Source organism: Pedobacter sp. Leaf41 (assembly GCF_001422545.1).
Lineage (GTDB): Bacteria > Bacteroidota > Bacteroidia > Sphingobacteriales > Sphingobacteriaceae > Pedobacter.
This window is the reverse complement of record NZ_LMLE01000012.1, coordinates 57,672-115,342: the sequence shown is the minus strand read 5'-3', so window position 1 is coordinate 115,342 and position 57,671 is coordinate 57,672. Positions and strand designations below refer to the sequence as shown.

General features: G+C 36.2%; 46 protein-coding genes, 1 tRNA gene and 1 pseudogene (2 of these 48 cut by a window edge). 7 read left to right on the top strand and 41 right to left on the bottom strand.

Going from position 1 to position 57,671, the window contains the following annotated elements; genetic code table 11:
- Both ASE92_RS20075 and ASE92_RS20070 read left to right on the top strand, forming a co-directional pair.
- Window positions 1-2,585: the 3' portion of a TonB-dependent receptor gene (locus tag ASE92_RS20075; RefSeq protein ID WP_056851916.1), read on the top strand. Its footprint begins 568 nt before the window's first position; 2,585 of the gene's 3,153 nt are visible here — the last part of the coding sequence; its start codon lies off the left edge, out of view; the stop codon is at window positions 2,583-2,585.
- A gap of 10 nt (window positions 2,586-2,595) precedes the next feature.
- Window positions 2,596-4,308, top strand: a complete 1,713-nt coding sequence (locus ASE92_RS20070) for a RagB/SusD family nutrient uptake outer membrane protein (RefSeq protein WP_056851923.1) — start codon at window positions 2,596-2,598, stop codon at window positions 4,306-4,308.
- A 139-nt stretch (window positions 4,309-4,447) separates the two neighbouring features.
- Here the strand turns inward: ASE92_RS20070 and ASE92_RS20065 are convergent, their stop codons facing one another.
- Window positions 4,448-4,678, bottom strand: coding sequence for a response regulator transcription factor (locus ASE92_RS20065; RefSeq protein ID WP_056851915.1), 231 nt, complete (start codon window positions 4,676-4,678; stop codon window positions 4,448-4,450).
- Window positions 4,679-4,906: 228 nt separating this feature from the next.
- Between ASE92_RS20065 and ASE92_RS20060 the strand changes: the two genes are divergently transcribed.
- The 3 genes and pseudogenes from ASE92_RS20060 to ASE92_RS20050 all read left to right on the top strand — a co-directional run.
- On the top strand, window positions 4,907-5,497 hold the full coding sequence (locus ASE92_RS20060; RefSeq protein ID WP_056851914.1) for a Crp/Fnr family transcriptional regulator: 591 nt from the start codon (window positions 4,907-4,909) through the stop codon (window positions 5,495-5,497).
- Window positions 5,498-5,628: 131 nt separating this feature from the next.
- The gene (locus ASE92_RS20055) at window positions 5,629-6,789 is read left to right on the top strand and encodes an MFS transporter (protein WP_056851913.1); all 1,161 of its coding nucleotides are present in this window, start codon (window positions 5,629-5,631) and stop codon (window positions 6,787-6,789) included.
- Between the two features lie 13 nt (window positions 6,790-6,802).
- Window positions 6,803-7,921, top strand: a pseudogene (locus tag ASE92_RS20050) (FAD-dependent monooxygenase); the annotation flags it as partial.
- A gap of 26 nt (window positions 7,922-7,947) precedes the next feature.
- Here ASE92_RS20050 and ASE92_RS20045 read toward each other — a convergent pair.
- From ASE92_RS20045 to fdhD, 3 genes are read right to left on the bottom strand one after another with little or no spacing between them, the layout of a single operon-like run.
- Window positions 7,948-10,278 (bottom strand): FdhF/YdeP family oxidoreductase, encoded by a 2,331-nt coding sequence (locus ASE92_RS20045; protein WP_056851911.1) that lies wholly within the window; start codon window positions 10,276-10,278, stop codon window positions 7,948-7,950.
- An 8-nt stretch (window positions 10,279-10,286) separates the two neighbouring features.
- On the bottom strand, window positions 10,287-10,634 hold the full coding sequence (locus ASE92_RS20040) for a hypothetical protein (protein WP_056851910.1): 348 nt from the start codon (window positions 10,632-10,634) through the stop codon (window positions 10,287-10,289).
- A gap of 1 nt (window position 10,635) precedes the next feature.
- Entirely contained in the window at window positions 10,636-11,502 is an 867-nt protein-coding gene (fdhD, locus tag ASE92_RS20035) for a formate dehydrogenase accessory sulfurtransferase FdhD (protein WP_200926472.1), read from the bottom strand.
- A 366-nt stretch (window positions 11,503-11,868) separates the two neighbouring features.
- Here fdhD and ASE92_RS20030 point away from each other — a divergent pair, with 366 nt between their 5' ends.
- Window positions 11,869-12,459 (top strand): molybdenum cofactor guanylyltransferase, encoded by a 591-nt coding sequence (locus ASE92_RS20030; RefSeq protein WP_082455140.1) that lies wholly within the window; start codon window positions 11,869-11,871, stop codon window positions 12,457-12,459.
- Between the two features lie 80 nt (window positions 12,460-12,539).
- Here the strand turns inward: ASE92_RS20030 and ASE92_RS20025 are convergent, their stop codons facing one another.
- From ASE92_RS20025 to ASE92_RS19835, 37 genes are all read right to left on the bottom strand, one after another.
- The gene (locus ASE92_RS20025) at window positions 12,540-13,958 is read right to left on the bottom strand and encodes an MDR family MFS transporter (protein ID WP_056851907.1); all 1,419 of its coding nucleotides are present in this window, start codon (window positions 13,956-13,958) and stop codon (window positions 12,540-12,542) included.
- A 386-nt stretch (window positions 13,959-14,344) separates the two neighbouring features.
- Window positions 14,345-14,429 (bottom strand) — tRNA-Ser (locus ASE92_RS20020).
- 127 nt (window positions 14,430-14,556) lie between these two features.
- Window positions 14,557-14,991, bottom strand: coding sequence for a DoxX family protein (locus ASE92_RS20015; protein ID WP_056851906.1), 435 nt, complete (start codon window positions 14,989-14,991; stop codon window positions 14,557-14,559).
- Between the two features lie 62 nt (window positions 14,992-15,053).
- Complete coding sequence (gene pepE / locus ASE92_RS20010) at window positions 15,054-15,746, bottom strand: dipeptidase PepE (protein WP_056851905.1); 693 nt, start codon at window positions 15,744-15,746, stop codon at window positions 15,054-15,056.
- An 89-nt stretch (window positions 15,747-15,835) separates the two neighbouring features.
- Window positions 15,836-16,456: a Crp/Fnr family transcriptional regulator gene (locus ASE92_RS20005; RefSeq protein ID WP_056851904.1), complete on the bottom strand. Its 621-nt coding sequence runs from the start codon at window positions 16,454-16,456 to the stop codon at window positions 15,836-15,838.
- A gap of 138 nt (window positions 16,457-16,594) precedes the next feature.
- Window positions 16,595-17,845, bottom strand: coding sequence for an AraC family transcriptional regulator (locus ASE92_RS20000; protein WP_235527407.1), 1,251 nt, complete (start codon window positions 17,843-17,845; stop codon window positions 16,595-16,597).
- Between the two features lie 161 nt (window positions 17,846-18,006).
- A complete protein-coding gene (locus ASE92_RS19995; RefSeq protein WP_056851902.1) occupies window positions 18,007-19,731 on the bottom strand; it encodes a carbamoyltransferase C-terminal domain-containing protein in 1,725 nt (574 codons plus the stop codon).
- A gap of 16 nt (window positions 19,732-19,747) precedes the next feature.
- A complete protein-coding gene (xrtY, locus tag ASE92_RS19990) occupies window positions 19,748-20,383 on the bottom strand; it encodes an exosortase Y (RefSeq protein WP_056851901.1) in 636 nt (211 codons plus the stop codon).
- Between the two features lie 66 nt (window positions 20,384-20,449).
- Window positions 20,450-21,307, bottom strand: coding sequence for a glycosyltransferase family 2 protein (locus ASE92_RS19985; RefSeq protein ID WP_056851900.1), 858 nt, complete (start codon window positions 21,305-21,307; stop codon window positions 20,450-20,452).
- Window positions 21,297-22,514 (bottom strand): XrtY-associated glycosyltransferase XYAG1, encoded by a 1,218-nt coding sequence (locus ASE92_RS19980; RefSeq protein WP_056851899.1) that lies wholly within the window; start codon window positions 22,512-22,514, stop codon window positions 21,297-21,299. Before ASE92_RS19980 ends, ASE92_RS19985 begins: the two co-directional genes overlap by 11 nt.
- On the bottom strand, window positions 22,511-23,860 hold the full coding sequence (locus ASE92_RS19975) for a hypothetical protein (RefSeq protein WP_157255804.1): 1,350 nt from the start codon (window positions 23,858-23,860) through the stop codon (window positions 22,511-22,513). The genes ASE92_RS19980 and ASE92_RS19975 overlap by 4 nt, the downstream gene beginning before the upstream one ends.
- A 58-nt stretch (window positions 23,861-23,918) precedes the next feature.
- Entirely contained in the window at window positions 23,919-24,890 is a 972-nt protein-coding gene (locus ASE92_RS19970; protein ID WP_056851897.1) for a glycosyltransferase, read from the bottom strand.
- Window positions 24,868-26,088: a glycosyltransferase family 4 protein gene (locus ASE92_RS19965; RefSeq protein ID WP_235527406.1), complete on the bottom strand. Its 1,221-nt coding sequence runs from the start codon at window positions 26,086-26,088 to the stop codon at window positions 24,868-24,870. The genes ASE92_RS19970 and ASE92_RS19965 overlap by 23 nt, the downstream gene beginning before the upstream one ends.
- On the bottom strand, window positions 26,055-27,254 hold the full coding sequence (locus ASE92_RS19960) for a hypothetical protein (RefSeq protein WP_235527405.1): 1,200 nt from the start codon (window positions 27,252-27,254) through the stop codon (window positions 26,055-26,057). The genes ASE92_RS19965 and ASE92_RS19960 overlap by 34 nt, the downstream gene beginning before the upstream one ends.
- A 65-nt stretch (window positions 27,255-27,319) precedes the next feature.
- On the bottom strand, window positions 27,320-28,114 hold the full coding sequence (locus ASE92_RS19955) for a hypothetical protein (protein ID WP_056851894.1): 795 nt from the start codon (window positions 28,112-28,114) through the stop codon (window positions 27,320-27,322).
- Window positions 28,107-29,390, bottom strand: a complete 1,284-nt coding sequence (locus tag ASE92_RS19950; protein ID WP_056851893.1) for a glycosyltransferase family 4 protein — start codon at window positions 29,388-29,390, stop codon at window positions 28,107-28,109. The genes ASE92_RS19955 and ASE92_RS19950 overlap by 8 nt, the downstream gene beginning before the upstream one ends.
- A gap of 1 nt (window position 29,391) precedes the next feature.
- Complete coding sequence (locus ASE92_RS19945; protein WP_056851892.1) at window positions 29,392-30,582, bottom strand: hypothetical protein; 1,191 nt, start codon at window positions 30,580-30,582, stop codon at window positions 29,392-29,394.
- 40 nt (window positions 30,583-30,622) lie between these two features.
- Window positions 30,623-31,765, bottom strand: a complete 1,143-nt coding sequence (locus tag ASE92_RS19940; protein WP_056851891.1) for a glycosyltransferase — start codon at window positions 31,763-31,765, stop codon at window positions 30,623-30,625.
- Complete coding sequence (locus ASE92_RS19935) at window positions 31,762-32,697, bottom strand: glycosyltransferase family 2 protein (protein WP_082455139.1); 936 nt, start codon at window positions 32,695-32,697, stop codon at window positions 31,762-31,764. Before ASE92_RS19935 ends, ASE92_RS19940 begins: the two co-directional genes overlap by 4 nt.
- On the bottom strand, window positions 32,676-34,799 hold the full coding sequence (locus ASE92_RS19930; RefSeq protein WP_056851890.1) for an NAD-dependent epimerase/dehydratase family protein: 2,124 nt from the start codon (window positions 34,797-34,799) through the stop codon (window positions 32,676-32,678). The genes ASE92_RS19935 and ASE92_RS19930 overlap by 22 nt, the downstream gene beginning before the upstream one ends.
- Window positions 34,789-35,742, bottom strand: coding sequence for a glycosyltransferase family 2 protein (locus ASE92_RS19925; protein ID WP_056851889.1), 954 nt, complete (start codon window positions 35,740-35,742; stop codon window positions 34,789-34,791). Before ASE92_RS19925 ends, ASE92_RS19930 begins: the two co-directional genes overlap by 11 nt.
- Before the next feature lie 118 nt (window positions 35,743-35,860).
- Window positions 35,861-36,664, bottom strand: coding sequence for a glycosyltransferase family A protein (locus tag ASE92_RS19920; protein WP_056851888.1), 804 nt, complete (start codon window positions 36,662-36,664; stop codon window positions 35,861-35,863).
- A complete protein-coding gene (locus tag ASE92_RS19915; protein ID WP_056851887.1) occupies window positions 36,664-37,371 on the bottom strand; it encodes a class I SAM-dependent methyltransferase in 708 nt (235 codons plus the stop codon). The genes ASE92_RS19920 and ASE92_RS19915 overlap by 1 nt, the downstream gene beginning before the upstream one ends.
- A 178-nt stretch (window positions 37,372-37,549) precedes the next feature.
- Complete coding sequence (locus ASE92_RS19910; RefSeq protein WP_056851886.1) at window positions 37,550-38,473, bottom strand: glycosyltransferase; 924 nt, start codon at window positions 38,471-38,473, stop codon at window positions 37,550-37,552.
- Window positions 38,470-39,315 carry an FkbM family methyltransferase gene (locus ASE92_RS19905; protein WP_056851885.1) on the bottom strand — a complete coding sequence of 282 codons (846 nt, stop codon included), beginning with the start codon at window positions 39,313-39,315 and terminating at the stop codon, window positions 38,470-38,472. The genes ASE92_RS19910 and ASE92_RS19905 overlap by 4 nt, the downstream gene beginning before the upstream one ends.
- Before the next feature lies 1 nt (window position 39,316).
- Window positions 39,317-40,267 (bottom strand): glycosyltransferase family 10 domain-containing protein, encoded by a 951-nt coding sequence (locus ASE92_RS19900; RefSeq protein ID WP_056851884.1) that lies wholly within the window; start codon window positions 40,265-40,267, stop codon window positions 39,317-39,319.
- A gap of 3 nt (window positions 40,268-40,270) precedes the next feature.
- Window positions 40,271-41,200, bottom strand: a complete 930-nt coding sequence (locus tag ASE92_RS19895) for a hypothetical protein (RefSeq protein WP_056851883.1) — start codon at window positions 41,198-41,200, stop codon at window positions 40,271-40,273.
- The gene (locus ASE92_RS21565) at window positions 41,193-42,455 is read right to left on the bottom strand and encodes an ABC transporter ATP-binding protein (RefSeq protein ID WP_056851882.1); all 1,263 of its coding nucleotides are present in this window, start codon (window positions 42,453-42,455) and stop codon (window positions 41,193-41,195) included. Before ASE92_RS21565 ends, ASE92_RS19895 begins: the two co-directional genes overlap by 8 nt.
- A 752-nt stretch (window positions 42,456-43,207) precedes the next feature.
- Window positions 43,208-43,591: an acyltransferase gene (locus tag ASE92_RS21790; RefSeq protein ID WP_157255803.1), complete on the bottom strand. Its 384-nt coding sequence runs from the start codon at window positions 43,589-43,591 to the stop codon at window positions 43,208-43,210.
- Window positions 43,592-43,696: 105 nt separating this feature from the next.
- Window positions 43,697-44,794, bottom strand: coding sequence for an acyltransferase (locus ASE92_RS19875; protein ID WP_056851879.1), 1,098 nt, complete (start codon window positions 44,792-44,794; stop codon window positions 43,697-43,699).
- A 145-nt stretch (window positions 44,795-44,939) separates the two neighbouring features.
- Complete coding sequence (locus ASE92_RS19870; RefSeq protein WP_056851878.1) at window positions 44,940-45,800, bottom strand: ABC transporter permease; 861 nt, start codon at window positions 45,798-45,800, stop codon at window positions 44,940-44,942.
- Window positions 45,790-46,941, bottom strand: a complete 1,152-nt coding sequence (locus ASE92_RS19865) for a glycosyltransferase family 4 protein (RefSeq protein WP_056851877.1) — start codon at window positions 46,939-46,941, stop codon at window positions 45,790-45,792. The genes ASE92_RS19870 and ASE92_RS19865 overlap by 11 nt, the downstream gene beginning before the upstream one ends.
- Window positions 46,938-48,728, bottom strand: a complete 1,791-nt coding sequence (gene asnB, locus ASE92_RS19860) for an asparagine synthase (glutamine-hydrolyzing) (protein WP_056851876.1) — start codon at window positions 48,726-48,728, stop codon at window positions 46,938-46,940. The genes ASE92_RS19865 and asnB overlap by 4 nt, the downstream gene beginning before the upstream one ends.
- Window positions 48,729-49,041: 313 nt before the next feature.
- Window positions 49,042-49,545 carry a UpxY family transcription antiterminator gene (locus ASE92_RS19855; protein ID WP_056851875.1) on the bottom strand — a complete coding sequence of 168 codons (504 nt, stop codon included), beginning with the start codon at window positions 49,543-49,545 and terminating at the stop codon, window positions 49,042-49,044.
- Between the two features lie 480 nt (window positions 49,546-50,025).
- A complete protein-coding gene (locus tag ASE92_RS19850) occupies window positions 50,026-52,425 on the bottom strand; it encodes a polysaccharide biosynthesis tyrosine autokinase (protein WP_056851874.1) in 2,400 nt (799 codons plus the stop codon).
- Between the two features lie 485 nt (window positions 52,426-52,910).
- Entirely contained in the window at window positions 52,911-53,864 is a 954-nt protein-coding gene (locus ASE92_RS19840) for a rhodanese-related sulfurtransferase (protein WP_056851872.1), read from the bottom strand.
- 94 nt (window positions 53,865-53,958) lie between these two features.
- Window positions 53,959-56,406 (bottom strand): DUF5686 and carboxypeptidase regulatory-like domain-containing protein, encoded by a 2,448-nt coding sequence (locus ASE92_RS19835; protein WP_056851871.1) that lies wholly within the window; start codon window positions 56,404-56,406, stop codon window positions 53,959-53,961.
- A 252-nt stretch (window positions 56,407-56,658) separates the two neighbouring features.
- Between ASE92_RS19835 and kbl the strand changes: the two genes are divergently transcribed.
- Window positions 56,659-57,671, top strand: partial view of a glycine C-acetyltransferase gene (kbl, locus tag ASE92_RS19830; RefSeq protein WP_056851870.1) — the 5' portion only. 175 nt of this gene lie beyond the right edge of the window; only the first 1,013 of its 1,188 coding nucleotides appear in the window; the start codon lies at window positions 56,659-56,661; its stop codon lies off the right edge, out of view.

Below are 57,671 nucleotides of genomic sequence, written 5' to 3'. Positions count from 1 at the left end.
TATTAGCCGGAAAAGCGCCTGGTTTATTTGTTGCACCAGGTTCTGGTAAGCCGGGAGCAACAGCTGCGGTAATTATTCGCGGTCAGGCCACCTTAAATGGGACAACCAATCCATTGTGGGTACTCGATGGAGTTATTGTTGGCTCAAGCCCTGGGGAGCTTAACCCGGAAGATATCGAATCGATCACAGTTCTAAAAGATGCTGCTTCGACAGCCATATACGGTTCTCAAGGAGCCAACGGCGTTATTGTAGTCACTACAAAAAGAGCTAAATCTGGTCAGATGACAGTTGATGTGAGTTCTCGAACAGGGGTAAACCAGTTAACCAACGGGAACCTGAAAATGATGGATGGAGCAGAACTGTATGATTATTTTGCCTCTTTCGCAAATGCGAATACCATCAGCTTTCCACGATGGAAACCCGATTTGCGTGACAGTAATTTTGACTGGTGGGATTTAGCTACAAAGAAAGGCTTCAACCAAAATCATAATGTTTCGCTTCAGGGAGGAACAGAAAAGCTGCAATCGTTTTTGTCTGTGGGTTATTACGATGAATCTGGCGCAATCAGAGGTTACGACTACGAACGTTATAATTTCAGATTAAATACCACTTATATGCCTTTTTCATGGTTAACGGTAAAGCCATCTCTGGTAGGATCAAGACGTAGTGTTTCTGATCGGCAATATTCGGTAACCTCTATTTACTCGAATTTACCTTGGGATAGCGCCTTCGATGCTAACGGAAATTTAGTGCCTCACCGCTCACCGCTATGGGTAAACACTGCCAGCACAAACTATTTATACGATTTGCAATGGAATAAAGGCTCGAATGTAAACTATGAATTTATGGGGAATTTAGATTTCGATATTAAAATTACCAAGAACCTTACTTTTGCATCAGTTAATAATTACCGCTACAATAGTTATGCTGCCGCAGGTTATACCGATCCCCGATCTAATGGCGGTTTAAGTGTAAACGGAAGGGTAACCGATTACCGTTCGGAATACACAAGAAGGTATACCAACCAGATTTTGCGCTATACCAATAACTGGGGAAAGCATAACCTAAATGCATTGGCAGGCTATGAGTTTAACGATTTCAGTAGTAAAACTTTGGATGCTTATGGTACAGGTATTGTTCCTGGATTTGAAGTGCTGGATGTAACCGCAAAGCCAGAGCGAACCAGAGGAGGGATTAATCAGTGGGCGGTACAATCTATGTTGTTCAATTCCAATTATGATTATGATGGCAGGTATTTAGCACAGGTATCGCTTCGTAGAGATGGTGCTTCAAATTTTGGAAAGAAATACGGCAATTTCTTCTCTGTAAGTGGTGGATGGAACATCAGCAGAGAGGAATGGTTCAAAGCGAAGTACATCGACATGCTGAAAATTCGTGCTGCCTATGGCTCGGTGGGTAATCGTCCGGCCAGTTTGTATCCGCAATTTGATTTGTATGCCGTAAATCCAGCAGCTGGTTATAATGGTATTCCTGGATTGTTAATTAGTCAAATAGGTAATCAAAATTTAACCTGGGAAGAAACGTACACCAGTGGCTTGGGATTGGATGTGAATGCTTTTAACAATAGAGCTAGATTGACTGTAGATTATTACATCAAGAAAACAGATAATATCTTATATAACGTGCCCATCTCTGGCTTGACCGGAATTACCAGTATCACACAGAATATTGGTAAAATGAGCAATAAAGGTATTGAGGTTGCCCTGGGAGGAGATATTTTTAGAACTAAAGATTTTACCTGGAGCTTGGATGTAAATCTTGGCCATAATAAAAACAAATTGACTGATATTTATAAAACCCGCAATCCAGACGGAAGCTATACTGCAAAACCCCTAATAGTGGGCGATGGTGCTGGTATTGCAGGCTCAGCAAACAGGATAATTCAGATTGGCCTGCCAGTTGATACTTATTATATGAAAGAATGGGCGGGCGTAAATCCGGCTGATGGTAAGCCAACCTGGTATACTGTAACAAGAGATGCTCAAGGAAACGAGCTTTCCAGAACAACTACCTCAGATTATTCAAAAGCTACCGATGAAAAATTGGATAAGGCTTCTCCCGATTTATTCGGAGGGATTACTACTTATTTGAAGCATAAAAATTTTGATTTAAACGCAGTGTTTGGTTACTCATTGGGCGGTAAGGTTTATAACTATTCGCGTCAGGAATATGATGCCGATGGTACCTATACCGATAGAAACCAAATGGTATTGATGGAAGGTTGGTCGCGATGGCAAAAACCAGGAGACATCGCCACACATCCGGTTGCGCGTTACAATAACCAGGATAAAGGAAATTTAGTCTCGTCAAGGTATATCGAAAGCAATGATTTTTTCAGAATGCGCTCGTTGGCTTTGGGTTATAATTTTGATTTAAAAAAGTATAAAATCAAAAATCTGAGGGCTTTTATTTCCGGAGAGAACCTATTTGTCATCACTAAATATTCGGGTGTAGATCCCGAGATACCTGTTAGCGAGTCTGACGGAAGCGTTTTGTTTACCGCGGGGCCTTCGGTGTACCCAATGACCAGGAAATTCATGTTTGGTATTAATGTTTCATTCTAATCATTACAAAATGAAAAAGATCATAATCATATTGTTGGCGGTGATTGCCATCTCATCCTGCAAAATCGATAGAGAACCTTTTGGTTCCTTGCAGTCAGAAAAGATAAATAATAATCCGGAAGAGTCAATAGACGCATTACTTAACGGAACCTATGCCCAGTTAAAGGCCTGGTCTGATCCGATGCATCGGTTAGGTGAATATGCTGGAGACAACATCATGATCCGCGGTTCTTCTACAGATCCTTTTTATGAATTTATCTCCTTTGCCAGAACGCCCAATAACGCAAGATTATCTACTTTTTGGGATAGTGGATACAAAGCTATCGCCCAAGCTTCAAATATTATCAATATCATCCCTCAAGGCAAAAGCACTACGTTAGATAGTAAGCTAGGCGAATGTTATTTTATTCGTGGCATGGTATATTTTTACCTTGTGCGGGCTTATGGCCGACCATATTATCAAAATCCGGAAACTAACCTCGGCGTGCCAATTGTAAATGGAACTCCTCCGGATGTGATTAATTTAACTTTGCCCGACAGATCGACCGTTAAAGCTACTTACGAGCAGGTTATTGCAGATCTGAAAAAGGCAGAAGAGCTGATCAATATCAATAAAGGATCTATTTTCGCTTCCAAAGAGGCTGCTCAGGCTTTGCTTTCCAGGGTTTATTTGTATATGAGTGGAACCTATCAAAGTCCCAATCAAACTTATGCACAATTGTCGGTAGATTATGCCACAAAAGTGATTAACGCTACCAGCCGATATAGCCTTTTGCCTAGAGCAGATTTTATGAAATACAATACCTTTTTGCCAGAAAACAATAGAGAAACCATCTTCGCAATTAAAAGGGTAGCTTCTGAATTTTCCGGATCAGATCATTTTTATGGCATTGGCGGGATGTATGCCAATATCGGTGGTCAGGGTTGGGGCGAGATGTACGCCAGTGCAAAATATATCGATTTGTTAAATGAAACCGGTAGAAACGACTGGCGGCCAACAAAATATAAAATTGTAGATGCCAGAGCAGCTTTTATTGAGCCCACGTATGCTACCAATGCTTCAGGCGCTTATACAGAAGTTTTTAGGTTTATTAAAGATGATGCGGCAAATACCTTAAATTATGTTCAGGCAAACATCATCCGAAACGGAAGCACCATTACCTGCACCGAAGGGACGGATGTATATACCTTAACACCGGTAGATGCTGCCCAGGAAATTTACAGTATCAATTACAAAAACGGCAAAACTTATACCGGAGTGATCGATTTATTTATTAGTTTAAACCGGGTATATCCACAATTTTATATCGTAAAGGATTCTCGAGAGGGAGAAAATTCACACCTCCACTCGCCAGTGATTAGCCGGCTTGGAGAAATATATTTGAACCGGGCAGAAGCTTACGCTAAATTGCAGCGTTATAGTGATGCCCTTGTGGATTTAAATCTGATCAGAACGCGTTCTATTGTTAACGGGGGCTATAGTGCATTAACATCGGCCAACGCCGGCGATTTGATCGATAAAGAAAGACAACTGGAATTAGCTTATCAGGCCGAAAGAAGCTTTGATGTATTTCGCAATGGTAAACCCTTGGTACGCAGATATCCAGGACCTCAAAATCAGACGGTTGATGTACAGGCAAGCGATTTTAGAGTTGTTTATTATATCCCTCAAAGTGCAATCAACGCTTATCCTGGTAAGTTGACACAAAATCCTACGCAATAATGCGGATGATAAAAACATGCTTCGGTGATAGCCGAAGCATGTTGAGCTGAATTTATTTACTAAACCTCAAAAGCCTGATATTTTATCGGGCTTTTGAGGTTTAAATACATATTGATGAAAAAATTTCTGCAATTATTAATTACACTTTCAGCAGGCCGTATTTATAGGCAAACGAAATTAGCGAAGCACTGTTTCGGGATTTGGTTTTCGACAGCATTTCCAGTTTAATTTTTTCAACTGCTTTTTCCGACAGGGAGAGCTTATCTGCAATTTCTTTGTAGGAATAACCGAGAGCGATAAGTTCTAGTGTTTTATGATCTACCTGTGTCAGGCCCATAAAACTTGGTGCATAAACGTGATTCTTTTCCATAGAGATTATCAATAAAATTAGTTAAGAACTTTATCAATTGGAATGGTACAAAAGGGCTATTCTTGGATTTTGTATATGACAAGAGCTTTCAGCGGACTTTCCAGGACTTGAAAGATAGTTACTGCATCTCCCATCGTGTGCTTTAAAAGATGGATTTGCTCCAAAACTTAAACAATTGCTATCTTAGTTTGTCCATCAGGCAAACATTAGAAATTTACAACTTATCCCATGACAGACTTCGCGAAACTTAAGGCACATATCCAAAAAAGGCACTCATTTACCGACAGCGAAGCGAATGATTTTTGTCAGAATTTCAAGATGACAAGAGTGAAAAAGAGGCAGTTTATCGTTCAGCCTGAATTTACAGCGAAGAATAGATTCTATGTTGTGCAAGGCAGTTTCAGGGCTTACGTAATTGGTGATGAGGGGCAGGAACATACCATCCAATTTGCAATTGAAGATTGGTGGATCACCGATTATAATAGCTACATCTTTCAGCAGCCGGCCTCGATGTTTGTTATGGCTTTGGAAGACAGCATAGTGCTGCAGATTAACTATGAAACTGAGCAGGAACTAAAAAAACGTAAGCATCTTTATGAGTCTTTCTTCAGGGTACTTGCCGAGCACACTGCTGCGCACATGGCCCGCCGGGTCATTCTCAATCTGACAAAAACAGCTGAACAGCGTTTTGAATTCGTTCAGGAAAGATATCCGGAAATCGTAAATAGGGTACCCCAATATGCACTGGCATCGTTCCTTGGCATCACCACAGAATACCTTTCAAAGCTTCGCAATAAACGGGTTTCGCCAAAAAGTTAATCTACTTCAACATTTCATGTTGAACCAGTTCATGATGATTTCCTAAACCAGTTCATCGTTAGAGAAGTTAAGACTTGCCAAATTTGTATTGTCACTGAAAGACATTTACACAAGAAAAAGCGCATCATAAAATGGCAAATCTAACTAAAACCCAGGTATTAATTATGGCAGCTACGGCAGGTATTGCGGTTGCCAACGTGTATTACAGCCAGCCGATATTACAGGCTATGGCAACCCAGTTCCACATCAGCATTGAAAAAGCCGGCAACATTTCTGTTCTCTCGCAAATCGGGTACGGATTGGGTTTGTTTCTGCTAACGCCAATAGGGGATATGATTGAACGTAAGCGGCTAATATTGTACCTTCAAATTGGATTAATTATTTCTCTTTTGTTAGTGGCTTTTTCGCCTGGCTTAGCCTTTCTATATGTAGGGAGTCTTCTTATCGGGGTGTTTTCTGTAGTAGCCCAGGTGATTTTGCCCATGGCTGCCAGTTTGGTAAAGGAGAACAGAGGAAAAATTGTAGGACAGATTTTTACTGGTATTCTGGTCGGCATTCTGGTAGCAAGGGTTTACAGCGGGTTTATCACCGGCATTCTTGGATGGCAATATGTTTACATTATTTCTGCACTGATGGTGCTGATCACGGCAATATTAATGCAACGAGACTTTCCCTCAACACAAGAACGCTTTAGCGGTACTTACGCTGGCCTGTTAAAATCGACTTTTGCCCAATTGGGAAGGTTTCCTCTACTAAGGAGAACGGCACTAACAGGAATGTTAGCATTCGGTACGCTCAGTGCTTTTTGGGTAAGTTTAACCTTCTATCTTAGTGGGGCACCATTTAATTATTCAGCCTCCAGTATTGGTTTATTTGGGTTGCTGGCTGCGGCAGGTGCTTTAATCGCTCCTGTATTTGGCAAACTGGCAGACAAAGGTTCTCATTCGCGATCATTGCTTTTTTCAACGGTTGTAACGCTAATTAGTATATTACTACTTAAATTCTTTCCAGGATCGATCGCTGCAATATGGGTTACGGTAATGCTGCTCGATATTGGTGTACAGGCCACCCAGGTAACGAATATAGCTATCATTTACACGCTCGATCAAAAGGCTAACAGTAGGATAAATACTGTTTACATGACCAGCTATTTCATCGGCGGCGCTTTGGGATCTTACATCGCGATCCAATTATATCAAGCAGGAGGATGGCCCTTATCAACATCGTTTATGGGGGCCTTGGCCTTAACAGCGATTTTAAACGTAATGCTAACAAAACGTTTGTCTAAATAATAAGCAAAATAAGAAAATGAAAATAATCATTATAGGAGGCTCGATAGGTGGGCTATGTGCAGGAATTGCACTTCTGGAAAGAGGTTTCGACGTAGAGATTTACGAACGCTCAGCTAAAGGACTGAAAGATAGGGGAGCAGGGCTGGTTATCCAGCCAGATATGATGGAATATCTGATAGAAGCCGGCGTGTCAACAAGGGAAGTTTTTGGAGTTCTTGCCGCTCAGCGCCAGGTTTTGGATGATAACGGGAACCCTTCCTTAATTTATCCAAATGATACGGTATTTACCTCTTGGAACTATTTATGGAAGCAGTTGAGGAGTGCATTTCCAAGCTCAAGATATCATCAGGGCTACGAGCTTGCAGGTATTCGCGATGAACATAAACAGGTTTGGGCAATGTTTAAAAACGGGGAGACGATCCAGGCCGACCTCCTAATCGGAGCAGACGGAGTGAGCTCTGTAGTTCGGGAGTATCTTTTTCCCGGAATTCATCCGCGTTACGCGGGTTACATCGCCTACAGAGGGCTTATTCCGGAAAGCGAGCTGAGCGATGAGGAGATCGCCTTCTTTTCAGATAAGTTTTCTATCTATCCCTATGCAAATTCCCATCTGCTCTGCTATACTATTCCTGGTCCTGAAGGTGAACTTGAAGTGGGAAAACGACTGTTAAATTGGGTGTGGTTTCAAAATAAATCATTGGCAGCGCTCCAGGAAATTCTGACCGATAAAGATGGGAGGCAGCATGAATTTTCCATTCCGGCTGGTTACCTGAGTGAAGAAAATTTAAGCGAGCTAAGAGCAAGGGCAGCGAAAGAGCTTCCGGAAATTCTCAGAAAAAGAGTAAGCCAGACAAAAAATCCATTTGTACAGGCGATAATGGATATGGAGGTTCCAAAAATGTTCCAAGGGAATGTGGCAATACTTGGCGATGCAGCTTATCTGGTGCGTCCTCACACGGCTTCAGGTTCGGCTAAGGCATATCGCGATGCCATTACTTTAGCTATGGCTATACAAGATACAGACAATCTTCAGTCATCTCTAAAAATATGGAATGATCAACAAATAGGCCATGCCCGGGCATTGGCGATCCACGGTAGACAACTTGCCCTCCGAAGCCAGCTAGGAAAATAACCTACAATTGCAGGGCAATAGGGTAACTATTCGCTGATGATTGGAATATGCTTTTTGATCTTTATCCGAACGAACTTTGACGCTGGCATATTGCTTTCTCCAACTACATTGTTAACAGATACTAGTACATTGGTTTCCGGAAAATAGGTTACCGTGTTACCCCTGGGAATACTGTAGGAAACGATTACAAATAACGGGGCAATTCGCTCTATGCCGTCGTCGTAATTGTAGAGATCTACCTGGTCTCCATTTTTAAAGCCTGCCTTTTGAATATCTTCTTCATTCATAAAAATGACCCTGCGTTCGTTCTTTATCCCACGGTAACGATCTTCCAAGCCATAAATTACAGTGTTAAACTGGTCGTGAGTTCGGGTCGTTGCCATCAGGTATTCTCCATCCTCAAGCTGATTGTTTGGGACCGGGCTGATTGTAAAAGGAGCTTTATCAACATATTTTTCAGTAAGGAATTTGCCGTCTCTGGCAGCATTTGGTAAATAAAAACCACCCTTTTCCCTTACTCTCTGATTATAGTTTTCAAAGCCAGGGATACACTTTTCGATAATATCCCTAACCTCATCGTAGCTGTTATGGTATTTGTCCCAAGCTACTACTGATCTTTTACCAAGTGTGGCCTTCGCCATTCTGCACACAATCTGGGTTTCATTGATAAGCCTGTCGGATACTGGATTAAGTATCCCTTTCGATGACTGAATAACGCCCATGGAGTTTTCTGTACTAATAAACTGGGCTTCCCCATTTACCATATCCTTATCGCTTCTGGATAGGGTAGGAAGGATGAGGGCTTCTTTTCCATGTACCAAATGGCTGCGGTTCATCTTGATGGAGACATGCACACTCAGATCAAGCTTTCTCATTCCCGCTGCTGTGTAAGAGGTATCTGGTGTTGCGGAAATAAAGTTTCCACCCATACCAAAGAATACTTTAAGCCTTCCATCATGCATCGCATGGATCGCATTTACAACATCAAAACCATGATTTCTTGGTGGTTCAAATCCAAAAACATCTTTAAGCCTATCCAATTGCGCTACAGTAGGCTTTTCGTTGATGAGCATAGTTCTGTTGCCCTGAACATTGCTATGTCCTCTTACCGGACACAATCCAGCACCTGGCTTGCCTATGCTGCCTTTTAATAGAACAATATTAACAATTTCTTTGAGCATTTCTACTCCGTTGGGTTGCTGGGTAAGCCCCATCCCCCAGCAGAAAATTATTCTTTTTTTGTATTTAAGTATTTCTACTGCAGCTTCGATATGTTCCAAAGAAAGTCCAGCTGATTCAGCAAGCTGGTTAACATCATAATTCTCAAATTGCGAAATATAATCTGAAAAACCCACGGTGTTGGTTTCAATAAAGTCCAGGTCGAAGACTTTTCCAGGTTCTGCTTTTTCAGCCTGGTGAAGCAAAAGCGATATGGCTTTTAGCAGCGCCATGTCACCATTTATCTTTACCGGAAGGTAAAGATCTGCAAGCTGTACGCCAGTTCCCAGTACTCCATTGATTTGCTGGGGATTTCTAAATCCCATAAGTCCTGCCTCAGGCAGAGGGTTAATGGCAATAATTTTTGCACCATTTGCCTTTCCCTTTTCCAGCGCACTCATCATCCGCGGTGCATTCGTTCCGGGATTATGTCCAATGATTACAATAACATCTGTGTCGTAAAGATCACTCAGTTTCACCGTTCCCTTTCCAATGCCTATGGTTGCCGATAATGCAGTTCCGCTGGTTTCATGGCACATATTCGAACAATCGGGCATATTGTTGGTTCCGAATTCCTTTGCAAAAAGCTGATAGAGGAAAGAAGTTTCATTACTTGTTCTGCCAGAGGTATAGAATGCTGCCTCATCTGGAGATTTAAGCCCGTTCAGGTGTGTTGCGATCTTCTTAAATGCGTCATCCCAGCTTATTGGCTCATAATGTGTTCCTCCTAGGGGAAGATACATCGGTTCGGTAAGACGCCCTTTTCTACCGATCTCAAAATCGGTGAGTTTTGCAAGGTCATATACCGAATTGGCGGCGAAGAAATCTGCAGTAACTTTTTTCGAAGTAGCCTCCTCTGCAAGCGCCTTTGCACCATTTTCGCAATATTCCCCGACTACCGAACGTTCATCATCAGGATCTGGCCAGGCACAGCTTGAACAGTCGAAGCCGCCTTTTTGGTTCATGGTCAGTAACGCCCGCATCCCGCGGAAGGGGATATCTTCTTCTACCAGATCTGCCATAGCGGCCAACACCGCAGGAATACCAGCAGCCCATTTTTTAGCCGGAACAACTGTTAGATTAAGAAGCTTATACGGGTTTTCCGCCGACGGTACGCTATCTATTTTTTTATTTTCCATAACGATGCTTAAGCTAATAGCGGATTTGGATAATTATCGCTCTGATCTTCAATTGTATTGTCAAGACAGGTGAAATCCTTTTCAATCAATAACTTTAATGTTCCCATATTTCCTGAAAAGCCAACCTGATCTGTCGATTCGAGTTTATTGATCATCTCTTGTGGAATTTGAAGTGTAATCCTTCCATTTTCGAACGTTGCAGATAGGGTTTCAACCTCGGCCTGTTCAATCGCATACGTAAATCTGGCTGTGAGAAAATCTGTATGCTCTTCAAGCGCTCCCGCTGCATGCAGATTTTTGACATCGCTTTGTGTCAATCTAAACCGAATTGACTGTTCCTTGATTCTTATCTTCATTTTATTCAAAAATTATTCTCTCCGGTGAACTGTATATGTTAAAACGATCCTCCCGCATAAATCCTATAAGTGTAATATTGAATTCTTTGGATAGCTCAACCGCCAGGCTGGAAGGTGCACCTACAGCTACTACGATTTTAATTCCTGCCATTACTGCCTTTTGGATCAGTTCGAAACTTGCACGTCCACTTAGCAAAAGTATGCCGTCATCCATTGGGACTTTTCTTTTTTCCAACCCAGCACCGATTAGTTTATCCAGGGCATTGTGCCTGCCAACATCTTCCCGTACCAGCAATAGCTTACCAGCGCTATCAAAAAAGGCGCAAGCATGCAGGCCTCCTGTCTTTCTGAATACGTTTTGCGCTGCCCGAAGTTTCTCTGGCAGTGCGATCAATGTTCCGCTATCTATTTGAAATAATTCAATATCTTCTTTTCTGGGAGGGCCAACTGTTCTTATGGCCTCGATAGAACCCTTTCCGCAAACTCCGCAACTTGATGTGGTATAAAAAGACCGCTCTATTTCTGGTAACTTCGGAATGGCATTTTCATGTAGATTTACGAGAATGGTATTTTGTTTATTCTCTCTGCAGGCAATAAAGAGGTGTTCTACCTTTGAAATCTGGTCTCGGTTTGAAATAATGCCTTCGGTAAATAGGAAACCTGTTGCCAACTCTTCATCCGATCCTGGCGTACGCATGGTTACCGAAACATTTGATACTTTGCGGTTTCCTGAAGGACCATAGCTTAATCTAATTTCTAACGGTTCCTCAATAGCAAGAATATCTTCTGTATCTAAAAAATGTCCATTAAAGAATTTTTTGAGTCGAATGGTAACAGTAGGGCCATTAGCTATACTTTCGGTGTTCATCAGCTCCATATTTTATTCATAAATAAATGCGATCTATAGTTTATTCCTCAATGTTGTGCCGATAATCAATTTCTTTGATTTAATATTTTAAGGCTTTTACAGCATTTTTTAATTACGATATTTCGCCATTGCGTGATGCGATCACACTACATAAATACTGTTTTAAATTTACCTAATTTTATCCGATAAAATTTAATAAATGAGATACTTTCACGCATAGTGATGGTATTTTTGTTTGCCAGAGCGCTACAAATTTCAAGCTTTACATGATGCCGATAATTAGTACCTGCTCAAATAAGATTTCATATAAACATTTCAATAAAGTGGATTAGAATGTGATGGATTTATTTTTTAAAACAACTTATTATGAAATCATGTAAAGTATCAGGGCTTGTCGTTTGTGGCGGTAAGAGCATCCGGATGGGTAAAGATAAGGGGCTGATATTGCTGGGAGATGAAACCTGGGCGCAACATGCCTTTGAAAAACTCTCCAATCTTGGCCTATCTGTTAAGGTTTCGATTAATCCAATGCAAAAGGAAACTTATATCAACTATTTCAAAGCAGACGATTTGATAGTTGATGATTTTCCATTGAATATTGGCGGCCCATTGAAAGGATTATTATCTGCCCATTTAATAAATCCCCATGAAGATCTTGTTGTACTTGCTTGCGATATGCCCCAAATGAATAATAGAACCCTAAACAAGCTTATCGAAGTCTATCAGCAGTTCAGCGGCTTCGAGGCCTATGTTTTTAATCATGATAATCGTTTCGAACCACTATGTGCGATTTATAGTTCATCGGCGTTTAGGAGGATAAATGATCTTGTGGTGAATAATGAGATAAAAAGACATAGTATGAAAGAAGTGCTTCGTCACTTGAACATTAAGGTTTTGAAGATGGAACAGGAGGATATCCAAGCCTTCGAGAATTTCAATTCTTATTTACCGGAATAGGAGGATACTACTGCATTGTTTTATAAAAATTTGGACATCAGTAATATCAATTTTCTTATAAATTGTGTATATATGCCAAGCTACCTCAAGCTTGTTAGCTTCACCGCAGTAAGCTTATCTACTTTATTTCGATTCGGTAGCTTTAAGGCCGGGATGATCGCGAATGCAATGATGACTGCAGAAATAAGAAATCCATCCTGCAACGCAAAATGCTCTGCAATTTCCGTAGTTCTACCGAGTTGTAAATAGTACTTATTGATATAAGTGTGCATTATACCACTAATAGCAATTCCGACAGAGCCCCCAACTTGCTGTAAGAGACTGTTTATTGATGTTGCCGTAGCCGTTTGCCCGGCATTTATAGAATTTAGAAGCGATGTTGAAACAGGTGAAACCAATAAACTCATGCCAAAGCCACGTACAGCCATTGCCAGTATGATAAACCAGATGTGGCTGTCCGAATTCATGAAAGCAAATTCAGCCATCGAAATTGCTATCATGACGATGCCTACTACCGAAGGATTTCTGATCACCCCTCTGTCTGCAAGTTTACCAGCGTATGGTCTTAATAAAAGCATCATCAATGCGTTTGGTAACAACAATAGGCCCGTTTCAATCTCCGAATAGCCCATCAGTCCCTGTAAGAGAAATGGAAGAAAAAATAATCCGCCATATAATGCGAGCGAGCGAATGAGAATAATTACGGAACAATTGATGAATGTTGCAGACTTGAAAACGGTGAGGTCAATAAGAGGATTATCTTTTTTGGATGAACGGATAAATAGAGATAAAAATACGATGGAAACAGCCAGACCTACTCCATACTGCCATGGTGCGATATCAGGATCAGTGATCATGGTAAGGCTTAACTGCAACAAGATGATAAATATACCGAAATATGCATAGCCACCCAGGTCGAATGAAGGTTTGAGCTTAGGTTGCTTTTTCAGAAATCCTAAAAAAAATACGCTCATGATTATGGTAATAATTCCGATTGGAATATTAATGTAGAATATGGACGGCCATTCGAAATAATAAGTAAGTACACCACCCAACGTTGGACCAATCGCCGGCCCCATAACATTTCCTATGCCCCACCAGCCAATCGCAGAACCCCGTTGTTCTTTTGGAAAGCTATCAGTCAAAATGGCCAATGATGTTGGCGTGATTGCTCCACCTCCAATCGCTTGAAATATCCTTGCCGCGATTAAAAAAGATAAGTTGGTGGACAAACTACAAAGCAATGAGCCGGTAGTAAATATGATAACGCTTGCGATGAAAAGATTATAATATCCGATTCTGTTTTTCAGCCAGTTGGTTAAAGGAATAAAAAGGCAAAAAGATATCATATAACCCAGAATAACCCATTCTATGCCATTAATACTTGCTCCAAATTGTTTCTGGATAACAGGTAGCGAAACGTTGACAATGCTGCTATCGAGTGCAGCCATAGCTGTTCCAAGCATAAGGGTGATTAAGACGGCTATCCGATTTTTCATCTATATTAATTTTATGATCTGAGGATTTGCTTGTTTAATTCTTATTAAGAAAGTAAATCATACAACTATTATCCTGATTGACACCCTAAATTTCCGACAGATATCACAATTCTGTTTGGAATGATCGTCGAACAGACCGATCGAATCGTTAGGAAGTGGATATACTTCGATAAAGGATGGCTTCATATTTTTCTCTTAATATAGACCTTGCGATAAATAACTTCAAAATTAATGTATTTGTTTAGCACTAATAAATACACCTCATTTCGTAAGAATTAAAAGGTTGCATTTCTTTAAAATGCTGACGGTGAGATTGGTTTTTCTCCTGTCGCTGAATTACGCTGAAACGGAAAAAGGAGCCCTCAAGGACTCCTTTTGCACTAATGCGGAGAGCGAGGGATTCGAACCCCCGGACCTGTTACAGTCAACAGTTTTCAAGACTGCCGCATTCGACCACTCTGCCAGCTCTCCGCTGCAAAAGTACGAACTTGGCGCTAATCTGCAAATGATTTTCGCTTTAATATTATAGTTTAAATATTAGCGCTTGTTAATCATTTAGTTAGCCTTAATTATATTTTCCATCAGCCTCAAAAATACTTTAACTCATGGCTCGTTCTCGCTCAACAGATAAGATTCCATTACCTTCAACAATGAAACAAATCAATCCCATTAGTATGAGAGAGGAGAACCAGAATTCTGAATAGGGTTTAAAAATTCCACCTGATATATTGATAAAAAATACCGCCCCAATGAGAATAGGTAAGTTTAATAGGCAAAACAGTCGGGTATGTGTACCCAGGGCAATGGCACAACCGCCTAAAATGTGCAAGACAATAATCAAGTGGGCTAGTAAACTTATGCTTACTGCTGTTCCCAATACCGCGCCTCTCATTAAATGGCTAAAGGCTTCCATATCGGTATAGAAAGAAATTCCTTTCCATACTAAAATGAGACCCAGCAAAATTCTAAAATAATCTAACCATTTTGGATGATGCTGATCTCCCCAAGCTTGAATTTTCTGTAGTAGTTTCATAACCTCTATATTTTGGTTAATTCAATTTACAGAAAATAAGGGAATGATGCAACAATTTAACATTATAGCAAGCTACCAGGAGCTAATTCATAAGGAGCTTTTCCGTGTTCGAAAATCCTGGTTTGTTCAGATCCTTCTACCATAATTTTCTCCCCAAGCCTTCTAATCCAATTCCCTTCTCTCAGTCCGACTACTTTTTGCGTATTCTGAGTTAAAAACTCAGCAATTCTGGTTTCCCTGGTTTCTCCATTGTGTTTCGAATCAGGATTTGGATCAAGATAATGGGGGTTGATATTGAAAGGAACCAGGCTCATACAATCGAACGAAGAGGGATAAACAATGGGCATATCATTGGTGGTTTTCATGTTAATTCCACCGATATTGCTGCCCGCACTGCAACCCAAATAAGGTTTTCCGTTAACGATGTTTTCTTTTAATACCGGCATTAGCGTTAAATCGTGAAGCATTTTAACCAGCAGAAAGGTGTTCCCGCCACCAGTGAAAAAGCCTTGAGCATTATGTAACGCCGCTTTTTTGTCCTCAAATCCATGCAAGCCGACAACTTTTATGTTCAGTTCCGCGAAAAAAATACAGGCTTTCTGCGTATAATCTTCGTGTGAAATTCCCCCTGGTCGGGCAAACGGAATAAAGACAATCTCGGTCACACCAGCATATAAGCTGATTAGTTCGTCCTTAAGATATTCTAAATATTTACCTCCAAATAGTGTTGAGGTTGATGCTAAAATAATGTTCATAAAAAATGATATGTGGCACCAAAATCGTTTTAATTCCGCTAATCATCAACATTATTGATAAAAGTATTTTAATTGTTCATTAAGATGCATCAAGCCGTATTTGATATTTTTAAATCGGTACATTTATTTTTAATTCTACTCAGTGTTTCTAAACGCATGCCGAGATAACTGGCGAGATAACGTTGTGGAACGCGAAGTGAATCTAATTTAGTTTTTTCAATTTTTGCATATCGCCCTATAGCGGTAGGAATCCGTGCCAGCATAGATCGCTCCGCTGCATCATGATATTGTTTTTGGAGAATCTTCCTGCCAATTAAATTGGCTTCAGGATAGCTCGAGTAAAGAAAGTCGCTCAGCTGATAGGGGATTCTGATGAGTTGGCAATCTTCAATGGCCTGTAAATATTCAACGGAATAATGAGATTGATCCATTGGATGTTTGATGGCTTCAATCAGCTCATTTTCAAAAGCAAATCTGGTACTGATGTCTTTGCCTTGCTCTTTAATGAACCCTCTTACGCTTCCGTTTAATAAGAAATACATGGCATTGTTGGTATCAATTGGAGAAAGAATATACTTGCTTTTTCTGATCTGAAGGAGCTGACATCCTCGTTCCAGTTGCGAGATAAAGTCTCGGGACAGGGGATTAAACTCCTTTAGATAACTAAAAAAAGGCTGTAGAAATTCACGGCTTTCAGAAGTTGTGATCATTTGGTTCAGGACTAATAGGGATAGACAAATTGCGTAAGCAACCCTCAATTAATGGTGGTTGATTACTTGCTCAAATGTATCTTATCTCCCAAAAAGAAAACATGTTTATGCCTTCATTGATATCTAACTATTCAATCGTTAGGCTAAAAGATCACCTTCCATGTCTTTTTCCAAGGCTTTTTTCTGAAAGTAAGCTTTTGGCATCAGTCCTTTTTCCTTTTTGAACGCATTGTAAAATGTGGCTTTGTTTTTAAATCCTGATTCTTGAGCGATCGCTTCAATCGTCATTTTTTCCGATTGCAGCGGGTAGTGCAGCAGGAAATGAGAAACGCGATACCCATTGATCCAATCGCGGAAATTTTTGCCAATGTGTTTGTTCAGTACGAAAGAACAGTGGTGAACAGGGATGTTAATTTTATTGGCCACATCGATTATTTGTAGCTGCGAATTTAAATAGAGCTGTTCATTTTCTAATGCGTCTTTCATGAGAACTGAATACAATGAAATTTGCTGCAGCGGTATATTATTTTTTCGATTTGAATGCAACATGATCTGCTTACCGTCTACAGTGTCGTCATTCTGAACAACAATAGCTTGATCGAGTATTGAATCAGTTTTGGATTCCGTTTTCCGCTGTTCACCATTTATGGCTATAAGCAAATACCCATAAAAAATCCGCGGGCGATGAAGCGCATAAATAAGGATGAGTAATAGTACCGAGCAATTTAAAGCGATGAAGAAATGGTTGTATAGCGGAATTTGCATTGATCTAAATAGGAGGGGAAGTAATCCAGCCATCTGAAAAAATGTAGCAGCGCTTAATAAAAACAAGAGCCAATCTTTTTCTTCTTTTTCAAGGTCAGGACTATGTCTTTTCGTAGTCAATACAGCTCGCCAGCACAAAAACATATACACTATAATCAGTATTGGCCTAAACAAATTGTGAAAATATGCAGGGAATAAACCGCTGCGCAATTGTAGGGAGAGGTAGCCGTTTTCGCCTAACTGATTGCCAATCGCTTTCCAGTTAAAATCTGCGCCACCCGGCCATGGAATAACATGTATAATTGCCACAAGGGCGGGAATGAAGTGAAGCCAGTCCCACTTTTTTAACTGATGCTCGCGACGTAAGAAACCGCTGATGTATAGGTAAAAAAAGGCGGGTGCGGCGAAGTATAAGGGAGTAAAGCCCTGAAAAAATAATCGCAAAGCGTTCGTTTGTCCCGAATTCATTAGGATCGCAGTAAAAATCTGGCCAAAACGAGCGAAAAATACCAGTGAAAGTAAGATATTCTGCCTTCTAATCCCACTTTTTGCAAAGAACAGATTCAACGAAAATAAAAGCAGAAAAAAGCACGTAATGCTAACTAAGATGTTTAAGAGCTGCATATTTCCACCCAAGGTAGGGCTTTGTTTTTAATTTAGAATGAAGGCAATATGATTATTGTGTATTTTGAGATTGAGGTGATGGTGGCGGGCATTTTTATCGAAGAATTTTCGGGCATAAAAAAAGCCACATGAAGTGGCTAATCGGATGAATGAGGATTGATTTACTTTCTAATGATAACGTCTTCCATAACCAACATATCCATTTTAGTCCGAAGAAAACAATCTAATGCTTCCTCAGGAGTATTCACTATGGGTTCATTTTCATTAAATGATGTATTGAGTAAAATAGGTGTTCCTGTTGCTTCAAAAAAAGAATTGATTAGCGAATAGTAACGCTCATCGGTATGTTTGTGAACAGTTTGCAATCTTCCAGTTCCATCCAGGTGGGTAACTGCGGGGATTTCAGCTCGCTTTTCGGGTTTGATTTTGAAAACTTTCTCCATAAACGGAACATCATCAGCCTGCTCAAAATATTCATCAACAAATTCAGAAAGAATAGATGGTGCGAATGGACGAAAAGATTCTCGTCTTTTGATTTTTGTATTGAGAATTTCTTTAGCATTTGAATTTCTGGGATCAGCAAGGATAGAACGGTGTCCCAGTGCTCGCGGGCCAAATTCTGCTCTTCCCTGAAACCAACCAACAACGCCCTCATTAACCAAACAATTGGTGATCTCTTTATAAAATTCCATTTGATCAAGTTTAGAATATTTGATCCCTCTAACTTTTAACAGATTTTCGATATAAGCGTTATCAAACTTGCTTCCAAAATAGCCATGTAACATTGGCATCGTTCGTGGTGCAGTTTGTATTTGGTTGTAAACCCATAATGCAGCTCCAATTGCGGTTCCAGCATCATGACCAGCGGGTGGAATATAGATTTTGGTGAAAGGTGTATTCATCTTAATTTTCCCGTTGGCAACCGAATTTTGTGCAACGCCACCAGCAATGCATATTGCATCAAGTCCAGTTTTTTTATACAATGATTTTAGAATGTGAAAGATAACTTCCTCGGTTACCTGCTGTACAGAAGCCGCTAAATCATGATGGTACGTTGATAAATCATCGCTAGGATTTCGTGGATTTCCTAGCAATTTAATCAGTTCATCTGTATAGAGGCTAGCCATACTCGGAATTCCTCCTTCCCAAACCATATCGACCCCGTTTTTTGGATGGTTAAAATATTTAAGGTCCAGTTCAAAAAGGCCATTTGATTTTAAGGAGATCAATTTTCTTATTTGCCCCACATATTCTGGAGCTCCATATGGTGCTAAACCCATTACTTTATATTCATCTCCATAATGGGGGAAACCCAAAAATTGCGTCAGGGTTGTATAAAAAACACCTAAAGAATGCGGGTAGGAAACAGTGTCCATTACTTCAATTTGATTTCCCTTGCCCTTAGCAATCATGGTACTGCTAAAATCGCCAAAGCCATCAATGGATAGGATAGCCGCTTCTTCGAATGGAGAGGCAAAAAATGCACTTGCCAAATGACTTCGATGATGTTCTACATGACAAACCTGGGCTTTTAATGAACCTTTTTTTAAATTGAAATGCTGATAAATTTCATCTTCAATACTATTGGCTTTTTTTAAATTCTGCGCCCTGCTAATAATGTTTTTGATACTGAGCCTATTCTTAATGGCTGTAAAAACTTTTCTTGTAAAGTTTGCTTTCGGATCTCGCGAAACAGCCACATAATCCACCTCATTAATGGTAATTCTAGCCTCTTTTAAGCAAAATTCGATGGCCATTGCAGGAAATCCAGCCCAATGTTTAATTCTTCTGAAACGTTCTTCTTCAGATGCGGCAATGATTTTTCCATCTTTATAAATGCAGGCGGATGAATCCCCGTGGTAAGCATTTAATCCTAAAATATACATATTTTAAATTTAAGGCTTATGAGATTATGGGAGGATTTTCATTTATCTTTTCATCATTCTGTTTCGCTTCAGTTGATATTGTTCTTGTGTTTTTTCTGATCCAAATGTAAAGCATAATGAAAATAACGATATATACCAGAACATTAAATATCTCATGATGATATTCGAAATAATTACGTTGACTTTGAAAAAATCCAAATAGAAGTCCCAGACCTGCAATCCGTCCAATATTCAATAGGTAAATCGATATCAAACCGATAACAAGCATTTTTATCGTTGATTTCCAGGATGCCGGAAAAGCCAATACAAAAGCAGCCAGGAAACTCATCACCCCCAAACCTAGGCAAGAATAATTAATTCGGAGATAGGGACCATTCACCACCATTACATCCATTTCATTGTGAATGGCGTAAAAACCAAATAGTTTGATAATCCAAACTGCTGGTTTAATGAGCGCAGTTTTCAGTCCCTGGATATAATCGAAATGTTCAGCAAAGAAGGCGTTGTAGTACTTACCTCCCGGACTCATAACACTGTTCATGAAAATATTACCCTGACTAAAAATAATGTAAAGTATAAATAGCGCAACCACAAATCTGATTGCTTTTCTATCTGCTTGTTTCTTGGCTGTTCTAATCTGTATTTCGTCCATAAAAAAAGTAAATTTTAAATATATTTTAAAGTTAAGAATGAGGTTTAAAGTTTAATTAAATTGATATTATTCAGTAGCATTAATCTTCTCCTTAATTTTCTGATCAACCAATTTTCTAAACCATAATCCTTGTAGGTAATGAAAGCGACGGGCAGTTTTATTATCCAAAAAGCCAAGCTGAAAAACCATTCGATAAGTATAGTATAAATATGGTCGCACAACTAAAGGTAATTTCCACCATAAGCGTTTTAGCCAGGCTTTTTTTTCATCGGGATTCCCTAACAAATTTGGTTTAATTGACTGAACTCTGAAATGTTTCATTCTTTCTATCTCTTCTTGGGCAATTAAATCGCTGTAACGCTGATGTTTTTTGAACCAAAAATCAATGTCGTTTTCTTTGAGGTTTTCTTCTATCAGGTGTCCTGCTTTCCAAATCACTGTTTCGCCTGGAGCAATGAAGCGGTGATCCATATTTTCGTTAAGATCAGAATAACCAATTCCAGTCCTAAACATTTTCAGCAGGTAAACGGGATAATAACCACCATAACGGATCCAACTGCCTTGGAAATAGTTTTTGCGGTTAAAATAGATGCCGTTAACATTGCTGAATTTTTCTTCCTCAAATTCCTCCAGCATTTTATACAATTCTGGCGTCACCACCTGGTCTGCATCCAGCCCGATAGTCCAGGGCGTTTGAATATTGAAGTTACTGAGGGCAAAATCCCATTGTTTTGGATGGTTAATGAAGGTATTGATTTTAACCTCTGCCTGGTATTGCCTGGCTATTGAAATGGTTTTATCAGTACTGCCGCTATCCAAGATTAATATAGGTGCATTCAATCCCTTAATTGATTCTAATAATCTGGGTAAATGAATTTCTTCGTTGAAGGTGAGGATGATGAAGCTGAAGTTTTTATTCAACATTTTTGTTTAGAATGCCTCTATACAACTCCATGTATTTTTCTGCTAATGTTTCATCGCTGAAGTCTTTTGCAATAATCTTAGGTGCAAGATGTGCTATTGTTTTTCTTTTTGCTACAGCTTTATAAGCATCAGTGATTTTTTCGGCAATATCTTCTGGTTCTAGACTGCAAATCCAACCAAGTTCATTTGCTTTCACATAATCAACAAGCCCTACATGTTGGCTAACTAACACTGGGGTTCCGACGCTTAAACTTTCTATTACCACGTTGGCAAAATTTTCGCTGTGGGATGGGAGTACAAGTAAATCATGATTGGCCATTACCGAAAACTTTTCTTCATTACCAACCTGACCGATCCAATTGATGCGTTCACCCAGCTTTAAACTTTCAGCTTTCAGCTTTAAGCTTTTAATATAGTTTTCGTCTCCACTACCGGCAATGGTTAGATGAAAATTAAAATTAACGCTGGCAAGGGCTTCAAAAAGCAATTCAAGGCCCTTTTTTTCTTCAATACGAGAGAGGAACAAAAGTTTAAATGTCGATACATGATCTGTTCTTTTCACTTTAAGCTTTGTGCTTTCAGCACCTGGGACATCAACTAAATTCGGAATAATGGTAATGCTTTTAGGCTGAACAATATGAAGAACATCATTTTTTTCCTGTTCGCTGGTTGCATGAACATGAACATATTTTAAAAGACTTTTACCAATAATTATATGTAATATTTTTTTTGACAAAGAATTTCTGTTGCCTTGTGTATAAGAAGTCAGCATCCCCCTGGGCGACAACACAACCGGAACTTTATACCATTTTGCAACTAAACAACTCAACACAGAAACCAGATTCCACCAGGCATGAACATGAATCACGAGTTTGTTATCCTGAGCGCAGCAAATGATCGCACTTCGCAAGTGTATCAATAACCCCGGTGAAAAATGACTATGGTCTTTCGTCCAGCGTTTAAAATAGGTAACAGGCACACCATCAACATTTTGTTGTTTTCCAGTTTCTACATTTAGTTCTTCCTTACCGTTTGCCGTTGTCGTGAAAACTTCGATGGCATCTTGGATCTTTGCTTCTTGATCATTCCTTTTTACTCCTTGCGCCTTATTCTCGCAAAGTTCCTCACATAACTTTCCAACACTTTGTATCGGCCCACCGTAAATATATGCGGGTTTATAGGAAGCGGTGATGTGAAAAATTTTCAATTTTTTAAGTAATGATCTAATCTTGGAATTACAAACTTATTTAGGAAGATATAAATTAGGAAAAAGGCAAAAAAGCTCCCGACCAATTTATCCAAAGCAGTTTCAAATAAGTTAATTTGAAAAATAAAGGGTACTAAAAATGCAAATCCCCATATTATGTTATATGATTTTAACAATATAATTTTATAAGATAATCCGATTACCACGCCCCATAACAATAATGGAATAAGCATTCCTGGGAACCCGAAATCTATATAACTTTCAGTTACATAACCTAAACTCACAGAGGTTCCTGAACTCGCCCCTGCAAATCCTACACCGGTATAAGTAATCGTTTTTTCCGTATCATCAATTACTGCTTTATCAGGAAATAAGATTCTCGGCATGAAAATCCTTTTTATAGCATCTAACCACAACCTTCCATGTTCGTGCGGTCTATTTAATGGTACATAGGATGTTGAGGCAGAAAAAATATCAATATAGGTAAGGCGATCTAACAAGTTCGTAATGCCATCTTCATATTTTAGATTGCTTGCATTGCCTGTCAATTCATATAATTTCTCTAAAGCATCCGCTTTCGATACGGTAACAACTTGTGCGCTTTCACCACCGGATAGATAGCTTCTATATTCTGGTTTTACATACTGCCAAACGATCATCAAATTAAATAAAAGAACTATTAATAAGCCAAATAGAGCATAATTAACATAAGTGTAAGTTCTTTTTACGAAAACATATAACACGATGGCAACGATAAAAAAATCTTTAAATGAACTGAAATAACCTGTTAAACTGAATATGATTTCCCCTGTTAAAACGGTATAAAATAGCTTCTTATTCTTGTCGAAAACAAAATAGTAGGTAAAAAAGAAAAAGAAGATAGCCCACTTTAAATCTTGTACTTTAATAAAAAACTGTTGTAGGCCAGGTATGACATGAGAAAAAACGATAAGGAAGGGCGTAAAGAAAATAGCGGCAATGTACAGCGTTACTATTTTTTTTAAATTATAATTTTCTAAATGTTTTTTAAAATCAGGACGCTCCAACTGAGGCAATTTGCGGATAATGACAAAGATACCAATACAAATTACGTATAGTGAGGTTAAACTATAATAGTAGGCCTTATCTATATTTTGATAGTAGGTAAATAAGCTTCCAAAGTCTTTATATAAATAATCTGCATAAAAAATTTTGAGGCAAACCTGCGACCATTGTATCAATAAACCAAAAAATAAAATTGGAGGTTCATTTTTTCTCCAAAGTAATTTGGCTGCAAAGGGAACAAAGAGAATGCCGAAAAACGTAGCTATTGGATTTATTGTTAACAACGATAATGCTAGGATCACCCCAATGCCAATTTTTAAACTCCCTAATTTTATAGAATGATCAAACAATTTTAAATACTTAATGAAATAATATAGAAGTAATTTTTTGGCGATGCTTAAGGAACTGATCCTTAGTTCTTAAACGAAATCTGAACCATGTCAGGAAGAGTATAACTATATTGTCCTCTTTACTTAATAGCTTGATACCAGATACAAAGAGCGTAAATTCCTTACGAACGAATAAAACCATTACCCGTTGAAAATAGTGAATTAAGACCACTTCTCGTTTAATTTTTGGTTTTTGTCTCAAATTCACATTAATATAATTCATCAAGCTATTGGTGATAGGAATTCCCTCCAACACTGAAGCAAAGTTACTTGAAGCATTGTTTGAAACCTGTGACGAATGATTTCTAATACTTGTAAGTTTTTCTGATATAAATCCAATCGTAAATTTTTCTGCAATTCTTGTCCAAAGTTCAAAGTCTCCTGCGAGCAGATAAGATTCAATGAAATAGTAATCATTTCCGATGTTTTTTCTGTTAATGGAGACTTGAGATATACTGCCAGCTAAGCAACCATACGAAAGGGAATACTTTGCATATAGATTTTTATCCAATAAACTTGGTGTTCCATCAAATTTCCATTCTCTAGTGACCAATCCACTTTTATCAATGTAGTCTCCGCTACAATACGACATTCCTAAGCCTGAATTTTCGAAATGAAAGTTCACTATTTTAGATAAACAATGAGGGTACATAATGTCATCATGACTCCAAAAGTGAACTATTTCACCTTTAGCCTGTAACAATAGAAAGTTGAAATTACCAAATTGACCTAACGATTTTTTTTGTTGATAAAGCTTTATACGTTCGTCGTGAAATTCTTGTATAACCTTTATAGTTTGATCACTGGAATTATCATCGCTAATAAGTAACTCGAAATCCTTAAAATCCTGAGAAAGTACTGAAGTAATAGAGGATGCTATAAATTCTTCGCCATTCCTAACTGCTAGTAAAACTGAGACTTTAATTTCCTTTGTATAATTCATGAATAAATGTATTAGCTTGAACTTGGAAATTCCATTTTTGAATCTTTTGATAAGAACTCTTTCCCATTTTCCCAAGATCAGCTTGTAGCGCTTTCCTTAAATTATCATATATCGTCTCCGATTCCGTTTTGAAAATTAATCCACTATTTTGATCAATCAGGTCTAAATTGCAACCCACTTTATCGGAAACCAATATTGCTTTGCCGGCTGCCATTGCTTCATTTACGGCTAAGCCCCAGGTTTCATTTGGTCCCTGAGAAGGAAGGCAAAATAAATCACAAGCCTGATAAACTACAGGCATATAACTTTGATTTTGAAAATTCATAAAGTGAATTCTGTTTTTAATCGAAGAATCCTTTTCATTGTTAGTGTCATCCTGAGCGTAGGCGAAGGATTCGACTGCTCCCTTCAAACTTTCTTCCACTTCTCCATTACCCACAAACAATAAATGAACGTGATCCATCTTTAATTCTAAAAAAGTCTGCAACAATAATTCTGGGCTTTTTTTTCTTTCTAATTTGCCAGCAAATAGAATCAACATTTCTCCAATACCTATCTTTAGATTTTGCCTCAAAAGATTAACCTCACCAGTTCTATCTTCTGAAAATCGCTCATTATCTACTGCATGAGGTGCAAATACAAGTTGATTCTCCTTTAATCCAAATTCTTCAAAATAGTCTTTATTTGCTTTACCTACATAAAATGCCTTATCGATATAGCTGTAAATCCATGTCAATAAAGATTTTCGAGCCAGCTTTTTCCATAAAGGTTTTGAGTCTAATAAATGACTATCGCCTCTAAACCAAATGGGTATTTTACCTTTAAAATAGCGTAAAACTTTTAAATGACTTTGATAAGCCCAGCCGTAAATGAGTATAATCTCTGGATTAAAACTGTTAATGTTTTGAATAATACTTGGATTTTTGATGCCCATGAAATGATGCGATCCTTTCTCTCTTGCTGTGTTTTCCAAAAAAGCATATTCATAACCTTCTAGCAATGGAATATCCCAGATAATTTTTTGATTAAAACCCTTATCAACTTTAGCTTCAGCCCCTTCTAATCCCCAGGTATAAAAAACTTTTAGGTTGCACTGAGCTGCCAGAAGTTTAAAGACAGGAGCATAATATTGAATGGGGTGGGTAATAATAATTGCTAACTTTTTCAAATGCTCAAAACCTTGTCGAATAAAGCACATTGATCTTTTGTCATCATCAAGGCATCATATCTAGGAGGATTATTAATTTGATCATCACTAGTTAAACCACTGATAAATTTACCAAAGCTACTATTTATTGTTTCTTGACTAGAATTTAAGTCGTTTATTACCGCTAAATCATAATTCCTTAATATTTGAATAGCCGGGCTTTTATGATGCAATAGCGAATAAATCTGTTTGTTTGCCATCAAGTAGTTATAAACTTTCGAGCCAATGTAGTTAGAATCATCAGAACCGACTATAAATAATGCGTCGGAATTCAGTATATGATGAATGGCATTATAATATGTTAATCTTTCAGTTACTTCAATAACATACTCACCAATACCTAACTCATTTGCTATTGGTGTAACGCTTGGAATACCTGCTCCATTTGGGGCGTAACTTGTGCCAAGAAAATACACTTCTATTTTTTCCTTAAATAAATCACTAGTATTAATTAATATTTTGAATGCGTTAAGTAGTTTAATAATACTTTCTTTCATTATCGTACCCACAGCTCCAATGTAGGCTATTTTAATCTTATCATTTTTATTGTAGTAAGAATTGAAATTAGAACTATTAAGTTTTGCAATTTCGAAATCTATCAAAGATGAACTGAAGGGGATTGTTACTGCAGGAACATCTTTGATTTGAAAATATCTATCTTTTAATTCATTAATGTATGCTTGATTTACAGAAACTAAGCCATCAACTGATTTTAAAGCAATTGGTTCTAACAATTTATTCAATCTATAAGAAAACCAATATTTAGGAGGTCGTTCAGATTTTGGCTTATTATTATAATAATCGGTATGCCACGGGTCCTGTATATCAATTACATACGGAACTTTAAATCTCTTCTTACAATATAGTCCCAATATGCACACTGGATATTGGGTAGTCGAAAAATAGATTAAATCATAATGCTGGCTAGATAAGAGCTTCCTTACATATGTAAAATAAAACCACAATGAACGTAAGGCAATGCTTCCTAATCCGAATCTCGAAGTCCATTTTTTTGATAGTGCTTTTACATTGTGGACTTTTATATCCTCAGGAATACTTTTTATTAATAAAGAGTCTTTTACTAAATCAGAATAAACTGATTTAACTGTCACAATTTCAGCTTCCCAATCAAATTGCTTAAAATAGGGTAAACTCATTCTGATCCGATGGCTATCAGCAGAATTTGTTGGAATAAAATAAGGTGAGATTATTAGTACTTTCTTCAAAGTCTAAATTCTTTTCTCATGGCCTTCGTAATAAAATGTCGTTGAAAAAAGTATTTATAAATAACCTTTAATGAAAAACCGTTCATATGTGTATGGATATTAAACCAATTACTTATATGCGCTCTGTATACAATCGCGTAAAATGGAAGTGGTTTAATAACGATACCTTGCTCCAAAAGTCGGAACTTTGTATAATAGTGGGCTGAAAAGAAACTAAAGGAATCCACATCATTACTAAATAGATCAACATTTGATATATTTTGATGGTAAATAATATTCGTTGAACCATTTATGCCGTTCATCCTTTTCTTTCTACGTAATAAAAGTTTTTTTTCTGTGTAATAGATATAACCTTTTTCAACAAAGTAACCTGAACGATTGTCATCTTCAGTTATATATTTTAATATTCTATTGCTAATTAAATCATCAAAATCAACAGACATTATGTATTTACAGTTATGAAATTTAGCAATTTCAGCACCATACATTATTTTCTTTCCCTGATCAAAAAAGTATGTTGTGCCTTCAGGATTTTCGCGATGTTCTGCTTTTATCTTATCTAAGGATTCAAAAACACAGAATGAAAAAGGAAACTTTAAATAATGAATTTTTTTATGGTTAAATAGTATGTTAGGTAAATCATGATAAACAACAAAGGCCATAAAATCTTCACTTTCCTGATTGCATATACTTTCAAGAGTTTGATAAAGTAGCTTCGAATCATTTTCCCAGTTTTTTGAATTGAATTTTGGTTTTAGAGCGATTACAAAACCGATATTTATATTATCCATTTAAATAACTTAAATATCTGTCATTTATGGTATTTATCAACCTAATCCTGTAATCAGACCACTGATATTTCCTTGCTTTTTCAATGATTAACTCACTCATATCTTCTAAACTAATTTTATTTTTTACTATCCAAAGCATTTTTTCCCCAAGTGCATCAGCGCTTCCAGCTTCTACAATAAATCCATCTATTCCATCATCTATTAAATCATACCCAGCAGAATTATTGGTAGTCAATACAGGTATGCCTTTAGCCATAGCTTCAGTAATGACCATACCAAAGCCATCAGCCAAAGTCGGGAAAACCAAAAGATTGGCATCATTATATAACGTATTCAATTCTTGTCTATTTAAAAAACCTTTCAACTCTACATTTTTTGGTAGATTTTCGGTAAATTCTTTCGGTAAAGAATTACTTCCTGCTAAAATTAGTTTCACATTTTGTTGATTGAAAAAATACTTCCGCCAAGCTTCTAGTAAAATGTGTGTACCCTTTCTTAAACTTAACGAGCCAACATAGATAAACGTAAACTGTTCTGTTTGTTTTTGCTTGCTTTTCATATCGATAACTTCAGGATATGCAAGTGGTATTTTTACAATTTTCATTCTGTCGATTCCAGCATCAATCAGCGTTGTCATAGTAAAAGTAGAATTACAGATGATTAAGTCTGCTAAATCATATTCTTCATCTTTCCTTCTGTTTCTTTTTTGAAGGCTTTTTAACAAAATTTTCTCGTTATAACCAGAACGAAGGTTTGGATATTGTTTAAATTCCTGCTCGGTTAATTTTTTGTAAAAAGTATGGTGTTGGCTTACCTGCTCTATAATTTTAAAACAGCCAAACTTTTGTGCCTGTGTAAAAGTAGATAGCGCTGCATGTTCATAACAATGCACAATTCTTACATTTTGATCAAGTTTGTTGGATACCCACTTATCGAAGCTCAACTCTGCCCATTCCCAAACGGTATCGGCCTTTGTTAGACTTAAAAATTTTACAGCAAATAACCTAAACAATTCTTTGAAAGGGTAAAGCCTTATTTTCTCTGGAGGGATTTGCGAAAAATACCTGTTTTTTAATTTTGATATCAGGGAAGGAAATCGCTTCAAAAGGTATTTTACAACAAAATTTTCTTGGTGAAAAACCAATGTTGTAAACATGTAATTTAAGAAACCAGCTTCTTGATAAGCTTTTATCGTTTCTGTGCTGAATTTTCCAATTCCTGGGTTAGAATGGTTAATTGCATTTTTTAAACATTTCGTACCTGAAATCTTCGCCAACTTAAATCTGTTTTATGACCTCAATTAATTTTTTCTTTTCATCATCCCAATCAAACTTGCTTTTTGCAGCAATTGCAGCCGCCTGCTTCGCATCTTCTAAATTCGATCTATTTTCAGCCCAACTTTTCAGGATATCTAAATTTGAATCAGGCGAAAGAATAACGCCTGCATCTGGTGCCTGCTGAATTACCCATTTTTGTCCTGTTGTAGGAGTCGCAATTACGGCTAAGCCTGCATTAAAATATTGAAAAATCTTATTAGAAATTGCAATTTCATTATTAACGCTAAAGCCTGGTTCTAGTGCTAAACCTACATCAAAACCTTGTAGCCAGAAACTTAATTCTATCGGGTTGCATTGAGGATAAAAAAATATGTTATTTATCCAGCCTGTTGAAACATTTTCTAATAATTGAGATTGGATAAATTCATTACTTGTACCTCTTAAATGCAATTCAATTAAATCAGAATTTTGCAAAACCAATTTTGAAATAAATTCTTTTAATCCTCTATTCAGGCCAATGGTCTGAGAAAACCACACAATTTTAATGGGTTTGCTGTTGTTTATTTTCTCTCGAGGCGCTAAAGCATTGTAGGTGAAAAAGTTATTAATTGTGATAATCTTTTTCAGTTCAAAATGTTTGCGATATGCTTCAGTAATAAACTTACTTGCCGTGCTGATGTATTCAACACTATTTAGATACTTCTCTTCAATAACTTCAGCAAAGTTATTTTGTATTTTATCAGTTGTTTCTCTTCGATGATAATCCTCTGCATCAAAAGCAAACTTAGTCCCATTATTCTTCGCGGCCCACGCTGCAATAGGCAAAGCCAGTAAAGTATGCCCAATATATAAATCCGCAGTATTTTTATTAATTAGCTTTTTAAATTCAGGAAAGAATACATTTTCGCTTAGTTTAGTTTTTGGATTAATCCTGATCCAAAACTTACGCAATAACCTTTTATAATTTAAATATCTCGAAGCTCTATTTTTACTTCCAAAATTTATTTTATAGAACTTAACTTTTGGAAGCTCTTTAATGATATCCTCATCAAATTCCTCAAGTTCAGCAATGTGCTGTAGAAAAATTACACTAACAACAAAACCAGCTTCGCTAAGCGCTTTGGCTTCTTTAACTAATCTTGGATTTGAACTTAAGTGACTTGAACTTATTAATATTATTTTTTGAAGCATTTTGGGATTACTGAATTGAACATTCAAAAATTAAATGTCACTATATTTTTATTAAAAATTCAATTAGCTGATTTTTTATATTGTAAAGGGAAATATCAAATCCTTTTTTTTTCCAAATAACCATATCTCCCAGGTTGTTGGCAATGACAGGAATATTTTTTTCAAATGCCTCATATAAAACATAAGGGCCCGTTTCATAGGTAATAGAAGGAATGACTAACAAATCTATGCTTTTATAAAACTCATTAGTTTGCGTTTCTGACAAATTAACTTTCCAAAGGATATTTGAGTCGTTAGCTGTTACGTTCTTAAGTCTATCAAAATACTTTTCATCATTAATAATACCCGCAATATGAAGTTGCAAATCTTTTCTATTTGCCGATTTAAAGGCCTCAATTAAAATATGCAATCCTTTTTCTTGGGTGATCCGTCCAACAAATCCAATAACTTTAATCTTCTTTTCAACTGGAATTTTTGGGCTTAATTGTATATCCAATAATTGACTGGTAATGGTTATTTTCTTCGGCTCAAATCCATTTTTAATAAATATTTCTTTCTGCCAATTAGTAAAAAGAAAGACCTTGTCGCATAGTGTGTTTAGCTTCAATAGGTTTTCGACTTTTCTTTCTACTACGGTCGCTGTACTAACTGGATAATTTAAGACATCTACTGTTTTTGCTATTATTTTAATAATTGGCATGCTAGGAACTTTCTTACTAATGTAACAGGCAGTACATCTATGTTTTTGAATAAGACCGTCACAAGCGTGCGTTCCAAATTGCATTAAGTCGCCATGAATACAGGTGATACCAGGCACATGGGCTGTAAAATGAATTTCTGCATTTAACCTTCTAGCTGCTGATATATGAAATATGTTAAAAGCGGGCGTTAAGGTATGAAAATGAACCAAATCGTACTTGTTTTCGCTTAATATTCTTCTAAAATCATTTAGATTTCCAGCTGCCTTTCTGCTTGATAAAATATCGTAATCATGAGATAATTCGTCATTCAGGCAATGAACAATTATATCTTCATAGGTGATAATAGTATTCGGGGTACCAGTGGTGATAATATGGACCTCCTGATGTTGCTTGATTAAACTTTTAGCAAGACTCAGCACATATTTTTCAGTGCCTCCTCTGCTAGTCGGATAAAAATAAGCAGTCACCAAAGCAATTTTCATAACTTAAGAGCTCTTTTAAAACCAGCTACTTTTTCGGCACTTTTATAGCCAATCATCTTAGACAAAGCACTCAATAAACCTTTTTCTGGAGGTAGATAATGTGGTTCAATTTGAAGTAAGAATTCAATAGCCTCCATTGCTAAACCTTTATCCAAAACACTAAGTCGGTTAATGCAATGTCTTAAAGATTGTATAATTACCGCTTTTTTCTCAGCATTAAGATCTCCTTTCCATGCTGTGTAAATACCCTTTGTGTTTTCATATAAATCCTTCACAAAATTCAAATCGCTTTTTTGTGAAAGTGAATTCGATTGAGCAATTCTATACTTTGCCATTATACCACTGGTATATACAAATTTACCTTTAGCAATTGCCGCATCCAAAAAGTACCGAGCATCTTGTATTATCGGTAAATGCTCATTCCATTGTAAGACATCGCATATCCTCCTCGAATACAATATTGCAGCTGGAGGACACCAGAAATAGGTAAAAAGTGCAATTTCTAAATCTCCTTGTATTTCGCGTTCAATGGTTTCTGAAATCTTTATCTGATCATTTTCGATTTTAAACTTTTGCCAGTCTCCGTAAGCAACATCTGCTTCTTCTGTTACTAAAGCCTGAAGTTGTATCTCAATTTTTGCAGGCATCAATAAATCGTCCGCATCTAAATACTGAATATAATCTCCTTTTGAATGCTTAAAGCCTAAATTGCGGGCATGGCTAACCCCATTGTTTTCTGTTGATAATATGCTTATTGGCATACAATAGCCTTTTAAAACAGTTAAAGTATTGTCTGTAGAACCATCGTTTACGACAATAACTTCTAAATTTTTATAGGTTTGTGCATAAACAGAATCCAGTGTCTGGGCAATAGTCTGCTCTGCATTATATGCTGGTATAATTACTGAAACTAATTGCGTTGAGATAGCCAATGCTGAGTTTTTTTTAGTGCTTCTTCAGTAGATACAGCAGACTTCCAACCTAATATTTCCTCGGCTTTTTCTGAAGAAAACTCACTGTTTGTATTTCCAAACAGTTCGTTTAACCAAATAGGAGGGTTAAACGGTTGGCTGAAATCTTTTGTGAGATTTTCTGTTCCATTACCTGTCCATTCAATTTCGCGTTCACCATCTAACTTATTTCTAAATTTAGGGATCCTCTTAAAAATTGCTTTTTTAATGCCACCCAACACAGGGTGCTGATTAATTAAGGAAACAAATTCATAGTTGGCTACCAAGTAACGGGCAATTTTTTTAAGATTTGTTTTTTCCTTAAAGTTTTGTGTAAGTAAGCTGTTTGTATCAAGATTTTCAATTTGGCTTGTCTTATCCAATAATAGCGGACTTAGAAAACTTTTCCAGGTTAATGTATCATCATTAATGATAAAGTTTAATCCATGTGCTTCCTTTACCTTCAATGATTTTTCTATGGCATCTAACAAATTATCTATATAAACAACGTTAGCCATTCCATTACCATTATCAATCCAGCAAAAACGATTAGAATTGGCAAGTGTAAGTGGTAAAGTAGTATAGGTTTTCCCATTCGGGCCGTAAACACAGGTAGGATTAAGCACTATAATTCTGGTTCTGGTTTGAGTTTTTGCAAATTCCAAACACCAATCCTGCATTATTTTTTTCGATTTCCCGTAATCTCCACCAGCAGGTTTTCCATTTGTATTTTCGTTTACTATACCGTTTGGAAAACCATAAACATTCATAGTACTCAATACAACAACAGCTTCAGCACTTTGTTCACAAGCGGCTTTCACTACGTTTTTTGTGGCTTCAACATTAATGTTGTAAGCATTTTTACTATCAGTAGAATAGGCCAGGTGAATAATAAATTGTTTTCCAGCAACAGTTTGAAGTACCGATTCATAATTTAATAGATTTACTTTTGGCAAATTGATATCAAATCGGGCTACAGATGCACAGTTTTTATAACCCCTAACAGGCACAGTTATATTTTGAACCCCTTTGCGCCATAAATGCTCGGTTAAAGCTGTACCAATAAATCCAGTTCCTCCTGTAATCAGGTAAGTATCTTCACTTGTTTTGGCTAATGTTGTTTTTCGATTTTCATACGCCCATTCTATAAGCGTAATAACTGCTTTTGCATCAGCAACTTTAACAAGTGATTTATCCTTCGATGAAAACCTAAGCAATTGCTCAACAAAACAAGCTTCAAAAATATATTGTAAAGATCTATCAGTGAAGGCATTATTTAATTTTATTTCATAGACTATGCCATCTTCAGGAGAAAAAAAACAACTTTCAAACTTATCTTTATCCATCCATAACCGACCATTTGTACCAATAATTTCAAATGTGTTTTTTAGCTTTTCGGTTCGGGAAAGTTTTATAGAAATTTCAATGCCAGATTCATTTTTTAATGCGTAGTTAACATTGGCTTCAACTCCGCCTTCATAATCATCTTCATACTTAAAAGGTTTAAGTGCTCCAAAAAGATGATAAACTAAATCAAGATAATGTACGCCCATATCAGCTAAAACACCACCGTTTTTAGGGTCGAAAAAGGCATAACTGTCTGCTACCCATGCAAAAGGATTTCCATCTTCTATGCGTACTTCATTGATCTCACCCACAAGATTTAAACTTTTGCGTAAGGCAAGATAGGATGGCATATATCGGCGAACCATTCCCGTGTAAACATGCTGATTTGTTTTAATTTCCACATCACTTATCCTGTTGCATGCCGAAGTAGTTAAAACCATTGGTTTCTCACACAAAATCGGAATACCTTTGTCAAGACATAATGCAATTGCTTCTTCATGAAGATGGTTTGGCAAAGTGATGATTGCATAATTATAATCTGTTTGATCTTGAGCAAAGAATTCTCTAAATCCAAAATTAACCACTGAAATCCCTTTGGATTTTAGATACTGATAGGTCTCAACATTAGGTTCTACTATAGTAATTGAATTCAGTAGATTAAGATGCTCAAATGCTTTTAGGTAGTATTCCTGAACCACCGCACCACCACCAATAATTAGATACTTTCTATCTTCCATAAAGCTTTTTGATAATAAACTTTGGTATAAACTTTAATAGATAGAATTTATTTGGGAATTCGAAATATTGATTTGCCTTTGTAATTTGGGATATGTATTTAAATTTTCCGAAATGCTCAACAAATGATCTCCAGTTATTAAATTGTGCTTGCATGATTAATTTTGAATCAGCCTCATTTTTTATAAAATGATGATAACAATAATTATGAATTTCATTAATTTCTTTCTTAACCATTAGGTTTGATTTCCATTTGTTTGTAACAGTTCCTTCATGTCTCCTGTAAAAATTAAGTATTTCCGATTTAAAAATCAAATTGCCGTTTTTCATCAGAGCTATCCATGTAAACCAATCCCCACAAAGATGATAATTGATGTTGTTTTTTGCGGCACTTTGCAAATAGGCAGCTCTTTTAAAAAGTGCAGCACTAGCATTGATTATAATATTTTTATGAATCCAATATTTCAGTACAACTTCTTGTCCTTCAATTTTGAAATCCTCAGACCAAAAGGTTCTCGACAAATCATTTGTCCAGCTTATTAAAGACTCTCCGAATGTGTCATTATAAATATAATTGCTTTGCGAATAAGCAATAGCACAATCATTATTATTTTCCATTAACGGAACGAGAGCTGAAAGAAAAGAATCACTTGCATAATCATCACTTTCTGCTATCCAAATATATTTTCCTTTGGCTAATATAATTCCTTTGTTCCATTGTGAAAATGTAGACCCAGAATTTTTTGAATTTACAATCAGCGAAACATTTTCTTTATCAGAAATTATTTGTTTAATCAATTCTACGCTTTGATCAGTTGATGCATCATCCAAAATAATTAATTCGAAATCTTGGAATGACTGATTAAATATAGATTCCAATCGTTTTGAAAGAAATTTTGAATGATTATAATTCGGAACAATAATAGAAACTAATGGGGCTACCAAATCTTTAGTAAATTATGATTTTTATCATTATACTTTTTTATATGAATAACTACAGATTAACTTCCTATGAATTTTTAGGTTTTTAGAAAAACAATCTCAAATGAATTTAAGTAGCTTATTAGTTTTTGTTGTTGGTTATCAACCTATACATGAATTTAAAAACACTTCTTAACGGATTTTTAATGTCATTTTGGTATATTTTCGAATTTGAGTAGTGCGGGATTACTTTATTATATATAAGATACCCATATTTATTCATTATAAAGTTGATAAATTCATTTTGTTTCTCACTTTGCTTTTGGCCAACAGCTATCATTGAGTTGGCTAAAACCCTATATTCAAAAAGCTCTTCATCTATAAATTTAAACCTAAAATTATTAAAATAGCTGTTCAACCAAAAGTCCCAGTCTTCTAAGCTCTGTATGGGTAAATTTTCTTCATAACCATTGTTTTTAATCCAAACTTCCTTTTTGTATATAGCGCAAGCATCAATATAATTTCCAAAAATTAAGTCTGTCCCATCAAACTCTTTTGGCTCAAAGATTCTATCTTCAGTAACATCACCAAAAAAAAGAGGTTTACTATAAACTATATCAGCAATATTATTATCCAATATTGGTAATGCTTTTCTGATATAATTGGCTTTTATTTTGTTATCGGCATCCAATGGTAAAATGTATTTCCCTTTTGCTGCGGCAATACCAACATTTCTGCTAAAAGATAATCCTGAATTTTGTTGCTTTATTATGTGGTAACCGAGTGATTTGAGCTCTTCCATTTTATTAATAGTAAAAACATCTGTCGATCCATCATCAATAATAATAATTTCGATGAGCTGATCTTGGTAAGTTAATACACTATCTATAGCCTCTTGTATATATATGCCATGATTGTAACAAGGAATTATAACAGTTAAAACCATTATCTTTTTTTTGCAATAATTACATAATTCATCGTATTCGTATGATCTTTAATTTCTTCATCAATTTTAGAAAAAAAACTATTAATATGTTTTGTCTTTAAAAATTTTAGAGTGGTTCTTAATACAAATCCTCTGAAACCTTTTATGTTGTAAGCACTAGGTATTGCATGCAGTAAGGCCTGTCCAGCCACACTCCAACTACCCCCATTTGATTTAACTTCTACAAGTTCAAACCCTGCCGTTTGCAACAAGTATGTAAAACCATGTTTTGTAAATCTAAAAAAATCATAAGGTTCTTCATGTAGGGGCCAATACATCGGACCTGATATAATTAAATATCCATTTGCTTTTAATAATCTATAAGCTTCATTAATTAAACCTTGAGGATCTTCAACATGCTCAATAGTTTGGGTTGATATAACAGTATCAAATGACTCACTCTCTAATGGTATATTATTTGCCAGGCATAAAAAATCAACTTTATTTTCACTTGACTGTATAACATCAACACCTACATAGTTATTTATTAATTTAGATAGTATTCTTTCGTAGGGTTTGTTGCCACAACCAATATCTAATAACTTGCCTGTTGCATATTTTTGAAAAGAATCGAATAAATCACGATGATAGAATTTGTAATGTAGATAATGTAAATTATTAATATTTATCTCTGTTTCAGTTAATCTAGAAAGATTTTCTTCTCTCATGTAGTTGCTTTTGGTAATTAAAATGTTTGGTACATGTGAATAAATTTCTTAAATAGTATTCAATTGAATATAAATTTCACGATTTCATCAACTTTATATTCATTTTTCAAGACTTTCAAAATGATCACCAATTTAAGGCATTATTTGCTTTATGTATTATGATTAAATAACAATTTAATTAGTTTACTATTTCATTGTAAGCTCTTTGCCATCCAAAATAGCGAGCAAGGACTAAAACCGCTTCGAAAAAACTTAATCTGATGGTATGTACAATAACTTTCTTGCATAAACTAAGGAAATTTGCTTTCTTAATGACTGAATATTGTTTATAGGATATCAAAGCAGTTGAGTATGACATTCCCTCGGTTAAACGATATATGTATTTACGTGTGGTTCTTTCTTTTGGAATAAAGTGCTTTATACTTAATGTTGCAAATTGACCAATCTCATAATTATTTGTAAGAAAATAATTAACCAAATCTGTATCCCCTCCAGAATTTAAATTTTCTCCAGTCCTATCTAAAATTATCTGCTTCTCAAATTTGAAATACTCAACAACTAATTTTTTTAAAACAAACATACCTGCTCCACAAACGTCGCAACCATCGGCTAGGCACTTTGAAATTCTTGTATCATAACCATAATCTAAAATGTTAAATATCACGCATAGCTGTTGGTAGTTATAAAACCATTTATTTGGTAGTTTTTCAAAAACAGCTTCAGATTTACCACAGCAAACCATTTTTAATTGCTGATGCTGGCTGATGATTTTTTTAAAATTTATAAAATAATCAGGATCTAACCAATTATCGTCATCGCAATAGAGCAACCATTCGTATTTTGCTAACAACGCTCCTTTACGTCTCGCATAATTTAAACCAGCATTATCTTCATTTACTATAAGAAAGCTAACATCATCCTGATTGTATTTTTCCCATTCCGCCTTTGCAACATCTGCAGTTTTATCTGTAGAAAGATTATTAACAACGATTATTTCCCATGGAATATATTTATCCTGATTTAGTTCTGATATCTTTAGTAAAGTATCAGGCAATCTTCTTGCGCTATTATAACAGCAAATAATTATTGAAATACCAATCATTTGTTACTGTGCTTAACTCCAATGGTAAGTTCACCTGTATTAAATATAAAAAAACTATTATCTCTTAATATCCTATATATTTGATTTCTACAATTAAACTCATCATGGATTTCTATTGCAATGATTTTCACTTGTCTTAGAAATGACAAATCATTTTCTGCTTTAAATATTTCTGCTTCACTTCCTTCAATATCAATTTTTAAAAAATCTATTTCCTGAAGGCTGTATTGTTTGATAATGTCCGCTATAGATACTGCGGAAATAAAATTATCATCGGTGTTATTTGATTTTACTACCCGTCTTGACCACTCCCGACTATCTCTAAAATCCTTATTTAAAGTAAGAAAATCTTGCTTATGCCACAATGCCTTCTGCAACATAATAACATTGCTAATGTTTTCCAAATTAATTTGGAGCTGTTCAAAATTATCAGAATCAGGCTCTAGGCATATTATTTTACAGTTTGGAAAAGCATTTGAAAATTTAATGGCCGATAGTCCAATGTTAGCTCCTGCATCAACTATTGTATTAATCTCAATCTCATTTAAGTGAATATAATCAATAAGAGTTTGATACTCATTATTTATGAAAATTTGGCTAAAAGCATCTTTGTCACTGGTATTGTCTCTAAGTTTAATTGCATAAAAACCTGATTGAACTAAAACCTGATCTGATTGAAACTTAATTTCATAGCCTAAAGATTGGGTATTATTTATAAAGCTTCTGAAATGCACTATTTGCTTGTATCTTCCGGGTATTGCGAACTCTATTGTTTTTCCATATAAATAAACTAATTTATCTATGGATTTTAAATTTTTGAAGAAACTCCTAAATCTGGACATCTTACCTGTTTATCAGATTAACTACTTTTGTTATAAATGATTCTTTCGAAAATTTGCGATGAGAATAGATCAAATTTGTTGATTTTATAGTGTTAGTTAAATTTTGGTTTATTAGGATATTATTTAAAGCTGAAAATAATTGATACTTGTTTAAATAACGCAGCTTCTGTTCCACGAGTAGGCGCTCTATTGATTTCCAGGGATCTAATTCTAACAATTCTTCAATTTTTTGAATGCTCTTTTTATAGTTGTTTATTTCGATTTTTAATAATGAAGCTGAATCGAAATACTTATCGATATCTGGTGCTCCATAATAGATGGGGAAAGTATGGGTCAAATAGCATTCTGATATTTTTTCAGTAAAATACCCATCAATTGCAGAGTTTTCGATAGCAATTGAATACTTGTAGGGTGTTAATGCAATTAATTTGTTATCAATAGGATTAAACCCTCTCCCATAAACATCCAACTTATCTTTAAAATGTCCAATTAGCTTATTAACAAAAGCATAACGAGCCTTATGCCCAGGTAAGTCGGTTAAATCTGAACAAACAACAGAAATTTCTTTGCTTTTAATGATCTCCTTCTTAGAATATAACTGTTCGAAAGTTTTTGGTATATGCCAAGTATTTATCTCATGTGTACTTATAATATTTTTGTGTTCAATATCGTTCCTGCAAGTAATGATAGCATGAAATTGATCTAGGAATTGTTTATGGTATGTTTTATAAGGATGAGCTTCGTCTGTCATAAACAATATATTTTCATTAGGACATTTAACCTTTATTTTATCAGCACGTCTTGGTAAATCCCCCCAAACTATCCAATAATCACAAACTTTGCAATCATTATCAATTTCGAATTTAAAATTTTCAATGCAGGGGCTAATTTGCTCATTCAAAAAGCTGTGACCCCATGGCGTCGAGATTTTTACTGTTTTACTATTAGACATATTTTACCAAATTGCCCAATTTCGTCCATTTACATCATGAGTATACTGAAGTCCGCGTCTCATAGCCAAGTACATTCCTATGTTTGATGTATAAGTGCAAACTAGGTTGGTTGATTGGGCCAAGATCTCAATTGAAGCAAATAATAAAACTAATTCTGAATACTTTTTAAGTTCATTAAGTTTTGTAAACTCCTGCTGGTCATATCCTTTAGCTTGTGGCTCTGTTAGAGAATTGAATTGATAAAGAGGAAATTTTTCTTGTAATGTTATAATTACCGAATAGTCATCAGTTGCAACAAATATATCTTTTGTATCCGTATACTGCGTTAGCTTTTCCACATAGTGCTCAGGATCAGTTATTTTTGTTTCCTTATACTTATCTCCCATTCGAATATGTAAGGATGCATATTTTTTAGGCAAAGATAATGTATCAATAATTGAATCGATCTGCTTCTTAATTGTATTATTGTAACTCCAAGTAATACCAATAATTCTTTGGCTAGCGTTTAATAAACTTCCGTGAATTTGTAATTCTTTTATATTGAAATTCAATTTTTCAAACGTGGAACTGTGGAACTTTCCCCATAAATCCTGCGTAAGATAAGTGGACGAGGAATATTTTTTAAACTTATTTTTTATTCTTTTTACAATTGATGGTTTGTGATGAAGTCTATAATTTGATTCAAAATGAAATTCGTCATAAACTTCAGTACAAAATTCGTTAAAGTATTCTTGCCAACCAATTTTTGAAAAATTCGAGTTGTTAGATGACAAGGTAAATTTGATTGCATTATCCAAACAATAAATAATTGCAAATACCATGTTATTATATTCGGAAAAGAAACCAGCCTCACTTCCTAGTCTAAAAATCAGTTGTTTATCGAATTTGTTATTGATATTTTGATATTGACTAATCAGAGCTTTATCATTCATATCTGTTCAATTTTAAAAAGCCAACCTCAGTATAGTTAAAAATTCTTCCGTTCCCATTTTGCACGTAATTGCGCTCGAATGTAATATTTTCAATGTGCAAATATGTTTCAACATTGGGTTGGCTTAAGCTAACAGACATGACAAACACTCCATTAAAAATTTCCTTTGGGAAGAGAATACTTTCTTCCAACGTAAATTTACCCACGCCCAAAGAAATTAGCTTATGTTCAAAATGACCAGGGCTGTAAAAACAAATAAGTTCATTTTCACTTGTGTAAATTTTAACTTCGTAGTTAGCTTGAATGGGCTGAATTAATTCGCCACTAATTATAATATTTATTTTATCTCCGTTAAGTGTAAATACTGTATTGCGCGAACCATTGATTTCAAAATGCGTTAAATTAATATAGTCGTTGTCACATTGGACTTTTTCTAAAAGTAATATTTGTTCCTGTCCGGTCCAAGTATCAGTATAACCTTTTATGGTTTCATTAATATTTCCTATATTTTTTATTTTACCATCTACAAGTAAAATCCCTTGTTGGCAGAGTTGTTTAATAGCATTCATGTTGTGACTTACAAACAATACCGTCCTCCCTTCGCCTTTACTCACTTCCCCCATCTTCCCCAAACACTTTTTCTGAAATTCGACATCCCCAACCGCTAAAACTTCGTCCACGATTAAAATTTCAGATTCTAGATGAGCTGCTACAGCAAAAGCTAGTCGCACATACATGCCAGAAGAATAACGTTTAACTGGAGTGTCTAAATAACGTTCAATACCAGCAAAGTCAACAATCTCCTCTAGTTTACGTTGAATTTCTTTCTTACGCATCCCCAAAATGGCGCCATTCAGAAAAATATTTTCACGGCCCGATAATTCTGGATGAAAACCAGTTCCCACTTCTAATAAACTGGCTATTCTGCCACTGCCAGAAATCTTGCCTGTAGTAGGGGCGGTAACTTTACTTAATATTTTTAGCAATGTACTTTTACCAGCGCCATTTCTGCCAATAATGCCAACGGCATCGCCCTGTTCAATTTCAAAGTTAATATCCTTCAAACTCCAGACTATGTCACTTTCACTTTTGGTATTTTGATTATTGATTTCTCCAATCCGTAAATGAGGATCTTCCTTGCCTCGCATCCGGGCATACCACCGTTCGAGATCACGACTAATCGTACCAGTTCCGATTTGGCCAAGCTGATAAGCTTTACTTAGATTTTCTACTTTGATAGCAATATTTTGAGTCAACTTTTAGAAGTTTAATAGATTGAAAATCTTTCTTTAAGTTTAAGAAATGGTTTCTCTAAAAAATAAAAAGATAAAAAACCAAAAATAAAAACCAAGATTAAATTAAAAGGGAAATAGAAGTATTGTTCCAAAATTGGATAATTTCCCTTTGGTATTATGAATAATTGTTGCCAGATATATAGACTGTAAGAAATAATGCCAATCTGAACAAATATTTTGCTGTTTAATATCCTGAAAATAAAATTGTCCCTTCTAATAATTGAAAACAATATCATATAGGCGAAACAAAGATTGGTTAAAAGATTACCGCACGGCAAAAGAATTTTTCCATATAGCCCTTTTGCCGACATGTAATAGATAAAATATACAAATATAATTGCAAGTGTAAAAATTATAAAATTGAAATTTTTGATTACTATATACCTGGAAGAAATAAAAGAATTGAAGCATAAAAGACTCATTAAAGCGCCCGTAAATATTGAGCTAGCTGGGATAAAAAAAGGGGATAAAATATAGTTTTCAACTTTAGGTTCAATATATTGAATAACTCCAAAAATCGGAATAACCAAAATTATTGTTAAACAAATCACGAGGCTATTCCTGGAGTATTTAAAAATAAAAGGCCAAATTAAGTAAAACTGTTCCTCAACTGCTAAACTCCAGGTATGGCCTGTGATCCAGGTCCCAGATAAAAAATCAAAATTGTTAATATAGAGCAGTGGACCAATAAAATTCGAAAAGGTTAGGTTGAGTTAAAAAAAATGATTAACAAAAAAGATCACAATTAAGTACAAGTATAAAACTGGGATTATTCTTAAAACTCTTCTTATAAAGAATTTTTTAAGATTTATTCTTGTATATTTTATTTTTTCTTTGATTAGAAGTGTTGTGATTAAGAAGCCACTTAAAACAAAAAATATTTTTACACCAAGGCCACCAATAGCCGTTAACTTTAATATTGTGTGAATAATACTTCCCGGCTCTAAGGTAAGCATGAAATGGCCTAAAATGACCATCATAATAGCTACTGCCCTCCAACCATCCAAGGATGGGATATGTTTTGAATGCAAAAAATCAGGACATTCATAGGGCTTATTTATTACCTGATTAAATTTATTTTTACAAACTATAAACACTTATTTTAAATGGATGAAATGGCATTTGAATATTAATATTTTAGCTGTTTGTTATTCGATAGGTTTGTAAAATTATTTAATATCACTAGGTAAAAGCTCAGGTCCTTAATCTTTGATAAAGCCAATTTCTTTTGGTTTTAATCTTCTCTGTCTAAATAATTCAATTCTTTTCGAAACTAGTTCATGTAAAAGAATTGATAGTATTATGGTCATAAAAGTTAATTTTATTCCCGAATTCTTTACATATGGCAGGCTAATTATTCTGACAACATAGAAAATAAATAGATGAGATATATACATTGGATACGAAAGATTTCCAACATATGAATCTAGCTTTGAATTTTTTGTTAAAATAAAGATAAATGGCAGACTAAGAGCAAATATTAATAGGTAGATGTAATTACTTATGTTACCAAATTGAGGATAAGTTACAGAATAAAATAAGATGATAGAAAAAACTGTAATCAATGTACTTTTTGAAATCTTAAATCTTCTTATTTTAACGTAAACATGGTATGATAGAGTGCCTAGAAAAAAGTAGCCAAGTTCAAAGGGTAAAAATCTGTAAGTCCACGGGTCTTGATTGAATCCATTTCTGTAAAATAGAATTCGAACTACAAATGTCATTATTGTAAGTATTGATATTAGAACTAAATTTCTTTTTAGTAAGAGAGGGGCAATCAGGTAAAACATGATCTCAATACTTACTGACCATGCTTGTGGTACAAATAAGAAAGTCCATAACATTGGATCTGTACTATAGAAATTTGATACAAAAATTAAGTTTTTATCACTGCCTACACCAAGAAACATAATAACATCTTGAAATAGGATAAATGTATTAGAGAACATCAATAGTAAATAGCTTGATAGACCTAAATCTTTATCGTGTCTGATATAGTTATATAAAATCGAATTACTTGTATCATTAGTGAAAATCAATACCATCAAAAAGAATAAAACGGTTAAAATCAGTACTGTCCAGTATATAGGGTATAGTCTTAACAATCTATTGGTTATAAATAATTTATACGAATTATTTTCGCCTATATATTTTTCATTTAGAACTAGTGCCATATAGAAACCAGATAAAATAAAAAATGCCTGCACGGCCGTTTGCCCTCCGACAAGTCTAATGCCGAAAATTGGTGTAGAATGTGCTATAATAACAGAAACTGCTAAAAGGAATCTAATTAATCCCATGAAATAATTAGAGTATAATAATTAGAAGAAGTTTTACCTAGATTTTCTACTTTAATCGAGATACTCATTCGGTGTTTGGTGTTCGTTTGTCGTTGCTCGTTTCTCGATTAAACGAAAAACGAATGACAACAAACGAAAAACGAATCTACACCGTATCCACAAAATTCCGTTCTACTTTATTAAACACCACAACACCTGTTAGAAGCAATGCAAGCGTAATACCACTGGCATAGCCCAAACTTCCCCAGCTAAAGCTACCTTCACCCAAAAACCCATAACGAAACGTTTCAATAATAGGTGTCATCGGGTTATATTCAATGATCCAGGCATAATCAGGATATTTCGTTAGCGCCGTTGAGAGGGGATAGATTACAGTCGTGGCATACATTAATAACTGCACACCGAAACCCACCAAGAATGCTAAATCGCGGTATTTAGTTGTCATGGCGGAAATAATCATTCCTGAACCTAAGCCCGATAAGGCCATCAATGCTATAATGAGGGGAAATAATGAAATTGCCCAAGTCACATTAAATGTTGCACCCACAACAAAATAATAATATGACATCATCATCAAGAATAAAACCATCTGCACCCCAAAACGAACTAGGTTGCTCACTACAATACTAAGCGGCATGATTAACCTTGGGAAGTAGACTTTTCCAAATATCCCTGCATTATCTTTAAATACCGTAGATGTTTTGGTTAAACAGTCTGCAAAGTAATTCCATGCCGTTATACCCGCCATGTAGAATAAAGGTTTTGGTAAACCATCTGTGGAGATCCCTGCGAGGTTACCAAAAATAAAGGTGAAAATAATAGTAGTAAAGAGCGGTTGTATAAAAAACCAAAGCGGACCTAAAATGGTCTGTTTATAAAAAGATACGAAATCACGACGAACCAATAACCACAATAAATCTCGGTAAGCCCAAACTTCATTCAATTTCAAATCAAATAAAGAAGCTTTTGCTTCGATGGTCCAACTATGTTCTTCTCTATGATCCATTTATTTTTTGTAATGTAGCTCCCTCTATTTCAGGAGAGGGCGGGGCGGAGGTCAGCAAATCCTCCACTTGCTCTACATACCTTGCAAAACCAAAATGCGTTTCAACCATCTGCTGTCTTTGAACAATCTCATCTTCAGTAGTGGGTTGTGCTAAAAGCTGAATTAATCCCTGATAAACTGCATCTCCATCTTCAGGATCTACTAATAAGCCTAATTCTCCATCTAATAAAGCATCTCTGCTGCCATCGGCATCACCCGCTAAAACCGAGCATCCATTGGCTATTGCTTCTAAGTAAACCAAGCCGAAGCCTTCCCCTTTACTCGGCATGGCGAAAACATCAGCTAGTTGATAGAGAGCCTTTAATTCTTGATCATTTATATAGCCTGCTAAAATAACATGATCTTGCAGTTTGCAATCTTGAATAAGCTGCAAAACTCGCTGTTTTTCCATTTCATCGGCTTTGCCGGCAATAATGTATTTTACCTGCGGATATGTCTTGATTACATCCTTAAAAGCCAATAAAACCATGTCATAGCCTTTGTATTGTTCCAGCGATGATAATCTGCAAACGGTCAGCACCACTTGATCATCTGTGGAAATCCGATATCGCTCCTGCGTATTGGCCTTTAAACTTTCCGCCGAAGAATAAGAATAGCTTCGCGGTAAACTGTTATTTAAAATCTTAATGTTTTTATTCTGAACACTATTTAATTTTCGAAGCTGTTCCGCTGTATATCGACTTACTGCCCAGATTTCGATTTTTTTTAAGAAATCTCGTTTCCATTTTGCTAAGGGTTTCCAAACTTCAATGCCATGTGCAAATAAAATAACCCGTTTTTTAGGACTCAATTTTATGATCAATTTGGCAAAGGGTAGGAGGTGAACGTGACTTAATATAATGATGTCGGCAGTAAAAGCATTTTTTAAAACCGCAAATGCATATAAAAATTTGTTGCCGTTAAAGCCTTTATGATTACTAAAATTTTTTAAGTCGTGCAGGGATAAATTCAAATGACCTTTAATTTTATGGAAACTTTTTAGTTCCTCCAATACTTCGATAAATGTGCGACATACTTTTTCAATGCCACCAGTTAAACTATAGGTATACAAGCTTAAAAAAAGAATCTTTTCGTTTTTCAATTATTGTCGCTTTTGGCTATCTGGTACAACGCAAAAGCTTTCGACCAATGCAATTTCCCTGCTTTGAATTTTTTGATCAATTGAAGGGCATGCCCATCATAATTTTTTTCATTTACGATTCTTTCGTTCTTTAAAAACCATTTTTGCAAAGGAAAAGTAAAACCCATTTTAGGTCGGTTCCAAATCGATTCTGGAAGTATATGTTTAAAAGCATCAATTAACAACCTCTTAGGGCGGTTTGAAAACCTTTGCTGATTTGCAATGTTTTGTATTGTGGCTAAAAAATCCTGATCTAAAAACGGTACCCGAACTTCTATGCCATGATGCATGCTCATAAAATCAGTGTCTTTTAAAAGTTGGTTCTGCATAAATAGGTTGGTTTCCATCCACGAAACTCTTTCTTCTCCTTCCAAAAAGTCAATCGACTTGTTAATCGGGAAATCTTCCAACAACTGATCAATTCTTTTTTGATCAATATTTAAGGTTTTGGCAATGGTTTGTGGCGTGAAAAATCCCCTTAAAAAAAGATATTCCCCAATTGGATTTTGATAACTTAAATAGGAAATCCGCTTGAGTTTATCATGAGGGATATATTCCGATAACTTCAAAAGAGAACGGGGTGTGCGTTTTAACCTTCTGATTAATTTAACTCTTTTGAAAGAGGGATACCCTCCCAAAAGCTCATCGGCACCAATGCCAGATAGTACTGCTTTTAAACCATCAGCTTTCGCATATTGAGTGACAAACCATGAGTTGATGCCATCATTTGTGGGTTGATCCATGGCTTCCAAAATTTGATCAAAGTTTGCAGTTAAATCTGCTTCCTTAACCTGGTAACTATGGTGCGCTCCATTAATTTGATCGGCAATTATTTTTTGAAAAACTTCCTCTGAATAAGCTTCCTCTTCAAAATTAATAGACAAACTTTTTAAGTTTTTCCCAATGCTTTGATCTGCCAAAAGGGTGATGATACTGGAGTCAATTCCTCCACTCAAAAATACACCAAGTGGAGCATCTGCAATTAAAGTTTGCTTTACAGCATGTTCCAATTTCTTTGCGATTAATTGGCTTGCTTCCTGCTGATTAAAAACCGTTTTCGGCTTGAGGTCTTCTTTAAATGAAGCGATAACGAAGTTATTTCCTTGATGATCCCATTTTAAAAAATGTCCCGGATCTAGTGATTTCACTTCCTGCAGGGTAGTGAATGGATGCGGAATGTGACCAAAAGCCAGGAAATAAATTTTCCAATCAAGGTTTTCTTCAAAAGGATAGGAGCATGCTTTGAATGCTTTTACTTCAGAAGCGAAAATTAAACGATTGTCAGCCGCTGCATAATAAAGTGGCTTGATCCCCATTTGATCTCTCACCAAAAAAGTGATTTGCTTTACTTTATCGTAAATGGCAAAAGCAAACATGCCAGCGAACTTTTTGAAGCTTTCCACTCCCCAAAATTGATATGCAGCCAGAATTACTTCTGTATCGCTTTGGGTTTTGAAAATTAATCCCTCAGCGGTTAATTCCTTTTTTAATTCGAGATAGTTATAAATTTCTCCATTAAAAGTGAGGGTTAAATTTTTATCCTGATCACTCATCGGCTGATGGCCATTTGTGGTAAGGTCTATCAATGCCAATCGTCGATGGCCAAACTGCAAACCCAATCCAGGTGCTGCAAAAAAACCTTCATCATCTGGCCCGCCATGCTTCATGCTGTCGCACATCAGCTGAACATCTCTAAAAAGTTGTTCAGGATTTTGGTTTTGATCAATTATACCAACGATACGGCACATTAAATTACGATATACGAATGACGATTTTAGATTTGGAATGGCTTATTCTTAAAACAACAAACGGGTGATGGCCGGACACAGCTTCGCCCTCTCAGTCACATTCTTTTTTAAAAAAATGAACTGATTATGTTAAGATGCTGCCTCATTCAAACTTAACACCTTTTTATGTTTTTAAAACCAAACAGTTTATGCTAACTGTTTAATTACTATTCTTTTTAATTATTGTTTCGATAGGTCTTCCACCGCATCTTTAAGGTTTAGGATCGCTTACCGAGCCAACTAAACGCCAGCTTGAATCTCACACTTTCTATACTTAAATCGGTTCCACAAATGCCATTGATGTATTAATTTCAATGGAATACCCGATATTATCTAAACGTAAAATTATACGTTGTTTATTGTGTACTGAAACCATTTCTGCAATCATATCTTTAAAAGGTCCGGCTTTAATCAGCACTTTCTGCCCTGGTTTAATCTCATGGTCAAAAACTTCCAACTCTTCGTCGGTAGCCAATAATAGCTTCAGTTGATCGATTTGCTGGTCGGGCATGTAAGCTATTTTTCCAGAAAAATAAAGAAATCTTGAAATCCCGTTCGTCATTAAAACTTCGCTATGCTCTTTAGTTGAGATATGGACGAAGAGATAAGATTTTATTAAAGGCTCTTCTATAATTTTCTTCCGGTCGCTCCATTGTTTTAATGTTTTTTTTAGTGGCAGATAAGCCTTAATACCTTTGCGCAGCAATTCATCATAAGCTTTTTTCTCCGCTCTTGATCTCGTATAAACAGGAAACCATTTATAGTTTTGATCAATCATAAGCAAAATCAAGATTAAAAGTTCCGATCATCTTGGAGAGTTGATCCCGCTTATTGGAAGCTATGATAAAAAAAACAGAATAGGTAAAAGATTGTCCTTGTAAGAAAACTACAAGGGTTCTTAATTTGTAGATATAAGAAAAATTTAACCAAATGGGACGAGCAATCATCAATGAGATTGTGGTTTATAAATTTTAATTTGTCAGGAGCAATATAGAATCAAAACTACTCAATTCTAATTTTAAAACCGCTTTTTTTCTTCTTATATTATTGCTAAATGTCAATTAATATTTCTGGATTATTGATCGATTTCGTTAAAACCAGATTAACCTAATTGCAAAAGAAAGTATCTTGCTGAAAACATGCCAATAGATTGGTGTGGATAAACAGCGCTTAGATTTCTTTTATCTAACCACGGATTGTTTTTCATTGTGCAATTCCAATCGGTCTGGTTACCAAAAAATCTTCATTAGACCTCGAACTACTTTTTCTTCCAAAACATCCACCACTTTCTATTTTCGTCATCGTAATATCCAGAACCTGAATATCCGGAATAATCGGAATAGTAGTAGGTGCTGTTGCCGCCGCCACGAGAATAATCTGTTGTATAATAGTTAGCGTAAAGCGCATCATCGCCAAATGCATTTAAAATGATCGCTAAATTACTCAATCCATATTCTCTCGATAAGCGTTCGGGAATATTAGCGGCTCTTTGTTGTGAAACTCCAGAACGAATCACAAACAAGTTAATATCAGAAGACCGGATTAATGGAATGGCGTCAGACACCAAACCAACCGGTGCGGTATCCACCAGAACATAATCGTAATCGGCTTCCAGTTTTTTCAGTAAATCTTTCATGGCCGCAGTGTGCAGTAATTCTGAAGGATTTGGAGGGACAGGTCCGGAAGGAATAAAATCGATATGATGAACTTTATCATGAATCATCACCTCTTCTAAGGTAGTTTGACCAGAGAGCAATGAACTTAACCCTTTCTTATTATCGCTTCCAAAAGCCTTATGCAATTTAGATTTACGCAAATCGGCTGCAACCAGGATCACCCTTTTCTCTATTAACGCTAAAGTACTGGCAAGGTTAATCGTAACGAATGATTTCCCTTCTCCTGAAATTTCTGAAGTGATACAAATCACCTTGCTGGCCTTGTGGCTCGCCAGAAAACTTAAATTCGTTCGAACTGATCTCACCGATTCTGCAAAAACAGATTTGGGTTTTGATAAAGAAAGTGCTTGTCTGCTATCCTGATCTATATAATCCGGAAATTTGCGGATCACACCAATAATAGGCGTATGCGTTAATCCTTCAACAGTTTCCTTATCGTAAATGTATGGGTTTAAAAAACGAACCAATAAAATCAAGCCAAAACCCGAGGCCAAACCCAGCATAAGTGCTGTGCTGTAAGCTTTGCTGCTATTTGGAGAAATGGCATAGTAAGAAGGGTAGGCCGGGTTTACAATGGATGCACCTGGAACAATAGCCGCGGCATTCATCTCCGCTTCAAGTTTCTTTTCTGATAAATAAGACCTTACCTTATTGTTTACTTCGAAGTTGGTTTGCAGTTTCACAAAGTTTTGCTCCTTTACCGGGATTGTGCTCATGCTTTGGGTAACCCCAGCAATCTGATTATCGATGTAGCGGATAGTGGCCTCGTTATTTTTACGCATGCCCTGGATGCTGCTTCTAATGCCCGATTTTACATTAGCAATCTGTTGCTCTACCTGTTTAACGGGTTGAGATTCGGGGTTAAATTGATTAAGCTTTATTTCCCTGTTAGCGAGTAATGTGTTGAGCTGCGTAACCAGTGCACCTAAACCTGTACTTAAATCGCCTTCTAAATCAACCCCAATTTCTACTTTATTTCTGTTGTTGTTGATCTGTTCTTCCAGCTGTTTAATGCCCAGCAATTTAAGGTTGAGTTCTGTTTTCTGTTTTTCAAAGTCTGCAAGTTTCCCAACTGTCATCGCAGTAGAGGAACTCATGTCGACCATCTTATTTTGTGTTTTATAATTGGCTAGCGTACTGCCTGATTTTCCTGCCTCGGTATTGATAAAACCGAGTTGATTGTCAATAAAATCTACTGTTTGCCTGGCTGATCTTCTTCGCTGAATTACATCATACTTCACGTATTCCTTCATGATCGCATTTAAGATATCTGCAGCAAAAACGGCATTGGCATCTGTTTGGCTTAAGCTCATTACGTTGGTAAAACGGGCAGCTTCGCCTATGTTTAAGCCGCCCATTGCACGACCAATAAAATCTTCTTTGCTATTAAATTTGAATTGATAGGTGCTGTTAACCGGGATTTTATCTTTAATCCGAAAGGTCATATTTCCCATATCTATGCGCTGACCGTATTTTAAAATAGATTTTGCATCCTCGTTATCAGCCGAAGAAATTTGAAAACTCTGATTGTCAATTCCTTTAACAGAATATAGTGATCTGCCAAAATTTACGCTGTCTTGCTTAATAATTTCGATAACGAAAGGCACATTTGGGTAAAGCTCTGTCGTTCTCACACGGCCTTTCAGGTAATAGCTAATTTTATAATCAAGTGTTTTAACAGCATTTGCAATTACCTCATTGCTGCGAATGGTAAAACTCTCTGCCTGTATTTTGTCGGTGTAGTTATAATTTTGCATGGCTGCCTGGCCACCTGTGCTAATAGCAGGGTTGCTATCTTCTAATTTTAATGATGCACCGGTCTGATAAATAGGAGGGGTGTACCATAAATAAAGCCATGCCCCGCAAAGTGCAACGGTTACGGTAAAAGCAACCCAATACCAACGACTCAAAAATACCCTGAAGATTTTATAGAAATCAATACTTTGGCTTACAGCCTTGTTCTCTTGAACTAACTCTGTCAATGTATACTGTTTTAGATTGTTTGGGACCAAAAGATAAAGTTATAAAGATACGCGGTATTTTTTAAAAGACATTATTTTTGTGGTCTCCCGTACTTATTTCTGTTCATCTTGTTACAGGCTTTGTCCCCTCCTAAAAAAAATTTTCTATGTAATTTTTTTTCAGGAAGGGACAAACCATTAGTAATTCGATGATCATGTTGACTCAATCAAACCTGATAGTAGTTTGGTCAAAACGAAGTTCATCAAAATCAAAAAAGCACAGAATAAAGCGGTGGAATATACCTGCGCTTGTATTATTTTCGGTGGCTGTATTATAAATCAATTCGCCGCAGACATTGTCACGTTAAGCTTGTCGAAACGCTATTTCAAACAATTTAATGCGTCTTTCGACAGGCTCAGGATGACATTCGGTTGTTATGATACCGCCACAAAAACTTACGAAATAAAGGTTATGATAATCAATTATAAAGTAAAGAACAGTTAAATTAAACTACTGATGTTTCCGCTATCTTTTTAGCAACCGGTTGTGGTACTTTTACATAGTATCCGGTTCCATCATAAGGCCGTCTACGCGGATTCGTAGTGCAGGCTGTTGAACAACATCCTTGTAATTCTTCGCCGCATTCATCGCACTGCGTAATGTGCTCATTGCACTCTGGATTAGCGCAGTTGATCATTTTAGGTGTGGTTTTTCCACAGTTATAACAAACTGAAACGACCGTTGGATTTACCTGATTCACATCCACGGCAATACGGTTATCGAAAACATAACATTTGCCTTCAAAATCCTTTCCGCCAGCTTCCTTGCCATATTTGATGATCCCACCATGCAATTGATACACATCATTAAAACCATGATGCAGCAACAGCGCAGAAGCTTTCTCACACTTAATACCGCCGGTGCAATAGGTTAAAATCTTTTTGTCTTTATATTGGGCGAGCTGGTTAATCTGATCCGGAAAATCTCTGAAATTTTCAATATCAAGGGTAATAGCATTTTTAAACTTCCCTAAATTATGCTCATAATTTGAGCGAACATCTAGAATGACCACATCTTCATCATCCTTCATTTTCATGAATTCTGTAGGTTCCAGATGTTTTCCTGTTTTCTCATTTGGATTGATGATTGAAGTATCGCGTAAACCAGAATGAACAATCTCCGATTTATAACGGCAATGCATTTTCAGGAAAGATGGTTCTTCCACCTCATCAATTTTAAATTCTGTTTTCGCAAAACGCTCATCCGCATGGATGGCTTTCATGTAAGCCTCACACGATTCGGGGCTGCCAGAAACAGTGCCATTTAAACCTTCATCAGCCACTATGATACGGCCAACTAAATCCAATGATTTACAAAATTTAAGGTGATCGGCAGCAAATTGTTCTGCCTCTGCTATGTGACTATAGCAATAGTAAAGTAGTGTTTGATATTTTTTCATAACGCTGTTGATACCGTTGCAAACGGCGTTTAAAGCGGGGCAAAGATAATAAAAAAAGGCAAAGGTTGCAGGTTTTCCTGCAACCTCTTACCTTTTAAAAACCGTACGCTATTCTAAATCCTTGCGTTAATTTTGTTGGGCCATCATAAGCAAAGCCATAACTCACTCTGAGTACCAATCGTTGTATACCGAAGTAAAATTCCTTGTAATTTCTTTTTTCAGGTGATGATAAATAGCCTCCACCAATAAATTCCTCAAGCTTCGCTTTGCGTAATAATGGCACTTTATTTAAGAAAAAGCCTGCAAAATTGTGCTCAACATGGGCTTCAAAATATTGTTGATTGGTGCTAAACTGATAGAAATCGAGGTACTGAAACTTCCTTAAGTTTGGTGGGAAGATGGTAGAAATGTTACCGGCAAAATGTTTGTATTCCGGGTAATAAACCTTGTCATTATTCAGGAATTTTCCGGCACCAACAAGGAAGGAAGTATAACCCCATAAACCTAAACCTATCCGGTCTTGCGCTATTTCAACTTTAGCAAAATCATAATCAATATCGCTACCGAAAACACCATTAAATCCTTTTTTATACAACACCGTAATTTTAGGGAAGTTAGATTCGGTATAAAACTTTCCATCAGGGCGGGTAATGTATTTTTGTCCGATGGTATAGGTTAAACTTGCCGTTGCGCTAAATGATTTATAGGTAGGGAAAAGTGGTATTTCTGCATTTGGAGAGAATGGATTGTTAGAGGTAAACTCCCTGTCTTTCGCATCAAAAAACTTAAAATCTGTGCTGTTGGTTAAGGTGTTGCTTTTACTATAATCTGCACTTAAACTGGCCTGTAAGCCGCTGGCCAACTCTCTTGTGGTATATAAACTCACAAAGCTTTTTTCGTAAAATTTCGGGAAATTCTTTTCGTAAAGTAAAGAGTTAATGGTATTTCCCAGGGGGGTCATCGAACCCAGGTTGTTTAAATCAAAAATTCCGTTACCGAAAGAGCCGCCAAAAGAGGCACGTTTCAATGGATCGTAATAATAATTTCCGGTTAAGCTTCCGGTTAACTTTTTGTTGGCAAAACCGTATCTCAGCTCCGGTCTGATGGAATAGGAACGTCTGTTTTCGAAATCCTGTCGATAAGTTACTCCATATTTAATGGCAAATCCCTCCACGGTATTATAAAAGATGGATTTTAAAACAGGATCAAAACTTAAATACTGTTTATGATAGCGATCGTTCTGGCTATAGCCCCTGAGTAATAATTTAGTGATCTTAAACTCATTGTTCTCTTTCTCCAACGAATCCAAATAAACTTTCGACTCTTTCCGCTTCGCGATACTGTCTTTTTTGATATAGTTTACCTGCTCATCGGGAGTCAATGGAATAGGGCGATTATTGATCCAGTAAAGGGAATCTTTTTTATTCACCGATTTGGTGATTTTTAATATTTCTCCATTGAAACGGTCTTTAGGGAACTTAGGGTCGAGATCATAATTGCTGTAAACGCCGACAAAATAGCCTGCAAGTTTAAACCCTAAAACGCTGCCGGCGAATTGAAAATTGATGTTCGTTGGCATGTAAGTGTCTTTGACTTTCGTGAATTGCTGATTAATATTTAGCGTGTCGATAAAATTGATGCCAGATTTCTCCGTCAGGTAAACATCCGTATTGTAAATTCTCCAGCTTTCATCTATAATATAAATGTAGCCTCTAAAAACAGGATCGTTCTCCCTTCGTGGAATCACTTGAATTTTATGGATCAATTCGCCGTTTTCTTTCGATTCGCCAACCAGCTTATATTTGTAATAAAACAGGGCATTATCTGCAATAGGCGAAATAAAACCTCTTGCACTGAGCTTGTTTTCCAGTAGATAATTATCATAAAAATTGATAATTAAATCAGAAGCCTTGTTGAAACTGAAAGCATTATTTCTTCCGGCCACTTTCGAAGAAATCATCTCTTCATGAACATCATTAGGTCTGCGGAAACTAAATTTACTGTTTGATTCAGAGAGGTAAAGAATCCCTTGTCGGTTCGAATCCAATTCCATAACCTTTTGAATATCTCTTCCCATAAATTTCTTGGGTGCGCCTTTTAACTTTTGTACGCCCTTAATATAAACATCGCAGGTAAAGGCTTTTACCTCTTCCAAATGTATTTTGCGCTGCTTTATGGCTTTTCTAATAATCTCAAATGCCGGGTCTTCGGCATTACCTTTAATGGTCACATTTTCAAGGGTATAACTTTCTGAGGCCAGGATCACGTCGTTATTAATGGTTTCCGATAACTTTACTTTATAATCCTGTTGTTTGTAGCCAACTGCACGGTAGCTTATGATATAATCACCTTTTTGAAGTTTAATAGCGTATTTCCCATCAACATTTGCCGATGTTCCGGTAGTGGTATTTTTAATGTAAACTGATGCAAAAGGAACTGGTTGTCCGCCTGTATCCTTAATTGTTCCGCTAACCGTATATTGTTGTGCTATTGCCAGCTGAGTTAAACTACAAAGAAGGATGAGTGCGCAAAGTCGGGTCATGTTTATTAGTTAGTGAGCTATAAATATCGAATAAGTTTTAACACTATACACATAGTGGTGTGTTAAAGTTTGTTAAGTTGAATAAAAAATAAGTTTTTAGCGTTTTTGATATCTTGTGTGAAGAATATAAAAGCGCATTTTGATAAAATATCAAACGTTTGCGCTTAAATAGTTACAAGCAATCTAGGTGGTTTTAAGTTGTCAAGGAGTTTTTTTTATAACTTTGGAGAACGAAAAAATATTAAAAAAGCCATGTATAAAACACTTAAACCTGTTCTCCAAAAAGAACTTGAAGAAATAGAAAACGCTGGGTTGTTTAAACGCGAACGAATAATCATAACACCACAAGGTGCCGATATCAAAGTAAGCGGCGGGGCAGAGGTGATCAATTTTTGTGCAAATAACTACCTGGGTCTTTCTTCGCATCCTAAAGTAATCGAGGCGGCAAAAAAAGCGATTGATGATCATGGCTATGGGATGTCTTCGGTTCGTTTTATCTGCGGAACGCAGGATGTTCACAAGGAATTGGAAGCGAAAATATCTCAATTTTTAGGTACGGAAGATACCATTTTATATGCTGCTGCCTTTGATGCCAACGGAGGTGTTTTTGAGCCCTTATTTAATGCTGAAGATGCCATTATTTCTGATGAATTAAACCACGCTTCTATTATTGATGGTGTTCGTTTGTGTAAAGCACAGCGTTTCCGATATAAAAATGCCGATATGGAAGATTTGGAGAAGCAACTGATTGCTGCCAAAGATTGCAGACATAGAATCATTGTTACTGATGGTGCTTTTTCTATGGATGGATCAGTAGCGCCCCTTGACAAAATCGCTGACCTGGCTGATAAATATGAAGCGTTGATCATGATTGATGAATCGCACTGTTCTGGATTTATTGGTAAAACTGGCAGAGGGACGCACGAGCATTTCAATGTAATGGATCGGATTGATATCATCACCGGTACCTTGGGAAAAGCGTTGGGAGGTGCTTCTGGCGGTTTCACTTCTGGTAAAAAAGAAATTATTGATATGTTGCGTCAGCGTTCCCGTCCGTATTTATTCTCCAATACTTTAGCTCCTGCCATTGCAGGAGCATCAATTGCGGTGCTGGATATGTTGAGCGAAACTACATCGCTTAGAGATAAGCTGGAAAGCAACACTAAATATTTCCGCCAAAAAATGACTGAAGCTGGCTTTGATATCAAACCAGGTTTTCACCCAATTGTGCCGGTAATGCTTTACGATGCTAAAATAGCACAGGA

Excerpts from the sequence above, each read along its gene's own strand:
- ASE92_RS20070 (WP_056851923.1), top strand. The coding sequence starts at position 2,596 with ATGAAAAAGATCATAATCATATTGTTGGCGGTGATTGCCATCTCATCC.
- ASE92_RS20065 (WP_056851915.1), bottom strand. The coding sequence starts at position 4,678 with ATGGAAAAGAATCACGTTTATGCACCAAGTTTTATGGGCCTGACACAG.
- ASE92_RS20060 (WP_056851914.1), top strand. The coding sequence starts at position 4,907 with ATGACAGACTTCGCGAAACTTAAGGCACATATCCAAAAAAGGCACTCA.
- ASE92_RS20055 (WP_056851913.1), top strand. The coding sequence starts at position 5,629 with ATGGCAAATCTAACTAAAACCCAGGTATTAATTATGGCAGCTACGGCA.
- ASE92_RS20045 (WP_056851911.1), bottom strand. The coding sequence starts at position 10,278 with ATGGAAAATAAAAAAATAGATAGCGTACCGTCGGCGGAAAACCCGTAT.
- ASE92_RS20040 (WP_056851910.1), bottom strand. The coding sequence starts at position 10,634 with ATGAAGATAAGAATCAAGGAACAGTCAATTCGGTTTAGATTGACACAA.
- fdhD (WP_200926472.1), bottom strand. The coding sequence starts at position 11,502 with ATGAACACCGAAAGTATAGCTAATGGCCCTACTGTTACCATTCGACTC.
- ASE92_RS20030 (WP_082455140.1), top strand. The coding sequence starts at position 11,869 with ATGAAATCATGTAAAGTATCAGGGCTTGTCGTTTGTGGCGGTAAGAGC.
- ASE92_RS20025 (WP_056851907.1), bottom strand. The coding sequence starts at position 13,958 with ATGAAAAATCGGATAGCCGTCTTAATCACCCTTATGCTTGGAACAGCT.
- ASE92_RS20015 (WP_056851906.1), bottom strand. The coding sequence starts at position 14,991 with ATGAAACTACTACAGAAAATTCAAGCTTGGGGAGATCAGCATCATCCA.
- pepE (WP_056851905.1), bottom strand. The coding sequence starts at position 15,746 with ATGAACATTATTTTAGCATCAACCTCAACACTATTTGGAGGTAAATAT.
- ASE92_RS20005 (WP_056851904.1), bottom strand. The coding sequence starts at position 16,456 with ATGATCACAACTTCTGAAAGCCGTGAATTTCTACAGCCTTTTTTTAGT.
- ASE92_RS20000 (WP_235527407.1), bottom strand. The coding sequence starts at position 17,845 with ATGCAGCTCTTAAACATCTTAGTTAGCATTACGTGCTTTTTTCTGCTT.
- ASE92_RS19995 (WP_056851902.1), bottom strand. The coding sequence starts at position 19,731 with ATGTATATTTTAGGATTAAATGCTTACCACGGGGATTCATCCGCCTGC.
- xrtY (WP_056851901.1), bottom strand. The coding sequence starts at position 20,383 with ATGGACGAAATACAGATTAGAACAGCCAAGAAACAAGCAGATAGAAAA.
- ASE92_RS19985 (WP_056851900.1), bottom strand. The coding sequence starts at position 21,307 with ATGTTGAATAAAAACTTCAGCTTCATCATCCTCACCTTCAACGAAGAA.
- ASE92_RS19970 (WP_056851897.1), bottom strand. The coding sequence starts at position 24,890 with ATGAATTATACAAAGGAAATTAAAGTCTCAGTTTTACTAGCAGTTAGG.
- ASE92_RS19965 (WP_235527406.1), bottom strand. The coding sequence starts at position 26,088 with ATGTGCTTTATTCGACAAGGTTTTGAGCATTTGAAAAAGTTAGCAATT.
- ASE92_RS19960 (WP_235527405.1), bottom strand. The coding sequence starts at position 27,254 with ATGAGTTTACCCTATTTTAAGCAATTTGATTGGGAAGCTGAAATTGTG.
- ASE92_RS19955 (WP_056851894.1), bottom strand. The coding sequence starts at position 28,114 with ATGGATAATATAAATATCGGTTTTGTAATCGCTCTAAAACCAAAATTC.
- ASE92_RS19945 (WP_056851892.1), bottom strand. The coding sequence starts at position 30,582 with ATGCTTCAAAAAATAATATTAATAAGTTCAAGTCACTTAAGTTCAAAT.
- ASE92_RS19940 (WP_056851891.1), bottom strand. The coding sequence starts at position 31,765 with ATGAAAATTGCTTTGGTGACTGCTTATTTTTATCCGACTAGCAGAGGA.
- ASE92_RS19930 (WP_056851890.1), bottom strand. The coding sequence starts at position 34,799 with ATGGAAGATAGAAAGTATCTAATTATTGGTGGTGGTGCGGTGGTTCAG.
- ASE92_RS19920 (WP_056851888.1), bottom strand. The coding sequence starts at position 36,664 with ATGGTTTTAACTGTTATAATTCCTTGTTACAATCATGGCATATATATA.
- ASE92_RS19915 (WP_056851887.1), bottom strand. The coding sequence starts at position 37,371 with ATGAGAGAAGAAAATCTTTCTAGATTAACTGAAACAGAGATAAATATT.
- ASE92_RS19910 (WP_056851886.1), bottom strand. The coding sequence starts at position 38,473 with ATGATTGGTATTTCAATAATTATTTGCTGTTATAATAGCGCAAGAAGA.
- ASE92_RS19905 (WP_056851885.1), bottom strand. The coding sequence starts at position 39,315 with ATGTCCAGATTTAGGAGTTTCTTCAAAAATTTAAAATCCATAGATAAA.
- ASE92_RS19900 (WP_056851884.1), bottom strand. The coding sequence starts at position 40,267 with ATGTCTAATAGTAAAACAGTAAAAATCTCGACGCCATGGGGTCACAGC.
- ASE92_RS19895 (WP_056851883.1), bottom strand. The coding sequence starts at position 41,200 with ATGAATGATAAAGCTCTGATTAGTCAATATCAAAATATCAATAACAAA.
- ASE92_RS19875 (WP_056851879.1), bottom strand. The coding sequence starts at position 44,794 with ATGGGATTAATTAGATTCCTTTTAGCAGTTTCTGTTATTATAGCACAT.
- ASE92_RS19870 (WP_056851878.1), bottom strand. The coding sequence starts at position 45,800 with ATGGATCATAGAGAAGAACATAGTTGGACCATCGAAGCAAAAGCTTCT.
- asnB (WP_056851876.1), bottom strand. The coding sequence starts at position 48,728 with ATGTGCCGTATCGTTGGTATAATTGATCAAAACCAAAATCCTGAACAA.
- ASE92_RS19855 (WP_056851875.1), bottom strand. The coding sequence starts at position 49,545 with ATGATTGATCAAAACTATAAATGGTTTCCTGTTTATACGAGATCAAGA.
- ASE92_RS19840 (WP_056851872.1), bottom strand. The coding sequence starts at position 53,864 with ATGAAAAAATATCAAACACTACTTTACTATTGCTATAGTCACATAGCA.
- ASE92_RS19835 (WP_056851871.1), bottom strand. The coding sequence starts at position 56,406 with ATGACCCGACTTTGCGCACTCATCCTTCTTTGTAGTTTAACTCAGCTG.